This is a genomic window from Parabacteroides caeci, assembly GCF_023656795.1.
GTDB lineage: Bacteria > Bacteroidota > Bacteroidia > Bacteroidales > Tannerellaceae > Parabacteroides > Parabacteroides segnis.
Genome location: NZ_JAMOKT010000038.1, coordinates 1 through 57,671, shown reverse-complemented (window position 1 = coordinate 57,671; position 57,671 = coordinate 1). Strand labels below are relative to the sequence as shown.

The following is a 57,671-nucleotide window of genomic DNA, read 5'->3' as shown; positions in this document are numbered from 1 at the left end:
AGATCCGGGATAGCTGCATCCAGGTCGTTCAGGATATAGGTATAACTTTCAGTCGTATTCTTCGTGGTAGGCATCATCAAGCCGTTGCTAGCCGTATCGGCCGGAGCCAACACACGGTCTACCCATACAAAACGTCCTATGGTACGAGCCTGTTGATAATAAGTCAGAGCACGTAACAATTTACCTTTTGCAACCAACTCTTTTGATTCAGCCTCCGAAAGTCCCTGACCTGTATATTCTGCCGCTTTTTCAATGATCAAGTTACAACGACGGATCGTACCGAAATTGCCGAATCCGCCCGAATTATCATACCGGTCCATCGTTTCACGAACAAATCCTATTCCACCATTAGAATGGACTGCATTGGAAGTATATTGTTCCCAAGTAGTCTGGTTCCCGTCCACATAACCATACATCACACTACTCATCGTTCCTGTAACAAAAGCATCAGCCGTTGATTTAGATCCCCAAACAGTTGCTTCATCATAACTTTCAAACGGCTCGGTATCTAATACATTACAAGACATCATCCCGAATAAAAATATCAGGAAAGCCAATGATACTATATTTGTTAATTTCATAAGTATTATTTTTTATTAAAATCCTAGATTCAAACTAATAGAATACACACGTTGCATCGGATAATCATAATTATTCGTACTACCATTTTCCGGGTCAAAACCATATTTCGTAGCAGGAGAAATAGTAAACAAGTTCTGTCCGCTTAACATGACTTGGCATTTATAAAGCCACTTCACGTTTTTCAGCAATACAGTACGAAAATCATAACCTATTTGAAGTGATTTCAAACGAATATAACGGCCATTCACTAACCAAAAGTCAGACTGCACATAGTTGTTATTTCCATTCACATTCGAATTCATGGCGATTCTTGGATATTTGGCATCTCGATTATCTGGCATCCAGTAATCCAACTGATAAGGATAAACGACCGTGTAACCACCGGTTGATTGTCCACGCACTACATCTTCAATATACATATCACGCGATGTAGCTCCTTGGAACAATATATTGGCAGAAAAACCTTTGTAAGACAGATTGGCATATATACCATAGTTACCACGAGGGAAGTTGTTTTTACCAATACGCCACTGGTCGGCACCATCAATAAATCCATCCCCATTCATATCCTTATAAATAATATCTCCGGCAACCAAATTACTGGAACCATCACGACGAGGTAAGTTCAACGCCTGATCCGAATTTTGATAGAACCCTAAATTGGTATATCCGACACCCCAATATCCCGTCTGCTGTGTTCTTCTTTTGTACGGGTTCTTTTGGTCAGCCAAATCTTCATCCCATGCGGTAGCCACCAATTGGTCGAAATAGGTAAAATTAGCACCTACTTCATAATTAAAATCTCCGAAATGGTCTTTCCAAGAGAGGTTGAACTCATAACCGGCACGACGATGTTCGCCATTCGATTTCACTTTCGGAAGCGACAAGCCCAACGGATCGGTATATCCCACATTAGAAGGAGAAGTCAAATAACCGGTTGTCTTCATGTAGAAATAGTCAAAACTACCAGCCAAACGTTCTCCCAATGTATTAAAATCAAAACCTAAATCCAATGAGTTTGATGTATACCATGTTATATCGTCACTAATTAATGCCCCTTCACTAAATGTCGGGACTATTTTACCATCCAATACGTATCCTCGTTCATTCAACCCATAAGAAGTCAAATAACTGAACCGACTAATATTGTCCATACCTACCTGGCCATAACTTGCACGAAGTTTAAAGAAATTCAATATATTACGTTCTTTCAAAGGTTGGAAGAAACTTTCTTCTGACACAGCCCATGCAGCTGAACCTGCAAAGAAATTACCCCAACGGCGGTCTTTCGGGAATAAGTCACTACCATCATGGCGCAGTGAACCTTCTATATAATATTTCTTTTTATAATTATAAGAAGCCCTGGCAACCAAACCGGCACGTCCGGCTTCTTCCTCCCTACCTCCATTTTCCATCGTATCAGAAGGACCGGCTCCCATTTGGTCGATCATGAAAATATAATTTTTACGTGTAGCATCAAAAGCTCTATAAAAACTATAGCTCTGTTCGTATCCCAGTGTAGCAGAAACATTATGTGTCTCATCCAAAAAAGAACGGTTGTAATCAGCGAAATACTGCGTAGTCCACATGCGTGCATAATCCGTCGAATAATTCAAACTAACCGGAAAGTCCGGTCCCTTATTCCCTTCCAAATCATATTGGGGCGCAGTCTTATTCCATGTTTTACTATCATACATGCCATAACGGTAATTACCGCCAACTTTCAATTTCAATCCTTCAACGCCATAGACATCCCATTCTGCATTGAAAAGCCCGGTAATCATCTTACTGTCAAATTTCGTATAACCTGATTCAGGCGAAACTTCTGCCAACGGGTTGTCATAACCCACATAAATCTGTCCATCTTGATTACGATCCAATGACATCGGTCCTTGATTCTGTATATGCCCCCAAGTCTGCCAATATCCCGAAGAATATTGAGAACGCGGTGAACGCATGGTGGAAATATAACCATCCAACCCAAAAGTCAGTTTCAATCCTAAATCTTTAAACTCAGACACATCGTTCATACGGACATTGTATCTCTTAAACCATTCCGTATCGGCCTTATACATAGATTTCTGGTTATATGCCTGGAAAGAGATATAATACTTATTAAAATCAGAACCTCCGCGTACAGCTAAAGAATGCTTTGTTTCAGGAGTAAAATTACGAAGCATAATCTTTTGCCAGTCTACATTCGGATAATTATACGGATCAGAGCCTGTACGATATTTCTCTACTTCCTCTTCCGTCCAACGAGGTTCCAAACCATACAAATCACGCACGGTGTTATCAAACACGGCACGTTCATAAGAGTTCAGCTTCTTTTCCAAGTAAGTAGGTTCACTCCAGTTCTGGTTGAAACTATAATCGACGTGAAGCCCTTTCAACCCGTTTTTCGTTTTCACGACCAATACACCATTTCCGGCACGTGCACCATATACGGCAGCAGCTGCAGCATCTTTCAAAACAGACATCGACTCAATATCGTCAGAATTCAGGTTCACGAAGTCGTTATAGTCTGAAACAAACCCGTCAATAACCACAATGGGTTGTCCGCCACCACGGATAGAGACTGTTGACTTCTTATTCAGACCACCCCCGGCAGAGGTAACGATCAAACCGGCAGCACGACCCGCCAACGCATCCGTCACATTCGCAACCGGGACGTTCTTTATTTTATCGGTATTGACCGTAGAAACCGCGGATGTAAGGTTGCGTTTGGAATTTTTACCATAACCGACAACGATAACTTCCTCCAGTGCCTTGGAATCTTCCTTCAAGGTAATATTAAGAGTCCGTTTTTTCCCTACTACCACCTCTTGTGAAGTATAGCCGATAAATGAAATAACCAATACCGGATCCTTATATCCTTCCAAGTCCAAAGTGAACTTACCATCCATGTCGGTCGTTGTACCTACACCCTCTTCATTTTTAACCAAGACATTGGCACCAATGACCGGCTCCCCGAATTCATCGAGAATCTGTCCGGTAACCACCGTTTTCGATTCCTGTTGGATTTCGGCTTTTTTAAACAAGGCAATATGCCTGTCCGTTATTTTATAACCCAATGACTTATTTCGTAATAAGACATCCAGAATTTCTGATATCGTTTTATTTTCTAAATCGATTGAAACTTTTTCGTCCAGATTTATTTCATTCTGTTTATAAACGAAAGTAAACTCAGATTGGCTTTCGATAGCCTTAATTACCTCCAGGACAGTCCCGTTCATATCGAGGTTCAGTTTTGTAACCTGCGAATACGAAGAAGCTGCCGTCGCTCCCCAGATACTCAGGAAAAAGAACAATATGGAAAATCTCATAATAACAAAGATTCGATTCTGTGTTTTTTGAGGAATATTAATCCCCAGCAAAGCCTTTTTATAGCTCTGTAACACTCTGATTAAATGTTTATTCATACATTTGCAAACTCTAAATGATTATTTACTAAGGCAGTTGGTAGCTGCCGTGTTAATTAAATGATCTATGCGTAAGCATCAAATTGGGAATGTTGGTAGCATTCCCAATTTCTTTCTAATTTTTTTAAGTACTATTCATGGCTTATACTTTTAAGGTTATACAATATCTACTCAATAAAAACATCTTTATCTTTAATGGTATATCTATATTTCATTGAAATCTGAAGGACCGATAAAATCTCTTCCAACGACTCGCCATGCGTAAAGCGGGCCGTCAGACAAACATCTTCCAACGACCTATCCTTCAGATGAACTTTCACATTGAAAGAGTGTTCCAGCACCTGGATTATTTGTCCGAATGTACTATTTTCAAATACATAGTCACCCGTAACCCATGAAGCATAAAAAGATGTTTGGACCGACTGAACTTCTATTTCTCCACTTTGCCTACTATATACAGCCTGTTCACCCGGGACCAATACCCGGTCGGGGACTAAACTTTTATTGCTATTTTTATATAAAGCGACCGAACCTTCCAATAGGGTCGTTTCAATGACATCAGACTGTTTTTGTGCCAACACATTAAATGCAGTGCCTAACACCTGTACCGACATTCCATCCATATTTACATGAAACGGACGGTGTTGATCTTTGGTAACTTTAAAAAAGGCTTCACCAATCAACTCTACAGACCTGTTTTTATCATCAAATGATTCCGGATAACGTATCCACGAATCTCCATTCAACCATACTTCTGTACTATCCGGCAGTAATATATGGGCTTTCGACCCCGCCAATGCAGTCATTTCTAAATAAGAAAGAGGTTTCGAGCGAAAATTATCCCAAATATAAAAAGAAGAAACACACAATAAGGCTATACAAGCTACAGCTGAAATATATTTCCAAATTGGAGAAACGCCTGTTCTCCGTCCGGGCATTCCGATACGGTTCCACAACTCATCATAAACCCTATCCACATCAACCTCCAACTGCTTAAAGCGAATACGATTTACACAATCTTTATGCTTTCCTTTATATCCTTCTTTCAAACTCATTGTTATCCATTTTGTTTTTATAGATGACAATGAGAGAGAAAAACCCTAATGCAGCACCAACGATATTAACATTGATTAACTTTAATATGCCGTAGTTCATGTAGAACTATGGCGTTTATAGCCAGTTATTCCCTTAAAATCCTTTTTCCAAAAAGAAAAGTTTTAAATAAGCAGGTAATGTTGATACTTCTTATACACTTTAATACGGTTTTATTATCATTTTTATTTAGATATTATGTAAATAAATACTATTTTTACAACGGAAAAGCATTAGTTCTACATGAACTATTAACTATTTATCAAAGAGAGGTCATAACAAGAAGATGGATACCCTATCAAATAAACAAGAAAACAAATTGGTTTTCAAGATCATGCAAGGAGACGAAAAGGCCTTTCGCCAGCTTTTTAATATGTATTACCCCCAATTATACCATATAGCCATCTACTATCTATCCTCCAAGGAATCAGCAGAAGAAGTTGTATCTGACGTTTTCTACACAATTTGGAATAGAAAAGAGACACTCCATAAAATAGAAAATATAGAAAGTTATCTCTACATCTCTACCAAAAACCAAGCTTTACATTATATAAGAAGATCTACTATTCCTGATTGTTCACCCTTAGACTTATATAATATAGAGTTGATTGCAGACAATACCAACCCGGAATCGACCCTGCTGGATCAAGAATTACAGGAATTGATACAAAAAGCCATCAACTCCCTGCCAAGAAAATGTAGGGAAGTATTCAGATTATACCTTTCCGACAAACTCAAGCAAAAAGATATAGCCCTCTTGTTAAACATATCACCAAAAACAGTGGAAGCCCATATTGCTACCGCTTACAAGAAAATACATGACTATCTGAAATTACATTAATTTTATGAAGTACTATATATTCATTCCTTTCTTTTTTCATTTACTATTCTTTTCTTGTTCCAGCCTTTCAGAAAAGAAGTTAGAAGAATGTATCGCTAATGCCGGAAACAATAAACCTGAAATCCTGACTGTTTTAAAACATTATAAAGACAGTACACTCAAACTAGAAGCTGCCAGATTTCTATTAGAAAATATGCCTGGTCACTATGCTATCGACTCTAACCTCATCAATCATCTGAAACCTTATTATATAAAACATAGAGCTATTTCCGAAAAGTACCACTGGGATGTATATAATCACCAATGGATCCACTCGATTGATAGCCTTCGAGACAGTTACTCGTCTGATTTTTTCCACGAATCTCAACATACGGTCCAAGCAGATATAGAGAACATTAAGGCAAACTGGTTAATAAAACAAATAGAACTTGCATTTGATGCTTGGCAAACAAATTCATACACCCAAAACATTTCTTTCAAGGAATTTTGCGAATACATTTTACCATACAGGACACAAGACGGATTAATATTGGACAATGCAAGAGAGGTGTTTTTCTATCGGCACCGTAACTTTTTTAATGATTCTTCAATTCACTTCCAAGAAAGAATAGATTCCTTATTGTCAAAATATCAAACAATCAATCATAGCAATTTTGCAGCCATTAACACTCCGATCTATTCTATTTCCACTCTGGAACTCATAAAACGAGGTCTTTGCGAACATAAATGCTGGTTCAACGCAACTCTACTAACAACAATGGGTATACCGACCGTTATCGATTTTGTCCCAGCATGGGGAAACAGAAATAGCGGACATTCATGGAACGCAATCGTATTAAACGGAGAAACATACCCCTTCGAACCTTTTTGGGATGAAGATCCTTGGAAATACAAAAATCTTTATAATAATAAAACATTCGATTTAAAATGGGGTAAATTCCGACTCCCCAAAATATACAGACATACTTATTCATATCACCTCGAAGGACCTGCTTTCGATAACGAAGTAAATCCGTCCGACATACCTTCTATTTTTAAAAATCCCAATATAATAGATGTTTCTTCATCTTACTTTGAAACAGTTGATATTAATATAAAACTACCATACAAAAGTTCCGAGAAGATACGATACTGTTATCTCTGTGTATATGGTAATGGGAACTGGCAACCTATACAATGGGGAAAGATTCAAAATAAAAAGGTTTCCTTCAAAAGTATGGGAAAAGATATTGTTTATCTGCCGGCTTATTTCATTAACGGTAAAATTATTGCTGCATCCAATCCCTTTTATCTTAACGGAAAAGGAGAAATGACAACCCTAAAAACAGAAAAAACAACAACAAATTTAACATTAGCAACTACGAATAGCCTAGTTGACATTGCAACTAGGAAAAAGAATATAAATTACTTATCAGGCACTTACTTATTAGGGAAAATAGAAAATCGACCCAATCAATATGATACACTTTTCCATTTTTCAGATACTATAGATAATTGGCAGAACAATATACATCTGAATATTCTCCAAAAATATCGTTACATCCACCTATTATCCAACCAAGATACACTTGCATTAAACGAAATCATATTCTATGAAAAAAATAAAGATTCTATTCAACCGATAAACAATATTCATGTTTCAGGCAGTTTCCACCCCATTGACTCAACAAATCCTATCAACTATCTAATTGATAATTTATCAACAACAGGCTCCTGTGGAAAATTAACAAAAAACAAAACCATATGTTTTGATCTAGGAAAACCCTGTCTACTTTCAAGTATCCAATATTACCCTTACGTTCCAAGTACTCTAAAAAAAGATGCCAAATACGAACTATTCTATTGGAATAATAGATGGAAATCTGGAGGAGTACAAAAGTGTAACGGTCAATATATCACATTCAAAAATATTCCTCAAGGAACTTTATATAGGTTAAAAGAAGAATCTAGTAAAAACGAAAGAATATTTACATGGGAAAATGGGTTAATTTACTGGAGGTAATATAAAAACATAATTAATCAGACAATTCATCTTTCAATATTTGATGAAATATATCATATATATCTGCGTTTTGTAATGGACTACCAACCATAATAACTTCATTTCTTTCATTTAACAAAAAAGTATGCAACATTGTATTTGACGGCAAATGAGAATTATTCACTGAAAATACATTCGCTTTATCTATAAATACCGGATAATAGAAAGTATTTGTTTTAAGCATAAACTCAACCATATCCAATTCTTCTCGTTTAGGTGCGAAAATAAAATAATATTTCATTTTCGCACCATATATATTCGTCGTACTTATTATCCTATTCCATAAATACAACTCATTCAATGCACAAGGAGAACAAACTGTTGAATCGGTATAAATAATCAACTTCATTTTACTGTCATCAAAATTTTCCAAAACAGTATCCTTACCATTCATCAAACACTCCATATTACCCAAAGGCAATTGCACAGGACTTGATTGCATCAATTCTAAATCCTTATTCAATGCTTTTTTATTGCCACAAGACAAAATTGAAAACATAATCAAAGATGATAAAAATACCCATTTACCCATTGTTACATTTTTTATTCCCATCATTTAACATGGCTTATAACAAGAACCGGATTTGAATCCGACGTTATATCCGGAAACTGTTTTTGGAGCGCTGTAAAAGAGAGGATAAAACCCGGATAAAGGACACCAATAAAAGAATTATTCCCGCAAAACTGAGACTTCACATACATATCAATATCATCGACAATTTCGCTTTCTTCTGTTACCAGCCAATGTTTTCCTGTATTCTTATCATAAAATACCAACATATTTTTCTTCATGTCTGTTACCGTCAACGACATCAAGGATTCTGTCTCCACATAATCATTTTTCGTATAAACAAGCCCTTTATGTTTATCAAAATCCAACACAGGTTCAGACCGGAGATCTTCAGGTATGACCCGATCCGTCTTTATCTTATATTTCACCGACATGGAATTTGCCGTGATATGATAAATACGGTCAAAATCCTCCGTGCCCATCAAACCGACCGTGGCATCATCAATCCGGCGAAAATACTTCGGATAAAGCCCTCCATAAAGAAATTTATCGTCTATGGTTACCAACTGTTCCTTGAATCTTCCTTCCTTATCGGCCCGCCACACCCCCCGGCGATTACCCTTCATAAAATCGGGTGTATAAAACAGATATTCGCCATTATCCAATACCGCAAAATCTCGTATGATATCATCAACCTGGATACTCCTTAAATAAGTACCCTCCTTGGAATAGACCTGTATACGTTTCGATGAATTATCGTAAAGGCTTATTTCTTCATTTGATGGATTGACATCAAATCCTTGAAGCGTTATATATTCGGTTGGTCCGGGACCCTTTTGAGAGATACTATTAAGTATATGGCCGGTTTCATCCATTACATAAAGCATGTTTTGTTGGCTATCCAATATATAATAGCGATGATTATGATATCTGATATCCCCTATCATGCCGATTAACACATCATCCGAACGGATGGGGAAATAAGTAACTGAATCAAACACTTCCGACAGGACAAGAGGAGTGTTTTCACCTCCTCCCTCAAAACCTGCCTCTAAGATAATTGTGCCAGCATCTTCCTTTACATCTTTCGTGCCACTACAAGCAGTAAATAAAAATAGGACAAATAATAATATTGTTGATTTTCCCATTACAACCCATTTTATTCATCATGTGAATTTCTCACCACTCTCCTTGCACATTCAGAATTCTCTAACAGGAAATTACAGGCATCCATATCCGTTCCATTTACACAACAGATCATTGATTTCCAATTACCTGACACAAACACTGATGGCTTTTCAGAAACAGCCAATCCACCAGATACATCTGAATTATACCAGACTGTAGCCGACTTAAAGTTTTTGTAAAAACCCTTTCCAAGTTCACCACTTGCAAGAGCTTCCAAATTTTTCTTCATCAAAGAAGAAGAGTTAACTATTCCTGACTGTTGAGAAAACTGATAACCATTTAATATAGCTACACCAACTAATGTCACTAAGGACATAACAACTTTCAATTTCGCATTCATGATATATTGATTTTTTAATTCATTTATAAAGAGGACTTATTCATACAAAACCCTTACTTAGGTTATTTTAATTAACATTGTTTAAGACACACCTACATGAGATATGAAAACAATCTTGACATCTTTCTCCCGATTTCTTTTTTTCCTAAAAATCCCCTATATTTACCAAAACATCTTTTTAACCCTCCGGCATGGTTCCTTCCCCATCCGTCCGGCACAGGTATGCCACCGCGATGAAACAAGCAACCTAAGGTAACGGCACAAGCATGCCATTCCGCCGAGACAAGAATCACAAATAAACAGAACCAACCACTCTCCCGACAATATAAAATAGAATGAAGAAAAGAAAAATAATCAAACGAAGAAACATACAAGCATTCAAATCCTACTTAATATTTTTAGAAGCACACAACGACCGCAACGAATTGTTGCACGAAACAGCCGAGTTCTTGCTCGAGAATAAATCGTTGACGAAACGCGAAAAGGCATTCAAACACCACTTCTTCGCCCTCTATGCACTCGAACTGGCAGGGGCTTGCGGATGCAGCGAAGTGTTACCCGACCATTTGCGCATTGACAATCCGGCGAAGACACAGTTTCTGATCGAACTAATGAGCGCACTGCGGCGGTACGGGATATTAGGCAACATGACCATCAAACAATTGGCCAGGATACTGAGCTGCATCCTTTGTTCGGAATACAGCACGGATAGCATGGCAAATCGACTGAAGGAAGTCCATCCGGATTATGAGTTTGTGCACAATGCCATTAAACAACTGATAACCGACATGAAAAAAAAAGATTCTGCCAAATAAAAATACTCACCCCGGGAGAGTGGTTTGTCCGTTTTAAACTCCATTTTTGCACAACCCTATATCATCCATATCACATAACCTGCTGTAAAAAAGCTATTAAGACCAGCAAAAACAAGGAAGACGTTCTTCTACCAACGACTCGTATCTTTACTGAAAAATTAGAAAAACATCTTACTCTCTTATATATATTCTTATATAATAATGAAAAGGCGTCTCAAAAAGTGTCTTAAACCTGTCTCACCGGGACTTTTTTATTCTTATAAGAAGCTGAAAAGCAGATATATAGAAAGAGAAAAGGCCGTCCAGAAACTGTCTTAAAGCGTGTCTACTAATATTTGTTAACAGTAATTTTAAAATAACAGACTTATGCAAAACATTGACAATCCAAAACAAAACCTGTTTCGATGGGGATTTCTCAAAGTTCCTAACGCCATCCTGAGCAAAAAGTATGCCGACACGCCATACTCCCGAATGTACGGAGAATTATATACCTGCCTCTTGTACCATGCCAATCGACACGACGAAGAAAATACCGTCAACTCGTACACAATCTACGGCAAACGGGGCGAATGGATCACAACCTACCGCACTATCGAAGAGAAAACACAAATCTCACGCTCACGGCTTAAAACGTTGTTGGACAACATGGAGGCAGATGGTGTGATCTCTGTCCGACGGATGCGATATTTCACCATCATCACCATTACCGGCTACGATGACTGGATGAAGGTACCCACCGCCGGCAGCAATCCACCACCGGCAACACCTGCTCGGCAGCACCTGCCGGAACATCGCAAAGAGAATTTCAGACCGATTTACCAACGTTTCACTTAAATACAAACATCGATCATGACAAAAGAAACAATCAACAAACAACAACTACCCTCTCCCCTTGATGCTTACCCCGCAACAGTAGAAATGGAACGCGCCGTCGTCCTGGCCATCCTCGTGCAAGGCGATGCCATCGCCGACGTGGCCGAACGACTGCTACCCGACATGTTCACCCACCCCGATTACCGCCTAGTTTATCGCGCCATGACAGCCCTCTATGACCGCGAGGCAGACATCGACATGCTGAGCATCGAAAACGAAATGCGCCTGCTCGAACCCGAACAGACTGAAAAACTCGGCGGGCTGGGATTCATTGCCGACCATCTGCTGACGGTGCGCAATGCCTCGCACATCCGTACCTATGCCGCTGCCGTGGTGCGCTGCTGGGTACTACGTCGCCTGTGTGCCGACATGAAAGAACATGCGATCCAAGCACATGAACCGACAGTCGACGTAGTGTCGCTGCTCGGCAAAGTGCACAAGGGGGTACAGAAGCTGGAAGATTTCTTTGCCGTCAGCAGCACCACGCACGCTGCCGGCGAAGTGAGCCGCCGCATCCTTGACCTGATTTACGACGAGCAAGCCCAACGGGCCAAGGGCGAAATGCAGCAACTGACGACAGGCATCGATGAATTTGATCGCCATCTGGGTGGGCTCTTTCGAGGCGAACTGTTGGTGCTGGCAGGCCGTCCCTCGATGGGAAAAACGGCATTGGCACTGCATACGGCACTAGCGGTGGCACGCAAAGGGAAACGGGTATGCTTCTTCAGCCTCGAGATGACGGAACGCCAGTTGGTGAGCCGCCTGCTCTGCATGCTGAGTGGAGTGGAACCGGACAAGCTCCGTTTCAAACAACTGGAGGCTACCGACCGGGAAAAACTGGAACGGGCAGCCGAAGAACTGGAACAACTGCCGCTGTTCATGAACTATTGCAGCGGCTGCACCTTCGAAGAGATCCGGGCGAAGACGATGGCGTTGCACCGACGCACACCACTCGACCTGATCATCGTGGATTACCTCAACTTGATACAGGTAAACCCGGCCGGACGAGGCGAGGTACGCGACACAATGGATCTGGCACTGGGGGACGTATGCCGCAAACTGAAGAACCTGATCATGGAGGCAAACGTAGCGGGTATCGTGCTGGCGCAGCTGAACCGTAACTGTGAATCGCGCACCGACCATGTCCCGGTAATGAGCGACCTACGCAACTCAGGCGAGATCGAGCAGATAGCCGACAGCATCGCGTTCGTATACCGGCCGGAGCAATACCGAGAATATTACGATAAACAGACGAAAGAAGATATGCGAGGCGTGGGGCAACTCTTCGTCGCCAAAAATCGCAACGGAGCGACAGGCGAAGTACGCTTCCGCTACAACAACAGTTTGACACAGATTCTGCCTTACAAGAGGAACGCCTAAAAACAAAAAAGGTCTATTCTCTCGAACTGACCTCTTCATAAACCTTAACTATGAAAAAATTTACGTTTTTGATTTCGCTAAATTTTTCTTGGTATAAAGATATGGTATATTTATTGAAGTACCAAATAAAAAAATTTTTTTTAACAATCATATAAAAATATACTGACATGAACACCGAACAATTGAAAGCCGCCAACCCGATAGAGCAGGTGGCGGCACGTTATACGACCCTATACCGGGCAGGTAGCAATTACAAAATACTATGCCCCTTCCACGACGACCATCATCCCTCGCTCATGCTCCACGTAGGCAAGCAGTTCTTCAAATGCCATGCTTGTGGGGCAGGCGGTGATGTGATCAAGCTGGTGATGGGATTGGAAAAGTGCAGTTTTACCAAAGCAGTAAGCATTATGAGCAGTAAAACTGTAACACCCCCCCTACCCCCTCCCTTATCCCCTGACAAAAAGAGAAAGGATACTCCCGACACTAAATCGTCCCTTTCTCAAAATCACCAATTCAAAAACTTGCTTTTGCCCTACGCCTCCGGCCACTCGGAACTGTCACCCACCTGGCTCGGCTTCGAGGTCGGGCTGGCACCGGCTTTCGTGCCTGATGCCTTCAAAGCGATGCGAAACCGCCTCATCTTCCCAATTTACGACGAGAAAGGGTTACTGACAGGGTTCGGCGCACGCCGAATCGACAACGTCCCCCTTGACACGGCACACACCCAGTCTCCCAAATACATCAATTCGGCCAACAACGGACTGTTCGACAAAAGCCGGACCTTGTACGGAATCCACCGGGCGACGGAGGCAATCCGTCGGGAAGGTTTCGCATTTGTGGTGGAAGGTTATAAGGATGTGCTTGCCATGCACGCCGCCGGATTCTGCAACACGGTAGGGCTGTGCGGTACGGCGCTGGCCGACGGGCAGGCCGACATCCTTTCGCGCCATACCACCCGTCTTCTTCTCCTGCTCGACGGTGACCGCCCCGGACAGGATGCCGCTGAAAAGATCGCCACCGAACGGAAACGACTATTCTGCATACACTGTACCTCCATCCCCGGTGGCGAAGATCCCGACGAGTTGTTCCGACGCTTGGGGAAAGCAAGATTCCGCACCTATCTGCACCATCTAACGGCAACAAGCAGCTTAGCGGCACGCCGCTTGTTGGGCTATTGTATCCGACATCCGGCGATGGCATCTTTGCTCGAACAGATGCTCGAAGCGGACGACATGCGGTTTGCCGATAGCGATTACACTGATTTACTGCATTGCCTGGCCTTACAAGAGGAAGTTCCGGAAGAGTTGGAAGTGTTTGCCAGTTATCTGGAATCGTTACTGCCGGACTTATTTCCACCCCTACCCGACCTGCCGGGCGTGCCGAAAGAGATGACGGAAGAAGGTACACGGGTTGTACCCGAAGTCATGCTCCGGACACTCGTCACAGAGTATTACGAAGAAAAAATCATCAGTGAAGCCCGCCAATTGTGTCGGCAGGTACAATCGCATTCGACGGAACACCGCCCTACCCTCTTACACAACCTCCATAAACAACTCAACCGCCTCTCGCAAGTCACCTGCGAAGCAAAACGGACAGTGGCTGTGGATGAAAGATGGTTTTGACGGACAGAATCCAAACAACCACATACCTTCGCAAACCTCCGCCGACAATCGCAAACGGCCCATCTTTGCCGTGTCGTAGCTTTGTATCGTAATCATACAACAAACAACAAAGTTATTCACCATTAAAACTTATCTGATTATGGCAGTAAAGTATCGTTTGGTCCTGAAAAAGGACATGAGTAAAAATGCGGCAGAAGGTAGCAAACTATTTTATGCAGTAAGCAGCTCGACGGGCATGTGCGACACCAACCAGTTGTGTGAAATCATCGCCGACCGCTCGGCGGCTACTCCGGGCGATGTGAAACTGGTGCTTGACGGGGTAATCCATGTACTGAAACAAAAATTGCCGGAAGGGCAGACCGTACAGGTTGGCGACCTGGGCTATTTCCAAGCCTCGCTGGGTAGCCAAGGGGCAACAACGGAAAAAGAATTTTCTGCTAACCTGATCAAACGCCGCCGCATCCTGTTCCGCCCCGGCAAACTGCTAGTACAGCTTTCCGAAAACTTCAAGACGGAACGTTATGCCTCCGGCACAACGTCCGGCACAACGTCCGGCGAAAGCGGAAGCGGAAGCGACAGACCGGAGATCGAGTAGTCAAGGGACCCCCAGGTGATCGACTATGCAAGCCACTTGCTTGGGGGTCAACACCTTCCTTCCAGGTTTCCATCCGCAGTCTCTCAACCGGGAAGTCAATTCACTACTCAATTTGATCCAGCGGCGCAGCTGCACGGAAGCACATTCGGGCTTGCTGCCGGGGAAGTACAACAGGGCTAGCTCCTGATACCCCCACACACGTTCGAATTTCTCTTTTTCGTCAGTCATAACTCTTCGTCTTACTTGTTTAACAATGTATAAAGATATGCATTTACAAGTTAATAATCAAGGAATAATAAACTTAATTACATCCCCAAAAGATCATGACAAAACAAAATTTTATCAGCCTCTATCTTGCCGACGCCGATGTAGCCGGTAGCAAATACCGCATTAACCCGGTCATTATCCTGGCACAAGCCGCCATCGAATCGGGCTGGGGCGAGAGCGTGCTTGCCAAAGAACACAACAACCTGTTCGGCATCACCGGCTATGGCAAGAAAAACGAATATTGGCACGGTGGCAAGGTGGAACTGAAAGAGGGCGGACTTTGTTTCCGCAAATACCGCTCGACACGTGAAAGCATTTTCGACTTCGCCCGCCTGATCCGTACCGCCTATCCCACAGCTGCCAACGTGAGCCATAAACCGGCATCGTATGCTTCCGAGATCGCTTACAGCCGTTATATCAGCGAAGTAAACGGCGACAACCGGGCGGCCTACCGCAAAATGCTGTGTAGCATCTCCACCAGTCTCCAACGGTTGATCGACCTGTACAGGACTAAACAATTCGACCAGAAATTCAACAACCCGGCAACCGGAAAACCGACTGTCAGGAACTTATTCAACACCCCTCAAATCCCCTAAAACGTATGTCAACACTCAAAATCATTTTCGATTTCCTCCTTTCCGTCGTGAAGGTTATCTTTCCCGGAAAACGCAACGGGAGGCACTGCCACCCGAATCACACCGTTCCTCACCCTCATCGCCCTAACCGCCCTACTCCTGAAGGAGACGGAAGTGGCTCTGGCAGCGGTGGGAGCAATCCTGTCGATGGTAAAGCCAGAGAAGCAAAAGACAGTACCGACGTCATCGAAATCCCTCCGGACGGAGACATCGACGACAGGCTGGCAGGATATACCCTGATTGCCACGGCTATCATCGGTTACCTGTGCAAGGTTTACTTGTCAACAATCACATAAAAAGGCGATATACATTCAAAATTCGCACTATGGCACTCAGATCAGACAATTCAGTGTTCATCTGTCCGACCTGTGTGCCTTTGTTACATTATATACCAAGAAAATGATCATTGATCTTTTTATCCAGATGGCGGACAGCCTCGTTGACATGACCATTGGCCACTTCCGTGATAATGGCTCCCTCCTTTCCGGCGTATTGCCAGTGATGCGTCAAGACCTCTTTCAAGGGGACGAACTCACCGACACCGGCTGGAGTCACATTTTTGACTGTCACCGACCCGTTTTCATGGCATGAAGGTATTTTAATATCCGGATATTTCGATAAATTATCCTCTCCAATTCCGACGATATAGCTTTTGCCATTACGAACCAACCAGCCTTCCAGTTTCGCCGGATACTTATTCACCTTTTCATGCCAATGCTCGGGAAGCATCTGTCCCGGCAGGAGAAAAAGATCTTGCAACATATAACCGTCATCCAATTCATTCGCATAACCGATACATGCTAATCCTAGCTCTGTATAACGGCCTGTCCCGTAATCGCTTACCCAAATCGATCCACGCGTCTTATCGGTAACGGGGTAATTGTAATAATTCATCAGAGTGATAACAGCGTCTTTGGCTGCTTCTTCATTAAACCGGCCATCGGCAGTGTAGAAATCATCATTATTGAAACTCAACGAGATTGATTCTGTTACTTCTTTTGATACCGGGTTTGCATCCTGTACTTTCGTAGCCGGCTGGTTACATGCAGCCAAAGCCATAAAAGCCAGTGAACATAAAAATAACTTTTTCATACGTATATTTATTATATTGATACTTACTCTATCGGAGTCGTACGGAAATTATAGGTGGATACGACATTGTCAGACGTACGGATGGTCAGGATGAAATCGTATGCTTTTCCTTTTTCAAACGTCATTTGATTGGTCAGTGTCATATCCGTTTTGCCGTAAGGAACAAGCGGTGATAACTTGGCTTGTCCGACAACCTTCCTTTTCCCACCCTGAAGTTGTTCCAATAACAAGACAGCCTTTTGGGAAGCCACCTGACCGAAATTCTCAACCACGACATTGATATTCCGGCTATCCGACGCAAATACCGGCATCCGGGCAGAAAGGATAGGGTCATTATAGCTAACCCAGGGCAAACGGGCATATCCGAAAAGTAATTTGCCGGAAGTTGTTTTCCCTAACAACTTGGGCGCAAATTCTTCTGCGGTTATACCATTTCCTTTCGCATCGAAAGTAACGACCAGGTCTTTTCCTTCATTCTTCGTGCTGAGCACTTTACAACCTTTACCATAATTCACCTCCGTAGATGCACCGAAACGAAGAGAGTTCAGGTCGATATCCGTTTGCGGATTAAATCCTTCTTCGGCTGCAATCTTAACACGAATAGTCTTTGTCTTCTCCGTAATCGGCTTCGTACCGAGAACAGTCAGCAATACACCCGGATTCAGGGGGATGCTGATATTTTTGGAACTGTGGTTATCGTTTGGCAAATCTTCGTTCTTCAATGTGTCGATAACAGCGAAGTTTGCCTGGATGGCACGGCCATACTTATCCTGAAAGATTTTGATTCGTTCGTATTTGAACCAGTTCTCCACTTTTCCATCTTCATGGAAAGAGACTCCCGGCAGGTAAGCCTCTCCCGGATCGGTTATCCAATTGACACCATCTTTTGAACGTTGATAAAAGGCGATACGCCCCAACCAATCATTCACAATCAAGTGGTATTGAACGTGGTCACGCCAGACAACAGGGTCTTCAAACTCCCCTTTTACCGGAGGATAAGCCCGCTTATCGGAAATCTGGTTGTAAGGCGAAAGTCCGGTCTGGCTGATCCATACACCTCCTCCACGGCAAACCATCAGATAGGAACCGTCTTCCCGTTGAGCAAAGGTCAGGTTGGAAAGACCTTCTATGATACGGCGGTCGCGTTTATCAAAATCAAACTTCTTACGAGTCCACGGACCGTTCAGGCCATCGGAAATATAATATCCGTCGATTACATAAACAACAACACGTCCGTCTTTTAACCGGAACGCTTCCGGATTATGTCCCGGACCTATCGTATCTTTTATTATGAAAGGACCGACCGAATTTTTACATACGGCATGGTAAACTGTCGAATTGGGCCAGAACATATGTCCTTTCGGAGAGTTCTCCGGCCAGCCGCAGACGTATAAATGATATTGGTTATCTTCTCCCAGTAGGATATTTCCTCCCCAATAGGAACGAACATCGTCTTCGATACCGTTATCGACATAACGTGGAACGACATCTTTGGCTCCCCAGACATCACTGCTCAGTTTTCCCGCCGGCATCGGAAGAAAACGGTCTATAAACCGGGCGCCTTCAACCAGATGATCCCATTCGGCGGGACGAGGTCTTTCAATGATCTGGGCATTTATATCCTGCATACCGAACCAACAGCCAGCTGACGCACACAATAATAAAGAATAGAGTTTCATTGTATTAAGAATTAAGCTTTTAATGCTTCAAATGTATAACTTTTATATATTGAGTGCTGCGGCTTATACGAAAAAAAACTACGCAAAGGTTTGCGTAGTTTTCAACCGGATATTATTTAACGACAGGCTTTTCTTTTAATATTCCTCCTTCATTATAACGTTGGTTATTGGGTAATCCTTTTTTATTTACCCCCTTTTTCATCAGCACTTTGAGCTCTTCCAGATAAGACTGGTACACCTTGCGGGGTTCCACTCCGTATTTCTTACATAAAGAGACGGCCATACCGACAACCTCGCCCATCATCCCTGTCGTACGCATCACACGGACCGTACCCAGTGCAACATGTGTAACACTGATATTACGCCCGGCCATAAACAGGTTATCTATATTGCGGGAATAAAGACAACGATAAGGAACCGGATACGGATGGATCAGGATATGTTTCGTTACCGCCTTAAATTCATTTCCCGGAAAATGGGCGCTGTTTGCAGGATCCTGCCAATGCAGATCAATACTCCAGGTCGTAGCAAAAGAAGCATCTTCATGGGTGACATTTTTTGTAATGTCATCTTCTTTCAGAATATAGTCCCCCATCAAACGACGGGATTCCCGTTTGCCTGCCACATAGGCCACCCAGCCCAGTTTACGGTTGCGGTACTGAGTATTCTCTTTCATCTGATTCTTCAGGTAACTCCAATTGGAATAAACGACCAGCATGCCATAGTCACGAATGCGTTCAAAATCTTTAATCTGGTCCAGGTTCATTCCGGTCTCCCAGGTCCATTCACCCATCAGGACTTTCTCGCAATTCTTATCATTGAACTCCACGCCGTAACTGAAATCCGGAAAAGACGAGCTTCTTCCATTGTCTACGGAATACCATTGGACAGAAGAACCCATTGTCATCTTATCGGCCTTTTCGGGAGCGATACTTTCTCCGAATTCACTCTTGGCTTCACGTCCCATACGAAAATCGGCTCCGGCCAGATAGCCTATTGTTCCGTCTCCCGTACAATCTGAAAAGAGAGGGGCTTCAAACTTCTGTTCTTTACCACTTTCGATATGCCGGGCTGTAACGGATGTTATTTTATTACCATCTTTTGTCACGCCGATTGCACGATAGTTCAGGAAAAGAGTCACATTCTTTTCATTTGCCAGCCAATCCAGTTTTTTCTGATCTTCGTAGTTTTCCGCAGGTTGGGCATTTCCTCCCTTTTCCGGACCGAATTCTTTTTGCAAACCTCCCAATTCCTTATAGACGCCTTCTTCGATACGTCCTCCCAAATGGACACGGATCTCCGAACTATTATTACCTCCAATAACCGGACGGTCGTTAATCAAAGCGACCTTGCATCCTAAACGGGCAGCCGACACAGCGGCACTCATCCCGGCAATACCGGCTCCGACAACAACCAGGTCATATTGTCCCGCCAACGGCGCTTCATCCGGAAAACCCAGCGCTTTCCGGCGGAAGGCTTCCAGTTGTTTCATATCGGACGGAGGTATCCGCCCCTCTTCCGTAGTAAAATAAATAGCATCGCAACGACCGTCAAAACCTGTCAGGTCATGCAGCTTGACCACTGTCCTGAGATTTTTCACCGACACCTTACCGGCGACCTGCCACATCCAGGCTGTACCTTCGGTTCCTAACGGTGACGCCAGCTTTTTACCTCCTACCGACAAACTGAATTTACCGGGACCTTCTCCTTTTTTCCAAGGAGAAGTCCAGTTATATGTACGGACATATACATAATATTCCCCCTTTTCAGGAAAAGTAACTTCAGTATAAGCATCGTCTACTGGTTCACCCATACCATGGGCCAGCAAATACGGCGATCCCATCAGGTCCATAAACTGCTGGTCGACTACCCAGCCTCCTTTGTTACTGAAACTTTCAGCTTCAACGAAAAGGTCGGCGGCTCTTACCGATAACAGGTTCAGGAATAGAAATAATGTAATTAATGTCCGTGTTCTCATTGATATAGGCTTATAAAATTTATTCTACTGATTATAAATAAACCATATAGTTACTTGATGCGATAAAGTTACTGTTTTTTCACATAAATCATTACATTTACCTGGCAGTTTGATTCTCTTTCTCCTTATCAATCTGTTGGACAGCCTTTGTTCTATAATCCATATAATCTTTTGTATTCAATGCCGGGAAACCGTTCTTTTCAAGATAATCACCAACTTCACCCAATGTCTTCACATTTTCTTCCAAAATTGTGCCGTCAGGGAGTGGCCCTATATTCAAAAGCAGGTTGGCATTTATCTTTGCACAATAATTCAATAAGTCCATAACCTCATCCTTCGACTTTTGTCTCTGTCGCGGAGAGCTATGATAAGCCCATCCCAATGTTTGAATAGGAATATTCAATTCAGCCGGTTTTCCTTTATTGCTTTCCCACGAATGATCAGCAGCATCCTGCACTTGCTGAGGTAAGCCGGCGCTCTTAAACACCGAAGCCAAAGAGCCCATTTCTCTTTCACCTGTAATGAAATCCTCATTTCCATTTGCACCTGTTTTAAACACAACCAGTGCATGCGGCTGGATTGAATGAATCATATCATAAACTTCCTGTATATTAAAAAGATCGGAATGCTGATATACACCACCGACTGTATCAAACCAAAGCCCGGCAATCGGTCCGTATTGCGTGCACAATTCCATAATCTGCGTTTTCGCAAAGTTCAGATAATGTTTAAAATCTTCCACCTTTTTAAAAGCATACTCGTCGGGCATTTCCTTATAATGGGGACGAGCCGGATTATACATAGAACTCGGTAAAAAATAAGGATGGTGCCAATCCAAACCGATCGAATAATAAATGAACAAACCTAATCCGGCTTTCCGGCAAGCGACAGCCAATTCCTTTACAAAATCACGTTGTGCAGGATAATCCACACTATTATAATCGGTAGCTTTTGTATCCCATAAGGTATAACCATCGTGATGCTTTGCTACAAAAGTTATGTATTTCATTTTAGCTCTGACCGCCAAATCCACATAATCCTGGGCATTAAATTTCTCTCCTTTAAACTCTCTGGCTTTCTGCTCATATTCTTTATAAGGGATAGCGTCATTATACATCACCCATTCTCCTTTTCCATACAAAGAGGCTGGTCCCCAATGGATAAACAAGCCAAAACGAGCATCCTTAAACCATGCCAAAGCTGCCTCTTTAGGTGATTTTGCGTATTCGGCTTCGTATCCTTTCAGATAATACGGGATTTCTCTCCATGTCTGTTCCTGCCCTCTTAGATTCAGGCCAAAAAGCAAACAGATAATCAATACACTATACTTATTCATAACAACTCTTTTATTTTGATCAATTACCAAGTCTATTTATATTCCAGCCACGCCGTAGCTTTTGTATCTACATCTGTGGAGAAACGAATCCAACGAGCCTGGAACTCTGCCGGAAACTCATATGTCCATTTTTCTCCCGCTTTCACTTTCCGTACCATATATTCCATCCAATCCCCGTTTCCTGTCGGGTCTGCTTCAATGGTAAAAGTAATATCGTCAGTAGACTGATGCGATAAGGTTAACTTTTTCCTATCATAAAATCCAATAAGATAAGGGTCAGACGGGATATCGGCTTTTACTGACGTATCTTTCCACGGACCACCTTTTCCGAGCGGTTTACCCAACTGCCACAAATCATCAATAACACCTACCCATACTGCCGCTTTACCATCGTTGGAAACAATGACATGTTCATTATCCTTTCCTTCTTCCGGATTCACCCCCGTCAAGACAAGCATTCCACGATAGGAAGCATAATCATTTATCCGGTAATTATGAGTAGAAACGGGGCGAATCTTTGCATAACCATCTGCATTTTCGGCAGGAAGTTCATAAAATGTACCCATACAGGAAAATAAATCGCGCTCTGTTGCCACTTCGCGACAAATACGAAGTTGCCCCTCATTCGTCAAAGATGTATACGCCTTGTCCCCTAATGGCAAGCGCCATCTGCGTCCCAGGTCGTCGATAATTAATACCGAGCTATTTTCTATTGAAACAACTTGTTGCGGAATAGCAAATTTTGAGCGGATCAAACCAGCCGTTTCAGCATCATCCTTGCGAACTAACTCCAATTTATCGCCCATTTCATAATAGCCGGTTTCAACCGTATTACCATTTACAACGGTATTAGCCAACAAACCCAAAGCACGACGGTTATCTCCAAGTCCGTACAATAAACCACCGGTTAAATTTTTATCCGTAGCAGAAGCCATACCTTTATAAATCATTGCTGGTTGTACAGAACGGGTATCAGGTGTCGTATAAGAAAAACTAGCTGTTGCCAATGTATTCTTGTCTGCTTTCACACGAATCCATTCTCCTTTATCCTCTGCCGGAAATATAACACTGGCGGCCTTTCCCGGACTTACAGTTACGGATTTTATTGTTTTCCAATCGTTCGTACCAGTTTCGTCCACTTCATAGGCAAAAGTTACCGGTTGTGTTCCCTCATTCTTAATCCAACCGGTACGATTCGCCCAGCCGGCAAACAGGAAAGGCTCGGAGGCTTCATTTGCCTTTATGCTCTCTTTTGCCCAAACAGCCCCTTCGGCTGTTGCCGGACCTAATTCATCCGGTTTCGAAAAAGAGGTAAACCACAGATTGGAATTGGATTGGCCGGGACCTTCTATATTTCCTTTTGCCTTACGTTTATTCAGGAATTCTTTCTGAGCCGAGTCGTCACATCCGAAAACAAGCTGATCGTTCCAACGGGTGAAATCACCGATAACCTTCAGATAAGCAGAACGCGGACGGATACCGGCACTGTTATCTGCCGTAAACTGACCGGGGAAACGCCAGAACATGCCGTGCATCGTCATCAGATAATCAGGATTGGATTCTGTTCCGACATTCCGGATACGAGGCCATTCCGTATTCCATCCGTGCGCTCCGTCATAGCTATGACTGGCTTTCGGAAGGCGATAGAAAGACCAACCTTTCTTCGCATCACGTACTCCCAGTAAAACAGACTTATGATCCCAACCCGTAGCCCACAACGGATCTGTCTCCGGATTCGTATTTCCATAAATGCCCCCCGGACCTGTTACTTCCGTAAATTGATTCCTCCGAACCGTTTTCCAGTCTTTGCCATTCCATTCAGCTAAAACACCAGCTTTTACATCAAACTTTTTCAATGCTTCAGCCGTACCTTCTCCATTGTTGGAAAAAACAGCAACGCCTTGTCCCGAATAGAAACCTTTTCCATGTACACCTGGCAATACATCATTCGTATCATCCTTTATACCTTTCTTTCTATTTCCATCCTGATATAATTCTTTTACTTCCAACGTATTGACATCCACCTCATAAAAACCCTCTTCCATCGTACCGTAATAGATTTTATGGGCAGGATCCGTCAAATGGCGGGCATTGCCGGTATGACGTCCCGGCATTACCGAATAAGGTATCACCCGAACTTTACCTGTTTTATCAATGGCATACGGACCAATAAAAAGCTGGTTGCTTTCTTTATGGACCATGCGGTTCGCCGGAGTTCCTCCTATACTCTCATCATGTATAATCTGGCGATAATCGGATGTTACCTCATACAATTTATCTGAAGAGCCATTAGGTAGATGCGGTCCATAGGTAATAACCCATAACCGGTCTGCCCAGGGAACCACGGCTCCCGTCCCACATTCTCCTTCATTATTGTAATAAGCCAAACGAGGATAAATACCGGATACCGAATCCGGAACTCTCTTAGACTCTTTTTGTGCCGAACAACTCATTATCGATAGTACTGTCAATATGCCTATCGTACTGTTTAATTTCATCTTCATTTTATTTCTGTTATAAAATTAGCAATAAAGGCTCCTCTCAACGCTTATACGCATTAAGACAAGAAAGGAGCCAATATAAAAATTATTTATACGAATTTAATATCCGGGATTCTGTTTTAAATTCTCATTGATAAGAACTTCCTTCGTAGGAATCGGCCATAAATATTGACGATCGTTCCACATACGCTGAGACATTGGAGCTATCAGTCCGGCTTTTTCCATCGCAGAGAAATCAGGAATACCGTCTTCGTCAATCTGCGGAACATCCGGCCAAAACCATAGGCCTTTATCTATGATCTTTTCACGCAATAAGCTTACCGGATATAGCATTCCATAATTAGGACGCGTCAATGCTTTTCCTGCAATTTTCCATCTGACCAAATCCATATAACGCAAACCTTCCTTTGCAAATTCCACACGTCGTTCGTTACGGATAATCGTACGTAACTTCTGTTGAGAAGTTGTAGTAATTGCCGGATAGGCACTTATATTTGTATAATCTACTCCATATGCTCTGGCACGAACCTTGTTAATTGCATCTAATACGGATTGATCTATCTGATTCAACTCGATCTTTGCTTCAGCATACATGAGTAAAACATCTGCATAACGGATAATTATTTTATCGGGATCAACATCCTTCCCATTCTCCAGCCATGTTTCATCAATTCCTTTTTTCCATAATAATCCATTATAAGATGCAAACTGAGCATTCACACGTGCATCGTTGTTTTTCTGCATCTTACCCGTATTGTAATTCATTACCTCCACTGCATCCGGATGCGGATTATAATCAAATCCCAAATGCCGGGTTCCAAATTCAACAATCGTCGCCGTACAACGCGGATCACGATATTTAAATGGGTTTTGAGGATCAAACAAAGGTGATTCATCTATCGGAAGACCATCTGTACATTCATAAGCAGCAAGTAAATCCCATGACGGAGCAAAAGCGCCCCAACCACCCGGATTTCTTGATACCTCATTCATAACCGTCCAGTTTCCTAACGTCACTTTATATTCGATAGAACGGGGTAACAAGAAAATCGACTCTTCTGAATTTTTAGTAGTCGTCAAAAAAAGTTCGGCATAGTCCGCATGCAATTTATAAAGTCCTAAATCCATACACTTTTTAGCAGCATCAGCCGCGATTTCCCAATCCCCCATATAAAGAGCAAAACGAGCCTTCAATGCCAGGGCTGCTCCTTTTGTTGCACGCAAAGAAGATACACCGGTATATTTCTCTGGCAAACCTTCTGCCGCTTTATCGTAATCTTCATAAATCTTCGGTACTATTTCCGATTTAGGAGTACGACCAAGTGTAAATGCCTCTTCAATATCTACCACACTTGTCACATAAACAACATCTCCGAAATAAGTGACCAGTCTGGCATAACAAGATGCTCTTTGAAACAAAGCCTCAGCCTCATACCGTTTTATCTTTTCTTCGGAAATACCCATATCTGCCGCCTTATCCATATTGGACAAAATAGTATTCGTTCGTGCGATAGATTTGTATTGATTGGCCCATAACGTTGTTACATCTCCGCTTTGACCATTGAAGGTCCCTTTTATAATTTCAGAGGGAGTTTCCCTATAAATAAAATTATCGGTCTTATCTTCATTGTCCAATGGCCAGAATGCATCTCTATAAAAGTCTTTGATCGACATTTCTATTTCAGTCTCATTGGAGTACCAATTTTCGCTGGATGCCTGCGACAGAGGATTTAAATCTAACTCATAACAAGAGTTTAAGCCCAAACAACATCCTAATAATATGATAAATGTACGTTTCATCTTTTTATTCTTTTAAAATTTTACAGACAAACCAAATAACACAGACGTAGTAATCGGATAAGCAGAACTTCCCATCTCCGGGTCCCAACCTTTCGGATATTTACTGATACAGAACAAATCATTGGCTGCCACATAAATACGAGTTTGCTTGATCATCACTTTCTCTGTCCACTCCGCTGGTAATGTGTAACCTAATGTCAGATTTTTCAAACGGAAATAACGGCCATTAAATAACCAGTAATCTGACATGGCATAGTTTATACTATTATTAGAATATGTCAGACGAGGATAAATAGCCTCGGCATTCTGTGCTTCCGTATTTTTTTCACTCCAATATTTACCGTCGATAATCGCCGGAGTATTCCCCCAGTTTGCTTGTAGCGGTTGTACCATTGCAGAGGATAGACGGGTATTTCGCCTTCCTACTCCTTGAATTGCAACAGAGAAATCAAAACCTTTATACCCCAGATTCAGCGTTCCTCCATATTGAAAACGCGGCAAAGATCCGCCTAATAAAACACGGTCATACTCAGGAGAAATCTTTCCATCAGGTACACCGTCAGGTCCGGAAATATCTTTATATTTAACATCTCCCAATTGTACGTTATCATTCAATTTAGGTCCTTTTAAATCCTCTTCCGTCAGCATCAGACCATCACTCAAATAACCATACCATTCGTTAAATTCACTGTCTTTCAATTTCACCTGATCTCCCAGGAATTCCGTTCCACCCAAATCTCCCATCTTAGAAACAAAGTCGGAGAAATTCGCAGAAATTCCGTAAGTCAAATCCCCTATACGGTCATTCCAAGCTAATTCGATGTCATATCCATTGGTATACATCTTACCTGTATTTCTCTGAGGATTATCAAACCCGACATAATCAGGGATTTCCAAAGCCAATAGCATATCCTTCGTCTGCTTGTTATAATAATCAGCCGTAAAGCGCAAACGATTATTAAAGAAATTAGCATCCAAACCGATATCTACCGAACTTGTTGTTTCCCAGGAGATATTTTCAACGGCATAAGCCCACTGCGCCGCTGATAACTCAGGAACAACCGTTCCATTCTGATAGAACAGGACATCACTGAAGTTGATAAAAGCCTGATACGGATAGTAAAGGGCATTTCCATCTTTGTCCGTAATCCGTTCATTACCCAACGTACCATAAGAAGCCCTCAATTTCAGAAAAGACAACCAATTAATATCCGCATTCTCCATAAATGCTTCTTCACTTAACACCCAACCGGCAGAGAAAGACGGAAATACTCCCCAACGATAATCAGAATGAAAACGGGAAGATCCGTCATAACGAATATTCGCCTGAAACAAATATCTGTTATCAAAACTATAAGCTACACGGCCAAACCAGGATCTATAAGACAGCTCCGTAGCACTTCCGCTATTATCACGCAAATCCAACGGACCTACATTCAAATAAGGGAAATTACTCAATTCATATTGATCACGGGAAGCACCCAGATTCTCACCGGATGAATAATAAGTTTCATAACCAGCCATCAAGTTCAAATCATGCTTACCAAAAGTCTTCATATAATTGGCAATTCCTTGAATTGTTATATTATAACTGTCATTCCTCTCTTCTGATAATTTTGTTGTATTATAGCCTTCCATGTAACCGCCAATCATATTCGGATCATTTTCCAAAGAATAAGGTACCGCCTTACGAAAATGTTTCTTTTTCTCGAATGTATAATTAGGTGCGATCACTCCTGAAATTTTCAAACCTTCAAGTGGAGTTATATTAATTGCAGCACGTCCTCCCATCTGATTATACCACTCATCTTTAAAACCTCCGGAATTTACTACAGCATAGGGATTATTACCATTCTTTCCGCTCGCATATTCTCCGTTAGCCCATACAGCCGGATAAATCATAGGAGCTAAGCGCATATCAGAGAAGGGGGAATAATAAGGCTGATGATTTTTTGTCCGTTTAAAATTAAAATCCAATGTCGCACCCAAATACTTATTCACTGTAAAATCATTATTGGCACGAATCATGAAACGCTCATAATCACGATCTGCGTATAAACCGTCCACTTTATCATAGACGAATGAAGCATTCGATTTTACAGTCTTAGAACCTCCGGCTACACTAATCGTATGAGTCTGACGCGGAGCCGAACCTTTCAAAATCATCCCAACCCAATCTGTCATAGGATATTTATCAGGGTTTGTCTGGTGATATTTTTCCCAATTATTTATATCATCATCCGAATAAGCCTGGTTCCAGCCTCCGGATTTATTGTCATTATAACGTAACTCATTGGTCGTTTCCAAAAAACGTTTAACCCCTACGTATTTCGGTTGCTTGGTTGGTATCTCCAATCCATATTCAAAATTATAATCGATCGACAGACTTTTCTCCTGGGCTCGCTTAGTCGTAATCAAAATGACGCCTGCCGCTGCACGTGAACCATATATGGAAGATGACGCTGCATCTTTCAAAACAGACATACTTTCCACATCATTCGGATTCACATCATTAATACTACCGGGTACACCATCGATAATTACTAACGGACTGGTATCGCCAATCGTCGTAATACCACGAACCCGGATACTACCGGCAGCTGCCCCCGGAGCATTGTTATCACGGGTTACCGTCACACCGGCTATAGCACCCTGTAATGCAGTAGATAATTGTGTTGTCTTACGGGCTGCCAAATCATCCCCTTTTATAGCGACTACAGAACCTGTCAGGTCTTTCTTTTTCATGGTACCATAACCAACAACGATAACTTCATCCAAAACTTCAGTATCCTCTCTCAAGGTGATTGTTACGGAGTTCTTACCAATGACAGGTATCTCACTCGTTACATATCCAATATAAGTGATAACTAACGTAGCGTCTGACGCTACGTTAAGGGAGAACCTCCCTTCGGCATCCGTTATTGTACCGTTTGTTGTCCCTTTTTCTACCACGTTTGCACCAATAACAGGCAAACCTGTTTCATCATTGATAACTCCCGATACAATTTTCGTCTTCTGTTGTGCTGCATTCGTAGCCTGATTGGGTTCTGTAGAAGCCTTAATTAATACCTGACGATCGATAATCTGATAATTATATCCCGTATTATTAAATATCTGCGTAAGAACTTCATCCAATGTTACATTCTTAGCATTTACACTTACTTTCTTATTCACATTTACATGGTTGTCATTAAAAAAGAAAGTAAACTCGCTGTTCTTCTCAATCTCTTTCAGAATTTCAATAATACTGGCATTATTCTTTTTGATTGAAACTTTGTAATCCTGCGCATAGGTAGAGGCAGAAATACAACAGGCAACAGCCAATGAAAATAAGGTTGTGATCTTCATAATGCGAATTGTTTTTCTTAATAACGGGACACAACAATCCCTGTCATTGTTTTTTTTCATAACTTTGTATTGTTTTTAATGAATAATAAATGCAAGTCGTTGGCTTGGACTCCTTATGACGTGCATTTTCTTGAAAACTCACGGATTGGAAGGTACTTGCAGGTATCTTCCAATTTTTTTAGGTTAACTGCTCGATATGTCCATAGGCTATAGATTTAGATTATTAATTATTTGAGAACTAACACATAATTTCCATTACTTGTCTTTTGATATTTTAAAGGAGATGATTCTCCCAACATAAACAATATCCGTTCCAATGATTCATCCCTTACCTTAAATGTAAAGCGGTATTTATCCGCCAGATCTTGCTGGCACATAATCTTACGTCCGTACCATTGCTCCAGACGTGGAATAATCATTGATAGTTTTTCATTTTCGAAACTGACCATCTTCTGTTTTCGCCATGAAGTATATTTATCTGCATCGACAGTTAAAACATAGGCCGAATCTGCTTGCTGATCATATACCATCTTTTCATTCGGCGACAAAATAAACTCAGCTCTATCACCTTTTGAATTATTTATTCCTATCTTGACTTTCCCATTTAACAGGACAGTCTCCGATTTACTTTCTATATCATAATCAAACACCTCGAAAGCCGTTCCCAAAGCCTGCACTTCCATTTCCGAAGTATGTACGATAAAAGGCTTGTGAGGATTTTTGTGGATATCAAAAAAAGCCTGACCGTCTAAATGTATTTCACGTGTTTTCCCTGTAAATGCAGCAGGATAGGTCAATTTACTACCGGGTCCCAACTGTACGACCGTCCCGTCCGGCAATGATACCGATTGCATATTCTGAATACCTGACGTAACAACATAAACAGGAATATTATCTTTCTCTCCTAGATAATAAGCCATCCCTCCGACAGCCAATAACAATAAAACAGATGCTGCCACACTATAAACTTTATAGAATAAATATCTTTTTACAGAAGCATTGTCCCAAATACTTTGCCGTATACGATGCCATATCCGCATACTGTCAGCCCGGTCAATATACGCAGCATCCGGGGCATTGTTCCACTGACTGAACATTTGTGTTTTTACTGCATCCCGCTCATTCAGTGCAGTACGTTCCTCCTCTCCCAATGCATCCTGCATCAGCTTTTTTAATATATATCTTTTATTATCCTGATCCATTTCTTTTTATCTGCTTTATAATAAATACCCCCGAGCATATAGGTTACCCCTATCCGCCCATCGTTTTTTTTTAATTTTCTAAGAATAAAAGAAAAAAGGGAATCGGTTTTTACAGGAAAAGAGAAAGTAGAGTGATATTCTTCCGCAGATATTTAAGCGCTTCACTAATTTGATTTTCAACAGTCTTCTCCGATATATTCAATAATTCGGCTATTTCTTTATAGCTCTTGTTTCCTTTCCGGCTCAGGTTAAATATTTCCCGGCGGCGTGGCGGCAACTCGTTTATAAGCATGTCAATATATTCGCTCAGGTTCTTAGCCTCTATCTCCTCTTCAATATCGTATGAATCTTCCATAGCGGCGAGGACGGTCATTTTATAAAAATCTTCGTTCAAATTTTTCCGGTGTTGATTAAATATCAGGTTGCGGGTGATGATAAACATCAATCCTTTGAAATTATCGTCTTCACGCATAAAGTCACGCCCTTCCCACACTTTTATAAAAACGTCCTGCACGACTTCCTCTGCTGTATCCTGATTGGTCAGGTAAAGACGGCTGAAGTTGTATACCTGCCTCCAGTACTTTTTATATAAAGCAGTAAAAGCCTCTTTACTGTTTTGCTTCAATAATAATATCAATTCGTTATCCTCCATCTTCCACATTCAGAATGTATGCAAATATAAGAGATTTTATTTTACCCGGTAGAAAGTAAAAAATAAAATATACCCTCTTTATGGTATTTCCCATAATCAATACTCCTCTTATCTTTGTTGCATAAATAAGAACAACTAAAATATAGAATGATATGGCAAACGTAGCAAAAAAACTGACAGACCTGATTGGTAACACTCCGTTATTAGAGTTCTCCAACTTCAATGCAAGCAAAGGATTAAAAGCAAAACTGATCGGTAAACTGGAATACTTCAACCCGGCAGGCAGCGTGAAAGACCGCATCGCCCTGGCAATGATCGAAGACGCAGAACAGAAAGGACTTCTGAAACCGGGAGCGACCATTATCGAACCGACAAGCGGGAATACCGGGGTTGGACTCGCCTTCGTTTCTGCCGCCAAAGGATATAAACTGGTTCTGACAATGCCGGAAACGATGAGCATAGAACGCCGCAATTTATTAAAAGCTCTTGGAGCCCACCTAGTATTAACTCCCGGAGCCGATGGCATGAAGGGAGCTATCGCCAAAGCCGAATCATTACGTGATGAAACACCTGGTTCCGTCATCCTGCAACAATTCGAAAATCCGGCCAATCCGGCTAAACACGTACAGACTACTGCACAGGAAATCTGGCGCGATACGGATGGTAAAGTCGATATTTTCGTAGCCGGTGTAGGTACGGGCGGAACAGTCAGCGGTGTCGGTGAAGGATTGAAAGCACATAATCCGAATGTGAAAATCGTAGCGGTAGAACCGAGCGACTCCCCCGTCCTCTCCGGTGGTAAACCGGGACCGCATAAGATACAGGGTATCGGGGCCGGATTCATTCCTAAAACATATAACGGCAAATACGTCGATGAAATCATTCAGGTAGAAAATGACGATGCCATCCGTACCAGCCGTGAACTGGCACAAAAAGAAGGATTGCTGGTAGGTATCTCTTCCGGTGCTGCCGTATACGCTGCTCTAAAACTGGCGGAACTGCCGGAGAATGCAGGCAAAACAATCGTTGCCCTATTACCCGATACCGGAGAGCGGTATCTTTCTACCGTATTATATGCATTCGAAGAATATCCGTTATAAACGAGACCTTATCTATATTCTATAAACTGAAGCATATTTAGAAAATAATGAGCCAATGTGGCAATATGCCAATTTAGGAATAATTGAGCTATCAGTTTATAGTGATGGGAGTAACCAATTCCCCTCTTGAGAGGGGAGACAGGTACAACCGGTCAATAATCGGATAGTTCAAATCTGATAAATATCGAACTTCTTTCCCTTAGTTTTTCACACATAATTAGTCAAACATTTGACTAATATCCGATAAATATCTATCTTTGCGCCGATAAAAACAGCAAGTATGACAGATAGTGAATTAGCTCACGAACTTAATCTACTAGTATTAAGGACACGCATGACATTCCGCCAGACCATTCAGCGAATACTGAAAAGCAACAACGTCGATATGACCTTTGAAATGCTTCAGGTAATGCATTGTTTGTGGAAAGAACAGGGAGTCAGCCAACAATCGCTGGCCGAAAAAACAGCGAAAGACAAAGCATGCCTCACCAACCTGATCAATAATCTCGAGAAGAAAGGATGGGTTATACGGCAGGAAGATTGCAACGACCGCCGTAATAAACTGATATACCTCACCCCCGAAGGAGAAAAGGTGGCCGACAAGATTAAATCCCTCCTGAAAGACATGTACACCCAGGTCGGGCAACAAATGAACACCAAACATATGGAAGCCTGTATGAAACATCTAAGCAAACTGAATGAGATATTTGATCAAATATAGTTTTTTATTGTTACTGTTTATAGGAAAGCCTGTTGCGACTTGTTCCCAACAGGCTTATTCTCTTACCCTCGACGAACTCTTCCGCCTGGGTACGGAAAACAGTCTGCGTCTGCAAGCCTCCCACATGCAGGAAGTCGTCGCAGCCGACAAGAAAAAAACAGCGCAAACGGCCCGTCTGCCCGGTATCAGTATCGGTGCGACGACCGGATATATCGGACAGTCTACCGTCTTCCGGCAGGGACTGACGCAACCGGTTCATCCCGACCTGCCCGACTGGTCACATAATTATAATGTAGAAGTAACCCAACCCGTCTATCGCGGAGGTAAAATACATTATAATATCAAACGTGCCTCGTTGGAGAAACAGATTGCAGCACTCAATTCGGCCAGTAGCAAAGCCGAAGTCAAACTGCTCCTGCTCCGTCAGTATATGGACCTTTTCAGTCTCTACAAACAAAAAGACGTATTTGCCCGTAACGTGGAAGAGTCCACCCGCAGACTTGAAGATATCCGCCGCCTGAAGAAAGAAGGTATCGTCACCCGCAACGACGAGTTGCGTAGCGAACTGCAACTCACCAACGACCAGCTGGCTTGCCGCGAAGCAGACGATAATATCGCAATCGTCTCCCAGCAACTTGACGTCTTGCTCGGACTGGATGAAACATTCCTCCTGCAACCCGACACGGCATTGCTTTACACGGCCGTTTCACTGGAAAGCTATGATGCCTACGTCCAACAGGCTTACCTCAACTATCCCGAATTACAGATCGCCCGCTACAACACGAAGCTGGCTGAAAACGATATATTCCTGTCAAAAGCCGACTATCTGCCCTCACTCTCGGTACGTGCCGCCAATACCCTGGCACGCCCGCTAAGCACTACGATGGAAGACGTCTTCTCCAACAACTGGAATATCGTTTTAAGCCTCTCCTACAACCTGTCATCCCTCTATCAGAATAAACATAAGATACATGAGGTAAAACAAATTGTCAATATCCAGAAAAATAAGGAAGAACAAATCCGCCAGGATATCCGTATTAATGTCAAAAGCGCCTGGATCAGGCATCATGAAGCGCTCGACCGCGTACAGGCACTGATCCTGTCGGTCAGGCAAGCGGAGGAGAACTACCGTATCGTAAGCAACCGTTACCTCAACCAGCTATCCATCCTGACCGACCTGCTCGATGCCAGCAGCGTCAGGCTTGAAGCCGAACTGCAACTGACCAATGCACGCACCGAGGCCATCTACAGTTATTATCAACTGATGCATGCGTGCGGCAATTTATAACTTAATTAAAAACAGACAAATATGTCCGGATTACATAGAAAAAGAAAACAACTGAGGCGACTGAAAAAAAGGAATATCACCCTCAACACCGTATGTATCCTGCTCGCTTTCGGCGGCATATCATGGACGGTCAACTACTTCTGGAAATATGTCAACTACGAAATCACCAATGACGCCGTAGTGGATCAATATATCACCCCCGTCAATATCCGCGTACCGGGTTACATCAGGGAAGTCCGTTTCACCGAGCACCAGCAGGTAAAGGAAGGCGACACCCTTCTGATCCTCGACGACCGGGAATACCGTATCAAGCTGAAAGATGCCGAAGCCGCCCTCCTCGACGCCCAGGCCTCCAAAGATATACTAAGTTCCGGCATCGAAACCTCCCAGGTGAATATCAGCGTACAGGAGGCCAATATCGCCGAGACGGAAGCCCGCCTCCGGCAACTCGAACAGGACCATCGACGTTATGCCAACCTCCTGGCCGAAGAGTCCGTCTCGCAACAGCAATACGAACAGGTCAAGGCTGAATACGAAGCCATGAAAGCCCGTTACGAATCCCTGCTCCGCCAAAAGAGTGCCGCCCAATCGCAATATTCGGAGACGAGCAAGAAAAGCGGCAGTGTGAAGGCGGCCATCCTGCGCAAAGAAGCCGACCTGGAGATGGCGCAGCTCAACCTATCGTATACAGTCGTCACCGCTCCCTTCGACGGATACATGGGACGCCGCACGCTGGAAACCGGACAACTGGTTCAAGCCGGACAAACCCTCAGCTACCTCGTCCGCAACAACGACAAATGGATAACCGCCAATTACAAGGAAACACAAATCAGCCATATCTACATCGGCCAGAAAGTACGCATCAAAGTAGATGCTGTAGACGACCGCATTTTCCACGGCACCGTGACGGCGATCTCCGAAGCGACCGGCTCCAAATACTCCCTCGTCCCGACCGATAACTCTGCCGGCAACTTCGTCAAGATACAACAGCGCATCCCTGTGCGCATCGACCTGATTGACGTTTCGCCCGAAGACATGAATCTGCTCCGTGCCGGCATGATGGTGGAAACGGAAGCATTGAAAAGACATTGAATAATACAGCATAATGGCTACACAAACACCCCTGAATGTCCCTATCCGCCCCTGGGTCCCCCGCTGGCTGGGGATCGTTACGGCTTTTACCGTCATGCTGCCGATCATCCTGATCAACGGAGCCTATACCGGGACTATCACCGAAGTTTCAGGAACGCTGGGTGTGTTGAGCGAAGACATCAGCATGGCTTACTATGCGACATCGGCGGGAATGGCGGTTGCTTATCCGCTGATCCCGAAAGTGCGTCCGGTAGTGACCACTAAAACGATCCTGCTGATCGACCTCTTGTTGCAGGTGATCCTCAGCTTTATCTGTGCGCAGGTGAACCAGATGGATATCATTATCGTATGCAGCTTCTTTATCGGTTTTCTGAAAGGTTTCGCCATGCTGGAGATCATCCTGATGATACGTCCGCTTTTCAGTCCGCAGAATGTGCGCAGCGAATTTTATGCTTACTTCTACCCGATCGTGTTCTCGGCAGGCCAGGTCTCGATGGCGGTCACGGCACAGTTGGCCTATTACTACCAATGGCAGTATATGTATTACTTCGTTATCCTGCTCTTGCTGGTTGCCATCTCTTTTATCCTGATGTTCTTCCGGTATGCCAGGCGTCCTGTCTATTTTCCTTTTAAAGAGATAGATTGGAAAAGTATCCTGCTCATGGCCTCCATCCTGCTTTTCACCATCTGGTCGGCCACCTACGGGAAGACACTCGACTGGTTTTCGTCCGCTAAAATCACGGTGTATGTGCTGTCGCTGCCGGTATTGGTCTGGTTATTCCAGTTCCGGCAGAAGACGCGGAAAAATCCGTATCTGAAACTGGAAGTGCTGAACAGCAGCAAGGCGTTGATCGGCTATTTCTTCATGATGTTGGTGATGTTCTTTTCTTCCACCAGTTCGCTGGTGACCAGTTATATGAATAATATCATACGGGTAGACAGCGTACATGCCAACTTTCTGAATCTCTGGATGCTGCCGGGGTTTATCTGCGGGGCGGTGATCTGTTTCTGGTGGTTCCGCTGGCAACGGTGGCGTTTCAGGATACTGATATCCGGAGGGATGCTGTGTTATGTGATCTATCTGGCTATCCTCTATTTCGGGATCACACCGGACGGGAGGTACGAAATGTTGTATCTTCCGATGTTTCTCCGGGGAATGGGAATGATGATCTTGTTTATCGCTTTCGGTGTGTATGCGGTGGAAGATATGAATCCGAAGCTGATGATATATAATGCCTTTTTCCTGATCACCTGCCGTTCGGTGATAGCTCCTGCCCTGTCGTCGGCCTTCTTCAATAATATGCTTTACCGTCTGCAATTGCGGGATATGGCGATCCTCTCGGAGAATATGCGCCTCGATAACCCGCTGGCGGCACAGCAATACAACCAGTCACTCAATAATGCACTGGCACAGGGACATAGCATGACGGATGCCGTGCAACTGGCTACAAACAGCCTTTACACCACACTGCAATCGCAAAGCTTGTTGCTTGCCTTGAAAACGATTATCGGCTACGTGCTCATCTTTGCGATTGTGGTGATGGTTATCTCCCGCTTTACGCCTTTCCACAAGACTTTGAAAGTCGAGATTGTGAAGACTGGGGAAGATATGGTCTGATTAAATATAGTATTCCGCTGCATCGACTATCCCTGCGCGCAGAGCATATTTGGTTGCCTCGTGCACATTATTTACTTCCAGTTTGCGGAAAATATTTTTGCGATGGGTGGTGATGGTGTGGATGCTGGAGAAACGCTCGGAGGCAATTTCTTTGGTCGTCTTGCCTAAAGCGATGGATTTCAGTATTTCTTTTTCTGTCGAGGTCAGTACGGGGTGCTCTTTGGGTTCACGGACTATTTTCTTTTCTGAAAGCAGGTTATGAATCCGTTGACAGATAAAACGTTCGGAATGTAAAGCCGATTGCAGGGCCGCACGTATTTCTGCTGACGGGGCATCCTTCAAGACGATGCTGAAAGCCTCGCTGCTGAAGAGGATGCGACGGATAAAATTTTCGCTCAGTTCATCGCTGAAAAGTATCCAGGAGACCTGTTTGAAACGCTCCTGCAAGATCAGAAGTTCGTCGGCACTCGTCAAATCGAAAAGCGTGTAGTCGAGGATCACGACAGCCTGCGGATGCTGTTGAAGGAGTTGAAGCAGCTCGTGTTTGTCGGCAGCCTCGGTCACAAGGCTAAGATCCGGCATCCTGTCGCTCAGGTAAAGGATGCCGGCTTTGGTGATATCCTGGTTATCGGCTATGATAAGCGTCCGCATCAGCGTATGGCTAAAGCCTGTTTAATGTCGTTATACAAATCGTCGACCGGTTCGAGTCCGACCGACAGGCGGATTGTTTGCTGGCTGATATCCATTTCCTGCCGTTGCATTTCGGTGAAACTGCCATAGATGGTGCTTGCCGGATGGATAGCCAATGTCTTGTTGTCGAACAGGTTCGTGGCACGGCGGATCAGTTGCAGGCGGTTCATAAAGGCAAAGCAGGCCTCACGGGAAGGCAGGTCGAATGTCAGCATGGCTCCCAGATATTTTCCGAACTGGACAGTGCTCAGTTTATAATAAGGATTATCTTTCAGGCCGGTGTAATTGACCGACACAATACCTTCCAGCGTTTGCAGCCGGCCGGCTAGTTCCAGGCAAGTTGCTCCCTGCCGTTCGAAACGGAGAGGCATGGTTTCCAGTCCCAGCGTCTGCATGTAGGCAACCTGCGGCGTCATATAAGCGCCCAGGTTCCGGTGTATCTCCTTCCGGAGGCGGGCGGTGAAAGCGCGTTCGCCAAACTGTTCATACCAATGTTTCAGTGTGATAAAATGGCTCCAGTCGAAGGTCCCGTTATCAAGTATCAGACCTCCTATGCTTGTTGCCCCGCCGGAGATATATTTGGTGCTGGATACGATCTCGATATCTATACCAAAATCTTTTCCGTGGAAGACAGAGAAAGGAACGATCGTCGTGTCGGCGATCAAAGGTACTCCCGCCTCCTTTGCGATAGAAGATAACATCTTCAGGTCGGCCACTTCCAACTGCGGATTGGTAATCACTTCGAGAAAGATCGCACAGGTGTTGCAGTCGATATGGGCGCGGACCTCGTCGGGATCGGTCAGGTTGCAGAAACGTGCCTCGATATCAAAGGCGGCCAGCGTCGTCTTCATCAATGACCAGGTATTGCCGAACAGATGCGGGGAAGTGACGATATTGGCTTTTGCACGCCCGATCGTCATCAACGTGTTGCAAATGGCGGCCATACCGGAATTAAGGGCGGTGACACTCATGGCTCCGGTAACGGACAGCACACGATCTTCAAAATATTGTACGGTCGGATTCGTAATCCTCGAATAAGCATGGTCGGACGTACGGCCACAGAAAGCGGCTTCCATCGCTTCCGCCGATTCGAACTCGTAAGCAGCAGTGTTATAGACCGGCATTGCCAATGAGCCATAGGCGTCCGGCTTCTCGTAAGGCGTATGAAGCAAACGGGCTTCAAAACTATTTTCTTCCATTCTGTATTTTCCTAATGTAATTTTCTTTTTGCCGCTACAAATGTAGGATTCATTTAGATGCAAAATAGAATTCTCCGGTAAAATTAGCACATCCAACTGTTAAATTGTATCTTTGGATTCCTATTAAACGATCTAAAAGAGCTGTTATATGAAGATAATAACATACAATGTAAACGGCCTCCGCGCCGCTGTGGGAAAAGGCTTTCCGGAATGGTTAAAACAAGAGCAGCCCGATGTACTCTGCCTGCAGGAAACTAAACTTCAGCCGGATCAGTTCCCGGCAGATGCCTTTGCGGATTCAGGTTATAAACCCTACCTGTTTAGTGCCCAAAAGAAAGGTTATAGCGGGGTAGCTATCCTCACCCGCCAAGAACCTGATTATGTGGAAACGGGAATGGGCATAGAGAAATATGATAACGAAGGTCGTTTTATCCGTGCGGATTATGGTGACCTGTCAATTGTCAGTGTCTACCATCCTTCCGGAACCAGTGGTGATGAACGCCAGGCATTTAAAATGGAATGGTTGGAAGATTTCCAGCGTTATGTAGTGGAATTACAGAAAACACGTAAGAATCTGATTCTTTGCGGCGACTATAATATCTGTCATGAACCGATAGACATTCATGATCCGGTACGCAATGCGACCAACAGCGGTTTCCTTCCCGAAGAACGCGAATGGATGACACGGTTTCTGGATGCAGGATTTATCGACACATTCCGCCATCTCAATCCGGAAAAACAGCAATATACATGGTGGAGCTATCGTTTCAACGCCCGTAAAAACAATAAAGGCTGGCGTATCGATTACTGCATGGTCAGCGAACCGGTAAAACCGTTGCTGAAATCGGCTTATATTCTGAATGATGCCGTACATTCAGATCATTGCCCGGCGGTATTGGAGATTGGATAAAAGACAGAAAGTATATATGAAAAGGGCCGTATCAAAAGTCTTTTGATACAGTCCTTCTTCTCTTTATTCACGCCAATACTCCGGCTTGTCCATTGCGTCAGCGCATCTTACCTTTCCTCTAGGAACATCCCCTGCTTCCGAAGTAAGGGATTGATACATCCAGCAATCAGCATAGATATCTTCAATCGGATAAGGAGGCGGATAACCGGCTGCTTCTGCATTTCCTTTAAAACCATGACGGGGATAATACTCTTTATGCCCCAGCACAAAAACCATCTCCACTCCCATCTCCTTCAATATCCGATGGCCTTCCCGGATCAGCAAACCTCCGAGACCTTGTTTCTGATACTCCGGCTTTACGGCCAAAGGTGCCAGGATATAAACAGAAGGTGAAGGATTGCTCCCCTCCAATGAGGCCTTTGTAAAAAGGATATGGCCTATGGCCTCCCCCTGATAACAGGCAAGCAACGAGACGTAAGGTTCTGCTGTCTGATCTGCCAAAAGGTCTTTCACCAGTACGGCCTCGTCATCTTCACCGAAAGCGAGTCGTTCAACGTTCATTACATCGTTAAAATCGTCAGAAGTAGCCCTTCTGACTTGCACGTCGTTTAAATTCATGACTATAATATATTAAATGGTTACTATGCTCCCTTATGGGAACAGTTTTTATATGAAAAAGGATATAATAATAAGGCCCGGATGAAGATGTATATCCGGAAAATTGAAGTGGCCAGCCTATAAAGAGTTATAGGCTGTTATTAAGCACTTATAGATGTAGAAAGTAGTGTTTTCAAAAAACTGTTTTTATAATTCGGGAGCAAATATAGCAAAATAATCCGGTTAGTAACCACTCAGTGCCGGAAGAAGTATCTTTTCCATGATCTTATATCCGTCCAAAGTAGGGTGCACGCCGTCTTTGGAATATTTCTCCGGCAAACCTCCCCGCCCATCCGTCAATTGAGAATGATAATCAATATAAGTAAGACCATTACGGTCTGCATAAGCCTTAATCATTTTATTCAGTTCGATAATTTTATCGGCAGGTTCCAGTCCTTTATGCCAACCGAAATCATAGGCGGGCAAAACAGAACAAAGAATCACATCGATATGGTTTGCTTTTGCCAACTCGGTCATAGATATGATATTTCCCAGTATATTTTCCTGAGAGATATATCCGTTGTTTTGGGCAATGTCATTGGTCCCGACCAGGATTACAACAGCCTGCGGTTTGAGATTGATTACATCTGCACGAAACCGCACCAGCATTTGAGCCGTCGTTTGTCCGCTGATACCTCTGCCGATAAAGCCATTGTTCTTAAAGAAAAGCGAATCGTTGTTCCACCAGCCCTCCGTAATCGAATTTCCCATGAATACCACTTTAGATGGGAGTTCTACCGTTTTATTAAGTTCGGCATACCGGCCAAAATTGGCCCAATCTTTCTCCTGGCCTAAAAGAGAGGAGGCAGCCAATGCACACACAACCAGCATCAGCCATTTCTTAAAGTTCTTCATAACATGATTTTATTAAGTTACATGAGATACAAAAATAATTCTTTTATCCTTATCTTTGCCCTAAATCTAAATTAAAAACACATCATATTCCTATGAAAAACTATTTCAAAAGAAATTGTTTCTTTATTCTATTCGTCTTTTTGATGTTTCAGAGTCATTCTACTCTGTGGGCAATAGATGGTGCCGGAATAGCATTCAAGGTTAGTCTGTCAGGAAAGATTTATCATCAATTTTCTTTTTTGCTGGAAGAGGATATCCGTCCGAAATCAAACTTCAAACAGGCAGAGTGGTTTCTGACAACAGGAGAAATCAACTATACATTCAACCGGTATCTGAAAGCCGGAGTAGCCTATATGTTACTTAACCAGTACAAGGCTTCCGAAGAGTTACGGAACAGATATTATGTGTATGCTTCGGGAAAATATCCTGTCGGCAACTTTGTCCTGTCTCTTCGCGAACGATTCCAGAGTACTTATAAAACAGGCGCCGAACATCCCAAGAATTATCTCCGGACAATGCTCACCTTCTCCTATAAGATCAGTAAAACGGATTTCTCCCCTTTTGCTTATGCCGAAATATTTAATGACACCGGCTATCAGGGTAATATGCACACAGACAGGATTCGCCTCTCAGCCGGAAGCGATTATAAGATAAACAAACAAAACGCATTGCAGTTATATTACCGTTACCATATATTCAACGTATATGATCCGGTCAATTATAAACATGCAATAGGGCTGACCTACTCACACAGGTTCTAAAAAAATAACTATCTTTGCAGCCGGAATTTAATTTATAGACATGATACGGAAAGTTTTTGCTTTCCCGAGTGCTTGATAAACCTCGTAAAAAACAAGAATTATGCAGAAGACAACTGTAACAATCCCATTCATGCTGCTCGGCATCCTGTTCAATATATGTCTGGTAGCGTCCAATCTTTTAGAGACGAAAGTCGTACAGGTATTTGGCATTACTGCTACAGCCGGACTGATCGTATTCCCTATTTCCTATATTATCAATGATTGTATTGCCGAAGTATGGGGATTTAAGAAAGCGCGTTTGATTATCTGGAGCGGATTTGCTTCGAACTTCCTCGTTATCGGGTTTGCACAACTGGCAGTCATGTTGCCTGCCGCCTCGTTTTGGGAAGGGGAAGAAGGTTTTAACTTCGTCTTTGGAATGGCTCCGCGCATTGCGATTGCAAGCCTGATCGCTTTTCTGGTCGGCTCGTTCCTGAATGCATATGTGATGAGCAAGATGAAGATTGCTTCTAAAGGGAAAAACTTTTCTTTACGTGCGATCGCTTCGACATTAGTGGGTGAGAGTGCCGATTCGATGATTTTCTTTCCGATCGCTTTTGCCGGATTGATTCCCTGCAAAGAATTATTAATCATGATCGGGACACAGGCGGTTCTGAAATCCCTCTATGAGGTGATCATTCTTCCAGTAACGATTCGCGTGGTAAAATACATAAAAAAGGTGGACGGTAGCGATGTCTATGATATCGGAACTTCTTATAATGTTTTGAAGGTAAAAGATATATGAGAGTGTCAAAAGTCATACTATGGCACGCAGATGACGCAGATTAAACAGATGAGCAGAGATAAATAAATTGAATATCAATAAATAATCTGTGTTTATCTGCCCGATCTGTGTCATCTGTGTGCCATTTAGTGTATTTTGACACAGCTCCAACTTACTACATTTAGCCTGCCGGAAAGTCTATCGTTTCTGTGCTTTCTGTCCAGTTCTCTACTTCGAAGCCGTCAGATGAGGTTTCTTCGGAGTATAATTCTCCTAATGTGATATTGAGAGTCAGACGGTTTCCGGCTATTAATGCATTGTCCAACAGTTTCCGGAAATGTTTTACCAATCCATTCTTCAACGTCAGCATAATAGTCAGGGGAGGATTGTCGGAAGAAGGGAAAACCATAACTGTTGAATTGGCGGACATGGACATACTATCGGTCGACATGGTCAACGGAAATGCGACAGTCTTTGTGAAGTCGCTTGCTTCAGCAGTATAATAGTCCAGCCGGGAAGCAATATTTCCAACCAGGATACGGGCAGAAGCGATACTCGCATCCATCTTATCACCATCTTTATTCGTCAGTGTTATTTTTAAACCGGCTGTGGCATGCTTCATCGTTGCCTGCATTTTATCCGTACCAACTTTGATGGGATTGACTGCATGCAGATAGTCATAGACAGGCATATAAGTTGTATCTTTATAATTATCCTGATACATAGTCATATACAAATCTGACAAATCTGCCCCTACACGTAAACCGGGCTCTCTGATAGCTGCGGCATCATAGATCGAATCGGTCTGGCTGTTTTTGGATAATCCCCAGTACAGGAAATTATAATCTCCCAAAGGCAACCTGACAGGAGCAGTAGCTTTATAAATGGAACCGTCTTTTATAGTGTAGGTTGCATTAATAGGCGACAATGTACCGTTAATGCCATAATTCCCATAATAAAGGCTGGAATCTCCGGTACAAGGATAAACCATCAGGACACCGGTAAATGATGTTGTTGAAGTGCCTGTTGAAACACTCATTTCGGCCAGCTCGGGACTTATCAGATCATCTGTGTTTACGCAATGGCAATCGTCATCCTTCGAACAGCTGCCGAAAAATACGCCCATCAATAGCGTAGAGAAAACTAACTTATTCATAGTCACCAAATATTTGTTTAGATTTATGCTTATAGAAACAGCACACAAACAGTTTGGTTCTCGGAATCGGTCTTATTAACTTTTAAAATAACGGCTACAATTTATTTGAACAAATGCGACCAGTCTTCCCGTGGCAGGGGAGTATAGGTATGGATACCAAGGGTTTCCGCCGTACGGCAGTTAGGTATGGCATCATCCAGGAATAAGGTTTCTTCCGGATTGATACCGGCATCTTTCAAGACATATTCAAATATATCGGCATTGGGCTTGACCATATTCAACTCATAGGAAAGGTATATCTTTCCGAAAAGTCTTCAGCATGATGTCCTTTATAGGCAAAGCTATTCTTCTCGGCCCATTGCCAGTGGATCTCATTCGTATTACTGAGAAGCATCGTATTGTATCTGGAACGAAGCTCCATCAATAAATCGAGTTTGTAGGTCGGTATATCATCGAGCATGGCAATCCAGGCAGCATCAATCTGTTCGTCGGTCAGGCGCTGCTGGGTAAGGTGGCGGATACCGTCTCTGAACTCGGCAGAGGTGATAGTTCCCATCTCTATCTGCATAAACAGGTCTTTACTGTTCAGGATGCAGTCGCGGACATCGGGCACACCAAAACTTTCAAAGGCCTCCACACAGCGATTGCGGGTCAGATTAATGATCACTCCGCCAAAGTCTATAATCAGATTCTTTATTCCTTCCATACTCATCAATAATAATTACCAGCGTCTGCGACGTCTGTGGTGACGCTGTTTTTGTTTATAATCACGTATTCTGCGGTAGACTACCCAGACAAATAACAAGCCGAATACAGCAAAAATCAACAGGACAATACCGGTATTCAGGTTATCGCCTTTCACACGGCTCCACATTTCCAGCACAAGCTCCGTCTCATCGCCAAAGTCACGGATCATGGCACAACGTTCCACCACTTTATGATCAGGATATTGTACCGGATTGATCCGGATACTGTCGTTTCCGGGACCGAAGAAATAGCTGAGATCAGAAAACTCCTCGATTGTCGTATCTATTTTGGCTTCCAGTATCTCCGGTGTGGCAACGGCACTTACATAACCATTGGCATCCATATTGCGCAAGGCAATGTCCGGACGGCAAAGATAATCTAAAAAATAACTGGCAGCCTTCACATTACGGGCATATTTCGGAATTGCCCAGCCATCATACCAGATATTACTACCTTCGAGCGGCACTTCATAACCCAACTCCACTCCTACGGCATCGGCTTCTTCCATTGCCCAGACGGCATCTCCGCTCCAGGTAAGGTTCAGCCAGGCTTTGTTTTTGGTCATCATTTCCTTACCGAAGTCGGCTTCCCATCCGGCAATATTGGGTTTCATACGTTTCAGATAATCCTCGGCAATAGCGATTACTTCAGGGGAGTTGTCGTTCATCAGTTGCTCTACCGTAACAGTTCCGTCGGCAAGTTCCTTGGCATGAGCATAAATGATGGCAGTACCATAGGCATCGCGATAACTGTCTTTCATCAGGATCTTGTTCTTATACTTGGGATTCCACAGGCAATCCCAGGTCATCACTTCATCCTTTGAAACAAATTTCTTATTATACAGCAAGCCTGCCGTGCCCCACATATAAGGAACGACGTAGTCGGTTGTTTTCATTCCAGGCTGGCTCAGTTTATTGAGTTGTTCCTGGATATACGGGGAAATGTTATCCAGGTAATCGGGCGTTTTTCCGAAGTTACGGTCAATGGGAAGCAATAGCTTTTTCTTCAGCATACGTTCGATGATATATTCCGAAGGACATATCAGGTCGAAATCTTCGTGACCGCGCTCCACCTTGGTCAACATGATCTCGTTAATGTCGAATACCTGGTAAATGATACGGATATCCTCTCCTGTCTGCTCCTTATACCAGACCGGAAATTCATCCAGAATATCTTCATCAATATAATCCGCCCAGTTATAGATTTTCAATATCTTACTGCGCTCTTTTTCCGTACGTGCACAGGACGCAAAGACGCCCAGGCAAGCGACAAATACGCATATTATTTTAATTAGTCTGTTCATTACCCTACTCCTGTTTGACATTATTTAGCGGCTTTATCAGCCCTCTTATTTATCACAATCAGCAACACCAGTACAGTGACAAAGATGATTGTGGACAACGGACGCAGTTCAGGAGTAAGTCCTCCCTTCCGGGCATCCGCATAGATAAAGGTTGAAAGTGTCTCCAGTCCTTCGTTACCGATAGTAAAGATCGTAACGGCAAAGTCGTCGATCGAAAGCGTGAAAGCCAATATAAAACCACTGATCATTCCTGGCCATATCTCCGGCATAATCACTTTGCGCAATGCCTGAAACGGAGTTGCACCCAGATCAAGCGCGGCTTCATATACATTCTGATTCATCTTTTTCAGACGGGGCATCACACTCAATACAACATAAGGAGTACAAAATGAAATATGCGCCAGTACAACTGTAGTAAATCCCTGCGAAATACCGAAACTGACAAACAACAGGAACAGGGAAACCCCGGTTATGATATCTGCATTCATCATCGGTATGGCATTTCCGAAGTTCATGATTCTACGCGAACGGCTTCTCAGGTTGAATATACCGATGGCAGCAATACTCCCCAGGATTGTCGAGATAGATGCAGCCAGCATGGCAATGGCAAATGTATTCCACAAAGCACCTACCAGCGAACGCTGCACGCCTCCGGTAAACAAGGAAGTATACAATTTTGTTGAAAATCCCGTCCAGTTACCCAGCACCTTCGCTTCGGTAAATGAAAAGATCATAATGATCAGGATCGGAGAATAAAGCAGGATAAGAAGCAGCCACAGATAGGCCTTCGCCATTATTTTCGTCATCATATCACACCTCCTCCTTCATTTGAGGCATTGTCTTCCTCGTTGGTAAACAGGATCGTGACACCGATCAGCAGCAACATGATAAGAGACAGGGCAGCGCCATAGTTCCACATCCCGTTATTGATATTTTCCTGTACGGTCGTACCGAACAGTTTGATATTGTTCATTGTCAGCAACTCGGCAATAGCAAACGTCGAAACGGTCGGCATAAAGACCATCACGATACCGCTCATCACACCGGGCATCGACAAAGGAAAAATTGTCTTCATAAATACCTGGAAAGGATTGGCTCCCAAATCCTGTGCGGCTTCGATCAGGTTACGGTCCATCTTCTGCAATGTGTTATAGATCGGATAGATCATAAAGGGCAGGAAGTTGTATACCATACCGAAGATCAAGGCTCCTTCCCCCAAAGGCAAATCAAGGAAATCGAACAGGGCGACTGTTGCCAACGTACGGATCAGAATGTTCACCCACATCGGCAGGATAAACAACACGACCATCGTACGGGAAGTATTAAAACGGGCCTGACTCAATATATAGGCTGCCGGATATCCTAAGAGCAGGCAGACCAAAGTGGTAATGATCGCAATACCGATAGAATAGACAAAGGTATTCAATGCCTCGGGATGCATCATAAATTTACGGAAATTGGCGAAAGTAAATGCTCCCTCGGCATCCGTAAAGGCATATAAAACGATCAGGAGCAATGGCATCACTACGAATACCGCCAGAAATAATGCGTAAGGAATCGTCCAGTTCCTGCGCCGCATGAAAAATGCTGAGACTTTATTTATCACTTCCTTTCCTTTTAGTTATGAATAATACGTATATTCTCAGGGGCAATCCGTATACCGACCCGGTCACCATCGTCCCAGACATCTGTCGTATCGACGAAAATATCTTCGTCCCAGTCAGTAAACACTGTCAGATGATAATGGTTCCCTTTGTACAGGATAAATTTCACTTCACCTGTCAGCTTGCCGTCTTCTTCATTATCCTCCAGAATAACATGACGAAAATCGACTTCCACTTTTACAGGAGCGTCCGGTTCCATATCGGGAACTTCGTTACACTCAAAAGTGGTTCCAAGAAATTCCACATGGGTAGAATCAATCATTTTACCTTCAAACGTGTTGCAAACACGTTCTTTCTTCATGACGTGAATATCGAATGGTTTTACCAGCAATCCGACTTCCTGTCCGGCTTCGAAACAATGATAATCCTGTACCATGAACTCGTATCCTTCGGGAGTCTGCACCATCATTTCGTAATGGACTCCTTTAAAGATGGAAGAAGTAACCGTTCCGGTCAGCATGGCAGCTTCCGACGGGTCGAATATATAAATATCTTCCGGACGGATTACGACATCGACCGGTGCCTGTTCTCCAAACCCTTCATCGACACATTCAAAATCGTGTCCGGCAAAAGAGACTTGCTTATCTTTTATCATCAATCCGTTCAGGATATTACTTTCGCCGATGAAATCGGCTACAAACGAGTTGATCGGTTCGTTATAGATATCGATCGGGGTTCCTATCTGCTGGATACGGCCTTCGCTCATCACGACAATCGTATCGCTCAATGTCAATGCTTCTTCCTGGTCATGCGTTACATAAACGAAAGTAATACCGAGTGACTTATGCATTTCCTTCAATTCCATCTGCATATCTTTACGCATCTTTAGGTCAAGTGCAGCCAACGGTTCGTCGAGTAATAACACTTCCGGTTCATTCACAATGGCCCGGGCAATAGCGACACGCTGCTGTTGTCCGCCGGAAAGGGAATCAACATCACGGTATTCGTAATCGGTCATACCGACCATCTTCAAGGCCTGCTTTACCTTCTTTTCGATCACGGCGGAAGGCAGTTTCTTTAATTTCAGACCGAAAGCGATATTATTGAAAACATTCAGGTGCGGGAACAATGCATATTTCTGAAACACCGTATTGACCGGCCTTTTGTGTGGCGGTGTTTGTGTAATCTCCTTCCCTGCAATGGAGATCTCCCCTTCCGAAGCGGTCTGAAATCCGGCTATCAGACGTAACAATGTGGTCTTACCACAACCGGAAGGTCCCAAAATAGTAACAAACTCGCCCTTACGGACAAACAAATTTACATCATTCAGCACAGCCTTGTCCCCAAAGAACTTGGATACATGTTCTACACTGATAATGCAGTCGGACTTTTGCATAAATTTATCCCTTTTCCTTACAAGTTAAACATAAAATCGCTCGCTTTTATAAAAAGCGGCACAAAGGTATACATTTTAAGGGACTTTCAAAACGTCTGAACCGTTAAGAGATGGATATATAAAAGAACGTTGCTGAACTTTATTTATTTCCCTTGGGTAACAACAGATTCAGTAAAACTCCCAATAATGCGGACAACCCGATACCGGCCATTGTAAAGCCGCCAAATTCAATTGCTGCGCCACCTATGCCGAAGGTAAGGATCAGCGAAACAATAATCAGGTTGCGTGTATCGCCCAGATTCGTCCGGTTTTGTATCAGGCTGTTTATACCGACAGCCGCAATCGTACCGAACAATAACAACATTATTCCGCCCAACACTGCCGGCGGAATCGATTTCAGAAAAGCACTGATCTTCCCAAAGACAGAAAAGACAATACCTGTCACCGCAGCAATACGGATAACGGTAGGGTCCGTGATCTTTGTCAGCGAGATAGCGCCAGTCACTTCGGAATAGGTCGTTACAGGAGGTCCTCCGATCAGGCCGGCAGCAACACATGCCAGGCCATCCCCCAACATAGTACGGTGCAAACCCGGATCTTTCACGAAATCTTTACCGGTCACTTCATTGATAGCATACACATCGCCGATATGTTCAATGATCGGGGCTATGGTAACCGGAATCATAAAAATCACAGCTTCCCAGGATAATTCCGGTTTAACGAACTGGGGAAACGCAAACCAGGGAGCGGCAACAATCGGTTCAAAATCAATCATCCCAAAGACTGCTCCGGCAATATACCCCACAATTATCCCACAAAAGATAGGGATCAGCTTGATCATCCCCTTCCCGAGCAAGGATGCCAGAATAGCCGTCAGCAAAGCGATCAGGGCCAGCGGCCAGTTCTCTTTCGCCATATTCACACCGGAACCGGCAAGCGACAAACCAATCAGTATAATTACTGGCCCGATCACGACCGGAGGGAAAAGCGTTTTAATAAAACCGATGCCACGCCATTTTATCAATGCGCTCATCAGTCCGTAGACGGCACCTACAGCAACCAGACCGGACATCGTACCCGGCAAACCATATAATTCCGTCGCTTTAATGATGGGAGCAACGAAAGCAAAACTACTTCCCAGGAAAATAGGAACTTTTCCTTTTGTAACCAGATGAAAGATCAATGTACCCAGCCCGGCAGTAAAAAGGGCTGTCGAAGGATCAAGACCGACCAATAAAGGCACTAATACTGTTGCACCAAAGGCTACAAAGAGAAATTGAACGCCCACTATTGTTTTTTGAGCAGGGCTCAGTGATTTTTTGCTGTCCATTGCGAAATAAAAGATTATATTTGCACAAATATAAATAGAATAATTCAAACGCTGAATAAGAATATGACACAGAATAACTTTCATAAAGAAACAGCCTATTTTGCATCCGGCTGTTTTTGGGGAACCCAATATCACCTGGAAAAAGTAAAAGGCGTAGAATATACGCATGTCGGCTACATGGGCGGAACAGCAAATAATCCGTCCTATCAAGAAGTTAAAACAGGGACAACCGGCCATGTAGAAACCGTTGAAGTCATCTTTGATCCTTCACAAACCAGTTTCGAACAATTGCTGCGTCTTTACTTCGAGACCCACGATTTCACACAAGTGGGCGGACAAGGTCCGGACATAGGCAGCCAATATCGTTCCGTTATCTTCTATTGTAATGAAGAACAGAAGGAGATCGCGGAAAGATATATCGGTAAATTATTCGGAATGGGATTTAAAGTAGCTACGGCATTGGAACCTGCCGAGAAATTCTGGATAGGAGAAGACTATCACCAACATTATTACGACAAGAAAGGAGAAACTCCTTATTGTCATATTTATCGGAAGATATTCAATGATTGATTTTGTTTCATCCCAGGGAAACAAATATTTCTTCCGGGAGAAACAAATGTTTCATCCGGAAGAAACTAAAAATATATTATCAGAAGTTTTTCTTATCGTCAATAATATATTCGGGACGCGCTTTGATTTCATCGAACAAAATCCCGACATATTGTCCTAGAACCCCCACTGTCAGCAACTGGACACCGCCGAAGAAAATAACAGATGTCATAATGGAAGTCCAACCGCTTTCCGCATTACTGAACCCGTAGATTTTTCCCAGTGTAAACCAGGCGGCCAAAACAATACCGACCACCACAGCTATAAATCCCAAACTTGTTGCCAACCGAAGCGGCTTTTTAGAGAAATACAACATGGCCGTCGAAGCAAATTTCCACATTTTGCTGAAAGGATATTTCGTTTCACCGGCAATCCGAGCTTCCCGCTCATAATAAAACGGCACCTGCTTATAACCGAGCCAGCTTATCAATCCCCTGATATATTTACCCCGTTCTTGAAAACGGTCGAATTGATCCATAATTTTCCGGTCGATCATACGGAAGTCACCGGTATCCAACGGAAAGCTGACGTCACTCATATAATTAAGCAAACGGTAAAATGCTTTTGAGGTAATTTTTTTGAAAAAGCTTTCCCCTTCCCTTGATTTTCGTACGCAATAAACTACGTTTGCATGCTCTTTTTCCTGCAATTCCAATATACCGGGAATCAGTTCGGGAGGATCCTGCATATCGGCATCGAGTATGACGGCCAGATCAGCGTCACAGTTATTGATACCTGCCGTTACGGCCGGCTGATGTCCGAAGTTTCTTGAAAAATGGATTACCTTTACCTGTGGGTCAGAGGCAGCTATACCATCCAGTAATTCCCGGGTTTTATCCCGGCTTCCATCGTTAATATAAATAATCTCAGTAGCAATAGGCACCGACTGCAATGCTTCCTTTGTACGACGGTATGATTCGGATATAACCAACTCCTCGTTGTAACACGGCACTATAACTGCAAGCTTCTTCATCTGCTTTTTATGACTTGAATGTATAAAACTTATTCATTACGAAATTAATAACCGTATAAAAAGCCATAGCCAGCAACTGGTTATAATAAGGATCGATCGACAGGTTGGCATTCAGATACATCAGCAAACCCAGTTGCATCAGGTAACAGATACCGAACACAACACCGAAACGGACGGCACTGCTCATCCAGCCCGCATCGCTATGGAACGTCCACTGCTTGTTCCAGATAAAACTGTTCAGTACCCCTGCCGCATAACCGACTATATTCGATACAATATCCGAACAACCGAGCAGCTTCATCATTATCCAAATAACGACAGCTGTTATAACGGTGTTCCCCACTCCCACTATACCATACTTAATGGCTTGTTTTACTGTTTCCATTCTTATTTATAATATCAGTGACTTCCTGTTGTGTCAGTTCCTTTACATTTGTTATTGTAAAGATGTCTGAAAGGAAATCGCCGTATTGGTTACATTCATTGATAACCTTGTCAAGGGTTAACTTGATGTCTGCACGTACCGGTATCAAAAACACCAGTTCCACATATTGCTCACCGATCGTCAGGCGCTCTATCTCGCAGTCGGCCTTCGGCAGGAAATAAGCGAACTCACGTTCTATGACTTTACGCTGATACTCCTGGAAAGGTTTACGATCCCTGGATAACATCAATACGTAAAAGCGCAATTTCTCACCTTTGCCTCCCAGCCCTGTCGAAATATATATTTGTTTCTCATCCGACAACTCCGACTCCAAAGAGATGCGGCTTTCCATCAAAGCCATATAAGCCCAGTTGCTCACATCTTCGTCCGGGTGCTGCACATAATCTTCCAGCATCCGGTAAGCTTTCACCTCGCGGGAAGTTGCCAGCATGGATAAAATATATTTCTTATAATCGGTTGTCGACTCCGGATTAGACAGACTTTCGCGGAAGGCTATATAATCCATATCGTTTAAATCCGGTTTTGCCCTTTCTTTACGAACCTGTTCGGAATACTTGAAATATTCCATCTGAAGTTCAACCGGAACGCGCTGTTCTAATATATGGAAATGTCCGTCCATCTTGCTAAAAGAGTCACGGAACTTCTTGAATACATCACCTTCTTCTTTCATAGACCTGTTTTTTTAGTTATATACTATACCCAATAAACAAGAAACTAAGACAAAAGTAAGGCTTTTTCCCGATATTTTTGGCATTACAGCATAAAAACGGGGATAAATGGCATTTTTATTTACCTTTTATCCCCAAAATCAGTTCAAATTATGCGAATCAAACGCCTGCATAGATCAGGAACCCCAAACCGACAACAAAAAACAGGAACATTCCCAAATTCAGATAACCGGAAGATCTGGGCGCTCCTTTAAATTCATGCCAGATCAGGATTCCCCATAGAGCCGAAACCAATGTTGCTCCTTGCCCCAAGCCGTAAGAAATGGCAGCTCCGGCTTTTTCAGAAGCAATCATACTGAATGACTGCCCTATACACCAGATCACTCCGCCTAATATCCCGACAAAGTGGGTACGGATATTCCCTTTAAAATAACCGGTAATAGAGACAGGGGCACCTTCTAACGGTTTTTTCATCGCAATCGTGTTAAAAAGAAAATTACTAGCAAATACGCCGAGGGCAAAAATAAAAACAGCCGTATAGGGTGTCAACTTGCCTGTTGCGGGAAAGGCAAAGTTTTCCAGATCCATGGAAGCAGCAACAAAACGATAAAAGAAAGCCATAATCACGCCGGCTGCAATAGAAATAAATATTCCTTTTCCGGAAACTTTCTTCGAGCCGACTAATGCTTTTTTATAAGCCAGTCCGTTCAGAAGGATCGCAACAGCAATCAATGCCACACCTGCAAAAATAAACAATGGCTCTCCTTTAGCGGCACCAAAATAATTGATCAGGACGCCCAAAACCAAAGCCAAACCAACTCCTACCGGAAAAGCGACAGACATACCGCATATGGCTATTGCTGCCGAAAGTAATATGTTCGAGGCATTAAAAATGATTCCTCCCAAAAACGCACTGCCGATACTGACCGGATCGGCCTGCATCAGATCGGGAATAAAACTACGGCCTTCGGAACCGATACTGCCCAGGGTAAAAGCAGAGATAACGGAGAACAAAAGAACTCCGATCACATAATCCCAATAAAAGAACTCGTACCTCCATGTCCTGGAGGCCAGTTTCTGTGTATTCCCCCATGAGCCCCAACACAACATGGTCACAACACAAAAAACAATTGCCAATGTATAACTTTGTACAATAAACATATCTTTACTATTTAGAACCAGGTTGATGCATCATATAATTTTCCAGCAGGGCAGCCATTGCACCGACATCATCATAATCTGGTCCCAAATCAGTATCCAGGATCAGACTGACAGGCTGCATGGTTATTTCCTGTACGGTTTTCTTCGGCGTGCTGTTACAGGATACCAACAGAGATAATACACAGATTAACAAAAATAGATATTTCATGATATTATTGATGGTTTGTTTTCAATGGAGTATCCGAATAAACAATCGCTTCACCGAAATTGACTGAAGCATCCGGATGGGGATTCAGCCATTTAAAAGTGACGGTGTGCAGCTTTTCAGGCAACTGATATTTCCAGAACAATTCATGGCGGCGGGTAATATATGAAGCGGGCAAATTGGCTGTTTCCACTAATTCCCCATCTATATACATTTCCACACGGGCAACATACTCGTTATCCCTGGCCTGCACATTCCCTTTAAAGACAATGCCTGTTCCTTCAAATGTAACTTCACCCACTTTTGCCACTTGTTTATTAACACCTATACGGTCTACCGGATATAATCCTTCGAAAGCCTTCTCCAATCTTACCGGAACAGGTTGCTGGCAGGAAATAAAGACGTCATCTCCTTCTATCTTCCCTCCGTTCCGTTCTACTACCTGCAAAGCCTGGTTAAAACTCATCCGGTAAGTCTTATTCAGAGAGATCGTAGTATAGGCAAAGTCCATATCCTCCACTTCTTTCAAGTTTTTCAACCAATATTCCGGAATCTTGTTGTACCCCAAAACAGTCCCTAAAAATCCTGCCGCAGAAGCCGGATTACAATCGGAATCCTGCCCGCAACGGGTGGCAATATCCATCGTTTTATAAAAATCACCTTCACCATACAACAAACCGATCAGGATATAAGCACTATTAATTACAGCATCAATATTGAACGGGACAAAAACACCATCCGGGCAACCGATATCTTCGCTCCATTTCTTTTCGCATTCAAACCAGGTACGTTTCCAATCATCCGGAAACTCTTTATGCCAGCGGATCACATCGTTCATACATTGATAATAACGGCTTTCTTCCGGAATCGTTTTAAGGGCCTCGGAAACTATAAACTCTATATCATCCGAAACAAATGCGAGCGAATACATGGCTCCCACATAAACGCCACCATACCAACCGTCGCCATAATTCATGATATGCCCGATCTTATCCGAGATCTCCGAAGCAGTATTCGGCATCCCCGGCGACATCAAGCCGGCATAATCGGCTTCGATCTGATAATCCAGGTCATCTCCATGCGGATTGTTCAGCCAATGGCCGGAAGCTGGAGGCATGATACCTTGCAGGATATTATAGCGTGCAGCCTGATTGGCATGCCATAGCGTATATCCGGCATTCGCAAATGCCACCGCAAAAGAATCGACAGGTGCATCCAAGCCCAAACGGTCGAAGACATCAACAAAAGTAAGGTCCATATAAACATCGTCATATAATCCCGGAACATTCTCATACCACCATTTTATATACCCGTCCGGCCAGACAATAGGAACATAATCCTGAATCATCGTCCCGTTATAGCGGAACTCCGTCGGCCCTCCGTATGTACAACCTATCGTTTGTCCGGCCCAGCCTCCTTTGATCTTATCCATCAGTTTGTCTTTGCTGATTGTAAAATCGTCAGGAACAACACTCTTGCCAGAAGATTGCCGAGTACACGATATACTTCCTATTAATACAATGATTATCACTATCGTTTCTAATATTTTTCTTTTCATGGCATAAGATTGTTTTTATGAGTAATCAAAAATATCGACCTCATTTCTATAAGGAGCAGAAGATTGAGCCCCCACACGAGTAACAGAAATAGCTGAGGCTTTACAAGCAAATTGCACAGCATCCTTTAGTGTACGCCCTTCAAATAAAGCAATAGTCAACGCTCCATTAAAAACATCTCCTGCAGCTGTAGTATCAATTGCTTCCACTTTTACAGCAGGAATCATTTCCACAATTGAATTACAATAAACTAAAGCACCTCTTGATCCTAACGTAATGATTACGTTCTGCACACCCATTTCCAGAATAGATTGAGCAGCCTTATAGGCGGAATCCTCATCTATTATTTTCACACCAGAAATCATTTCTGCTTCTGTTTCGTTTGGGGTAATCAAATAAAGATGTTGAAGTAATGTCGCAGACAAGAATTGCGCTGGGGCAGGATTCAATATAACTCGTTTCCTTTTTTTCCAGGCTGTTTCCACTACAAATTCCACCGTCTCCATAGGTATCTCTAGTTGCATCAGAATCAATTCTGCCTGATCAATAGCATCTTCTGCATTTGCCAGATCTGAAGATAATAAATTCGCATTTGCTCCAGATGCAACCACAATACAGTTTTCCGCATGAGCATCTACGGTAATTAATGCTACACCTGAGGGATTTCTTGAATCTGAGAAAATAAAAGATGTATCTATTCCTTCTTCTTCAAATAGTTGCTGAGACTGATGTCCAAATATATCACTTCCAGTTTTACAGATAAATGAAACATGTCCACCCAACCGGGCAATGGCCACCGCTTGATTCGCGCCTTTTCCTCCTGGATTCATAAAAAATGTTCCACCTAAAACCGTCTCCCCCGGACGAGGGAGATGGTTCGTTTTTATAACCATATCAGTATTGCTACTGCCAACTACCAATATGTTGTGTTTCTGATAACTCTTCATTCATATTCTTATGTTTTTAGCAAAAATTTTCCGATAAAATAGGAGAATAAAATTCATCCCTTTTGATAACGGCGAACATTCTCGCCACAAGTTTTGCCCGTAAAGCATTGATAATGGTCATT

The 57,671-nt window shown here is 43.2% G+C and carries 50 protein-coding genes and 2 pseudogenes (1 of these 52 running past the window's edge); 18 read left to right on the top strand and 34 right to left on the bottom strand.

Annotated features, from left to right (window positions below):
- From NBH15_RS18140 to NBH15_RS18130, 3 genes are all read right to left on the bottom strand, one after another.
- Positions 1 to 581, bottom strand: partial view of a RagB/SusD family nutrient uptake outer membrane protein gene (locus NBH15_RS18140; protein ID WP_250823236.1) — the start only. The gene continues 1,279 nt to the left of window position 1, outside the view; 581 of the gene's 1,860 nt are visible here — the first part of the coding sequence; its start codon is at positions 579 to 581; its stop codon lies beyond the left edge, outside the window.
- A 15-nt stretch (positions 582 to 596) separates the two neighbouring features.
- Entirely contained in the window at positions 597 to 3,908 is a 3,312-nt protein-coding gene (locus NBH15_RS18135) for a TonB-dependent receptor (RefSeq protein WP_250823235.1), read from the bottom strand.
- A 263-nt stretch (positions 3,909 to 4,171) separates the two neighbouring features.
- Positions 4,172 to 5,059, bottom strand: a complete 888-nt coding sequence (locus NBH15_RS18130) for a FecR family protein (protein WP_250823234.1) — start codon at positions 5,057 to 5,059, stop codon at positions 4,172 to 4,174.
- Positions 5,060 to 5,382: 323 nt separating this feature from the next.
- Here NBH15_RS18130 and NBH15_RS18125 point away from each other — a divergent pair, with 323 nt between their 5' ends.
- Both NBH15_RS18125 and NBH15_RS18120 read left to right on the top strand, forming a co-directional pair.
- Positions 5,383 to 5,937 (top strand): RNA polymerase sigma-70 factor, encoded by a 555-nt coding sequence (locus NBH15_RS18125; RefSeq protein WP_250823233.1) that lies wholly within the window; start codon positions 5,383 to 5,385, stop codon positions 5,935 to 5,937.
- Between the two features lie 4 nt (positions 5,938 to 5,941).
- Positions 5,942 to 7,939, top strand: a complete 1,998-nt coding sequence (locus NBH15_RS18120) for a hypothetical protein (protein WP_250823232.1) — start codon at positions 5,942 to 5,944, stop codon at positions 7,937 to 7,939.
- Positions 7,940 to 7,952: 13 nt separating this feature from the next.
- Here NBH15_RS18120 and NBH15_RS18115 read toward each other — a convergent pair whose 3' ends face one another.
- The 3 genes from NBH15_RS18115 to NBH15_RS18105 are packed head-to-tail and all read right to left on the bottom strand — an operon-like array spanning position 7,953 to position 10,017.
- The gene (locus NBH15_RS18115) at positions 7,953 to 8,534 is read right to left on the bottom strand and encodes a hypothetical protein (RefSeq protein ID WP_244050961.1); all 582 of its coding nucleotides are present in this window, start codon (positions 8,532 to 8,534) and stop codon (positions 7,953 to 7,955) included.
- Complete coding sequence (locus NBH15_RS18110) at positions 8,531 to 9,637, bottom strand: DUF4934 domain-containing protein (protein ID WP_244050960.1); 1,107 nt, start codon at positions 9,635 to 9,637, stop codon at positions 8,531 to 8,533. The genes NBH15_RS18115 and NBH15_RS18110 overlap by 4 nt, the downstream gene beginning before the upstream one ends.
- A gap of 11 nt (positions 9,638 to 9,648) precedes the next feature.
- A complete protein-coding gene (locus tag NBH15_RS18105) occupies positions 9,649 to 10,017 on the bottom strand; it encodes an NVEALA domain-containing protein (RefSeq protein ID WP_250823231.1) in 369 nt (122 codons plus the stop codon).
- Between the two features lie 335 nt (positions 10,018 to 10,352).
- Between NBH15_RS18105 and NBH15_RS18100 the strand changes: the two genes are divergently transcribed.
- The 5 genes from NBH15_RS18100 to NBH15_RS18080 all read left to right on the top strand — a co-directional run bounded on the left by NBH15_RS18100 (position 10,353) and on the right by NBH15_RS18080 (position 15,305).
- Positions 10,353 to 10,832 carry a hypothetical protein gene (locus NBH15_RS18100; RefSeq protein ID WP_250823230.1) on the top strand — a complete coding sequence of 160 codons (480 nt, stop codon included), beginning with the start codon at positions 10,353 to 10,355 and terminating at the stop codon, positions 10,830 to 10,832.
- A gap of 366 nt (positions 10,833 to 11,198) precedes the next feature.
- Positions 11,199 to 11,666 carry a hypothetical protein gene (locus tag NBH15_RS18095; RefSeq protein WP_128134294.1) on the top strand — a complete coding sequence of 156 codons (468 nt, stop codon included), beginning with the start codon at positions 11,199 to 11,201 and terminating at the stop codon, positions 11,664 to 11,666.
- 15 nt (positions 11,667 to 11,681) lie between these two features.
- Positions 11,682 to 13,085, top strand: coding sequence for a replicative DNA helicase (locus NBH15_RS18090; RefSeq protein WP_250823229.1), 1,404 nt, complete (start codon positions 11,682 to 11,684; stop codon positions 13,083 to 13,085).
- A gap of 167 nt (positions 13,086 to 13,252) precedes the next feature.
- Positions 13,253 to 14,710 carry a CHC2 zinc finger domain-containing protein gene (locus NBH15_RS18085; protein WP_250823228.1) on the top strand — a complete coding sequence of 486 codons (1,458 nt, stop codon included), beginning with the start codon at positions 13,253 to 13,255 and terminating at the stop codon, positions 14,708 to 14,710.
- Positions 14,711 to 14,849: 139 nt separating this feature from the next.
- The gene (locus NBH15_RS18080) at positions 14,850 to 15,305 is read left to right on the top strand and encodes an HU family DNA-binding protein (RefSeq protein ID WP_250823227.1); all 456 of its coding nucleotides are present in this window, start codon (positions 14,850 to 14,852) and stop codon (positions 15,303 to 15,305) included.
- On the opposite strand, the gene NBH15_RS18075 is transcribed toward NBH15_RS18080, so the two are convergent.
- Positions 15,306 to 15,533, bottom strand: a complete 228-nt coding sequence (locus NBH15_RS18075) for a DUF4248 domain-containing protein (RefSeq protein WP_010802715.1) — start codon at positions 15,531 to 15,533, stop codon at positions 15,306 to 15,308.
- Positions 15,534 to 15,628: 95 nt separating this feature from the next.
- On the opposite strand from NBH15_RS18075, the pseudogene NBH15_RS18070 reads away from it, so the two are divergent.
- Together NBH15_RS18070 and NBH15_RS18065 are read left to right on the top strand one after the other, a co-directional pair.
- Positions 15,629 to 16,066: pseudogene (locus NBH15_RS18070) on the top strand (glucosaminidase domain-containing protein); the annotation flags it as partial.
- Positions 16,067 to 16,173: 107 nt separating this feature from the next.
- Complete coding sequence (locus NBH15_RS18065; protein ID WP_250823226.1) at positions 16,174 to 16,503, top strand: hypothetical protein; 330 nt, start codon at positions 16,174 to 16,176, stop codon at positions 16,501 to 16,503.
- Between the two features lie 88 nt (positions 16,504 to 16,591).
- Here NBH15_RS18065 and NBH15_RS18060 read toward each other — a convergent pair whose 3' ends face one another.
- The 9 genes from NBH15_RS18060 to NBH15_RS18020 form a co-directional block, all read right to left on the bottom strand.
- Positions 16,592 to 17,299, bottom strand: a complete 708-nt coding sequence (locus tag NBH15_RS18060) for a cupin domain-containing protein (protein ID WP_250823225.1) — start codon at positions 17,297 to 17,299, stop codon at positions 16,592 to 16,594.
- 23 nt (positions 17,300 to 17,322) lie between these two features.
- Entirely contained in the window at positions 17,323 to 18,978 is a 1,656-nt protein-coding gene (locus NBH15_RS18055) for a glycoside hydrolase family protein (RefSeq protein WP_250823224.1), read from the bottom strand.
- Between the two features lie 112 nt (positions 18,979 to 19,090).
- The gene (locus tag NBH15_RS18050; RefSeq protein WP_250823223.1) at positions 19,091 to 20,956 is read right to left on the bottom strand and encodes an FAD-dependent oxidoreductase; all 1,866 of its coding nucleotides are present in this window, start codon (positions 20,954 to 20,956) and stop codon (positions 19,091 to 19,093) included.
- Positions 20,957 to 21,053: 97 nt separating this feature from the next.
- Complete coding sequence (locus tag NBH15_RS18045) at positions 21,054 to 22,292, bottom strand: alpha-L-fucosidase (RefSeq protein WP_128134287.1); 1,239 nt, start codon at positions 22,290 to 22,292, stop codon at positions 21,054 to 21,056.
- Between the two features lie 32 nt (positions 22,293 to 22,324).
- On the bottom strand, positions 22,325 to 24,790 hold the full coding sequence (locus tag NBH15_RS18040; RefSeq protein ID WP_128134302.1) for a hypothetical protein: 2,466 nt from the start codon (positions 24,788 to 24,790) through the stop codon (positions 22,325 to 22,327).
- Positions 24,791 to 24,892: 102 nt separating this feature from the next.
- Positions 24,893 to 26,593: a RagB/SusD family nutrient uptake outer membrane protein gene (locus NBH15_RS18035; RefSeq protein ID WP_250823222.1), complete on the bottom strand. Its 1,701-nt coding sequence runs from the start codon at positions 26,591 to 26,593 to the stop codon at positions 24,893 to 24,895.
- A 12-nt stretch (positions 26,594 to 26,605) separates the two neighbouring features.
- Positions 26,606 to 30,001 (bottom strand): TonB-dependent receptor, encoded by a 3,396-nt coding sequence (locus NBH15_RS18030; protein ID WP_250823221.1) that lies wholly within the window; start codon positions 29,999 to 30,001, stop codon positions 26,606 to 26,608.
- 167 nt (positions 30,002 to 30,168) lie between these two features.
- On the bottom strand, positions 30,169 to 31,143 hold the full coding sequence (locus NBH15_RS18025; RefSeq protein ID WP_250823220.1) for a FecR family protein: 975 nt from the start codon (positions 31,141 to 31,143) through the stop codon (positions 30,169 to 30,171).
- 109 nt (positions 31,144 to 31,252) lie between these two features.
- A complete protein-coding gene (locus tag NBH15_RS18020; RefSeq protein ID WP_128134301.1) occupies positions 31,253 to 31,795 on the bottom strand; it encodes an RNA polymerase sigma-70 factor in 543 nt (180 codons plus the stop codon).
- Positions 31,796 to 31,947: 152 nt separating this feature from the next.
- Here NBH15_RS18020 and cysK point away from each other — a divergent pair, with 152 nt between their 5' ends.
- The 5 genes from cysK to NBH15_RS17995 all read left to right on the top strand — a co-directional run bounded on the left by cysK (position 31,948) and on the right by NBH15_RS17995 (position 37,614).
- Positions 31,948 to 32,895, top strand: a complete 948-nt coding sequence (gene cysK / locus NBH15_RS18015) for a cysteine synthase A (RefSeq protein WP_250823219.1) — start codon at positions 31,948 to 31,950, stop codon at positions 32,893 to 32,895.
- A gap of 280 nt (positions 32,896 to 33,175) precedes the next feature.
- Positions 33,176 to 33,616, top strand: a complete 441-nt coding sequence (locus tag NBH15_RS18010) for a MarR family winged helix-turn-helix transcriptional regulator (RefSeq protein ID WP_007658207.1) — start codon at positions 33,176 to 33,178, stop codon at positions 33,614 to 33,616.
- Positions 33,594 to 34,904, top strand: coding sequence for a TolC family protein (locus NBH15_RS18005; RefSeq protein WP_250823218.1), 1,311 nt, complete (start codon positions 33,594 to 33,596; stop codon positions 34,902 to 34,904). Before NBH15_RS18010 ends, NBH15_RS18005 begins: the two co-directional genes overlap by 23 nt.
- Before the next feature lie 21 nt (positions 34,905 to 34,925).
- Positions 34,926 to 35,996 (top strand): HlyD family secretion protein, encoded by a 1,071-nt coding sequence (locus tag NBH15_RS18000; protein ID WP_250823217.1) that lies wholly within the window; start codon positions 34,926 to 34,928, stop codon positions 35,994 to 35,996.
- 13 nt (positions 35,997 to 36,009) lie between these two features.
- Positions 36,010 to 37,614: an MFS transporter gene (locus NBH15_RS17995; RefSeq protein ID WP_010802694.1), complete on the top strand. Its 1,605-nt coding sequence runs from the start codon at positions 36,010 to 36,012 to the stop codon at positions 37,612 to 37,614.
- On the opposite strand, the gene NBH15_RS17990 is transcribed toward NBH15_RS17995, so the two are convergent.
- Entirely contained in the window at positions 37,615 to 38,265 is a 651-nt protein-coding gene (locus tag NBH15_RS17990) for a LuxR C-terminal-related transcriptional regulator (RefSeq protein ID WP_007658218.1), read from the bottom strand.
- Positions 38,265 to 39,503, bottom strand: a complete 1,239-nt coding sequence (locus NBH15_RS17985) for a PLP-dependent transferase (RefSeq protein WP_250823216.1) — start codon at positions 39,501 to 39,503, stop codon at positions 38,265 to 38,267. Before NBH15_RS17985 ends, NBH15_RS17990 begins: the two co-directional genes overlap by 1 nt.
- A gap of 148 nt (positions 39,504 to 39,651) precedes the next feature.
- Between NBH15_RS17985 and NBH15_RS17980 the strand changes: the two genes are divergently transcribed.
- Positions 39,652 to 40,413 carry an exodeoxyribonuclease III gene (locus NBH15_RS17980; protein WP_250823215.1) on the top strand — a complete coding sequence of 254 codons (762 nt, stop codon included), beginning with the start codon at positions 39,652 to 39,654 and terminating at the stop codon, positions 40,411 to 40,413.
- A gap of 63 nt (positions 40,414 to 40,476) precedes the next feature.
- Here the strand turns inward: NBH15_RS17980 and NBH15_RS17975 are convergent, their stop codons facing one another.
- The gene (locus tag NBH15_RS17975) at positions 40,477 to 41,031 is read right to left on the bottom strand and encodes a GNAT family N-acetyltransferase (protein ID WP_128134277.1); all 555 of its coding nucleotides are present in this window, start codon (positions 41,029 to 41,031) and stop codon (positions 40,477 to 40,479) included.
- A 222-nt stretch (positions 41,032 to 41,253) separates the two neighbouring features.
- Positions 41,254 to 41,925: an SGNH/GDSL hydrolase family protein gene (locus NBH15_RS17970; protein WP_250823214.1), complete on the bottom strand. Its 672-nt coding sequence runs from the start codon at positions 41,923 to 41,925 to the stop codon at positions 41,254 to 41,256.
- 92 nt (positions 41,926 to 42,017) lie between these two features.
- Here NBH15_RS17970 and NBH15_RS17965 point away from each other — a divergent pair, with 92 nt between their 5' ends.
- Together NBH15_RS17965 and NBH15_RS17960 are read left to right on the top strand one after the other, a co-directional pair.
- Complete coding sequence (locus tag NBH15_RS17965; protein WP_128134275.1) at positions 42,018 to 42,686, top strand: DUF2490 domain-containing protein; 669 nt, start codon at positions 42,018 to 42,020, stop codon at positions 42,684 to 42,686.
- 100 nt (positions 42,687 to 42,786) lie between these two features.
- Positions 42,787 to 43,470: a queuosine precursor transporter gene (locus NBH15_RS17960; RefSeq protein WP_128134274.1), complete on the top strand. Its 684-nt coding sequence runs from the start codon at positions 42,787 to 42,789 to the stop codon at positions 43,468 to 43,470.
- A 160-nt stretch (positions 43,471 to 43,630) separates the two neighbouring features.
- Here NBH15_RS17960 and NBH15_RS17955 read toward each other — a convergent pair whose 3' ends face one another.
- From NBH15_RS17955 to NBH15_RS17925, 7 genes and pseudogenes are all read right to left on the bottom strand, one after another.
- Positions 43,631 to 44,605 carry a FimB/Mfa2 family fimbrial subunit gene (locus NBH15_RS17955; RefSeq protein ID WP_250823213.1) on the bottom strand — a complete coding sequence of 325 codons (975 nt, stop codon included), beginning with the start codon at positions 44,603 to 44,605 and terminating at the stop codon, positions 43,631 to 43,633.
- Between the two features lie 101 nt (positions 44,606 to 44,706).
- Positions 44,707 to 45,311 (bottom strand): annotated as a pseudogene (locus tag NBH15_RS17950) (HAD family hydrolase).
- Positions 45,312 to 45,326: 15 nt separating this feature from the next.
- Complete coding sequence (locus NBH15_RS17945; RefSeq protein WP_250823212.1) at positions 45,327 to 46,655, bottom strand: ABC transporter substrate-binding protein; 1,329 nt, start codon at positions 46,653 to 46,655, stop codon at positions 45,327 to 45,329.
- Positions 46,656 to 46,675: 20 nt separating this feature from the next.
- A complete protein-coding gene (locus NBH15_RS17940) occupies positions 46,676 to 47,464 on the bottom strand; it encodes an ABC transporter permease (RefSeq protein WP_007658229.1) in 789 nt (262 codons plus the stop codon).
- Positions 47,461 to 48,234, bottom strand: a complete 774-nt coding sequence (locus tag NBH15_RS17935; RefSeq protein ID WP_128134300.1) for an ABC transporter permease — start codon at positions 48,232 to 48,234, stop codon at positions 47,461 to 47,463. The genes NBH15_RS17940 and NBH15_RS17935 overlap by 4 nt, the downstream gene beginning before the upstream one ends.
- Positions 48,235 to 48,272: 38 nt before the next feature.
- Complete coding sequence (locus NBH15_RS17930; protein WP_128134270.1) at positions 48,273 to 49,655, bottom strand: polyamine ABC transporter ATP-binding protein; 1,383 nt, start codon at positions 49,653 to 49,655, stop codon at positions 48,273 to 48,275.
- Between the two features lie 139 nt (positions 49,656 to 49,794).
- Positions 49,795 to 50,985 (bottom strand): uracil-xanthine permease family protein, encoded by a 1,191-nt coding sequence (locus tag NBH15_RS17925; protein WP_250823211.1) that lies wholly within the window; start codon positions 50,983 to 50,985, stop codon positions 49,795 to 49,797.
- A gap of 63 nt (positions 50,986 to 51,048) precedes the next feature.
- On the opposite strand from NBH15_RS17925, the gene msrA reads away from it, so the two are divergent.
- Positions 51,049 to 51,555 carry a peptide-methionine (S)-S-oxide reductase MsrA gene (gene msrA, locus NBH15_RS17920; protein ID WP_250823210.1) on the top strand — a complete coding sequence of 169 codons (507 nt, stop codon included), beginning with the start codon at positions 51,049 to 51,051 and terminating at the stop codon, positions 51,553 to 51,555.
- A gap of 79 nt (positions 51,556 to 51,634) precedes the next feature.
- On the opposite strand, the gene NBH15_RS17915 is transcribed toward msrA, so the two are convergent.
- The 7 genes from NBH15_RS17915 to rbsK form a co-directional block, all read right to left on the bottom strand.
- Positions 51,635 to 52,567: a glycosyltransferase family 2 protein gene (locus NBH15_RS17915; RefSeq protein WP_007658236.1), complete on the bottom strand. Its 933-nt coding sequence runs from the start codon at positions 52,565 to 52,567 to the stop codon at positions 51,635 to 51,637.
- 7 nt (positions 52,568 to 52,574) lie between these two features.
- Positions 52,575 to 52,952, bottom strand: coding sequence for a GtrA family protein (locus tag NBH15_RS17910; RefSeq protein ID WP_007658237.1), 378 nt, complete (start codon positions 52,950 to 52,952; stop codon positions 52,575 to 52,577).
- Positions 52,927 to 53,682: a hypothetical protein gene (locus tag NBH15_RS17905; protein WP_128134268.1), complete on the bottom strand. Its 756-nt coding sequence runs from the start codon at positions 53,680 to 53,682 to the stop codon at positions 52,927 to 52,929. Before NBH15_RS17905 ends, NBH15_RS17910 begins: the two co-directional genes overlap by 26 nt.
- Positions 53,683 to 53,839: 157 nt before the next feature.
- Positions 53,840 to 54,841 (bottom strand): GRP family sugar transporter, encoded by a 1,002-nt coding sequence (locus NBH15_RS17900; RefSeq protein WP_244050955.1) that lies wholly within the window; start codon positions 54,839 to 54,841, stop codon positions 53,840 to 53,842.
- 7 nt (positions 54,842 to 54,848) lie between these two features.
- A complete protein-coding gene (locus NBH15_RS17895; protein ID WP_233567244.1) occupies positions 54,849 to 55,049 on the bottom strand; it encodes a hypothetical protein in 201 nt (66 codons plus the stop codon).
- 4 nt (positions 55,050 to 55,053) lie between these two features.
- Positions 55,054 to 56,604 (bottom strand): ADP-ribosylglycohydrolase family protein, encoded by a 1,551-nt coding sequence (locus NBH15_RS17890; RefSeq protein WP_250823209.1) that lies wholly within the window; start codon positions 56,602 to 56,604, stop codon positions 55,054 to 55,056.
- Between the two features lie 15 nt (positions 56,605 to 56,619).
- Positions 56,620 to 57,549: a ribokinase gene (gene rbsK, locus NBH15_RS17885; RefSeq protein WP_128134266.1), complete on the bottom strand. Its 930-nt coding sequence runs from the start codon at positions 57,547 to 57,549 to the stop codon at positions 56,620 to 56,622.
- Between the last annotated feature and the right edge of the window lie 122 nt (positions 57,550 to 57,671).

Excerpts from the sequence above, each read along its gene's own strand:
- NBH15_RS18130 (WP_250823234.1), bottom strand. The coding sequence starts at position 5,059 with ATGAGTTTGAAAGAAGGATATAAAGGAAAGCATAAAGATTGTGTAAAT.
- NBH15_RS17900 (WP_244050955.1), bottom strand. The coding sequence starts at position 54,841 with ATGTTTATTGTACAAAGTTATACATTGGCAATTGTTTTTTGTGTTGTG.
- NBH15_RS17995 (WP_010802694.1), top strand. The coding sequence starts at position 36,010 with ATGGCTACACAAACACCCCTGAATGTCCCTATCCGCCCCTGGGTCCCC.
- NBH15_RS18100 (WP_250823230.1), top strand. The coding sequence starts at position 10,353 with ATGAAGAAAAGAAAAATAATCAAACGAAGAAACATACAAGCATTCAAA.
- NBH15_RS17895 (WP_233567244.1), bottom strand. The coding sequence starts at position 55,049 with ATGAAATATCTATTTTTGTTAATCTGTGTATTATCTCTGTTGGTATCC.
- NBH15_RS17910 (WP_007658237.1), bottom strand. The coding sequence starts at position 52,952 with ATGGAAACAGTAAAACAAGCCATTAAGTATGGTATAGTGGGAGTGGGG.
- NBH15_RS18085 (WP_250823228.1), top strand. The coding sequence starts at position 13,253 with ATGAACACCGAACAATTGAAAGCCGCCAACCCGATAGAGCAGGTGGCG.
- NBH15_RS18095 (WP_128134294.1), top strand. The coding sequence starts at position 11,199 with ATGCAAAACATTGACAATCCAAAACAAAACCTGTTTCGATGGGGATTT.
- NBH15_RS17955 (WP_250823213.1), bottom strand. The coding sequence starts at position 44,605 with ATGAATAAGTTAGTTTTCTCTACGCTATTGATGGGCGTATTTTTCGGC.
- NBH15_RS18040 (WP_128134302.1), bottom strand. The coding sequence starts at position 24,790 with ATGAAATTAAACAGTACGATAGGCATATTGACAGTACTATCGATAATG.
- NBH15_RS18025 (WP_250823220.1), bottom strand. The coding sequence starts at position 31,143 with ATGGATCAGGATAATAAAAGATATATATTAAAAAAGCTGATGCAGGAT.
- NBH15_RS18035 (WP_250823222.1), bottom strand. The coding sequence starts at position 26,593 with ATGAAACGTACATTTATCATATTATTAGGATGTTGTTTGGGCTTAAAC.
- NBH15_RS17945 (WP_250823212.1), bottom strand. The coding sequence starts at position 46,655 with ATGAACAGACTAATTAAAATAATATGCGTATTTGTCGCTTGCCTGGGC.
- NBH15_RS17930 (WP_128134270.1), bottom strand. The coding sequence starts at position 49,655 with ATGCAAAAGTCCGACTGCATTATCAGTGTAGAACATGTATCCAAGTTC.
- NBH15_RS18045 (WP_128134287.1), bottom strand. The coding sequence starts at position 22,292 with ATGAATAAGTATAGTGTATTGATTATCTGTTTGCTTTTTGGCCTGAAT.
- NBH15_RS17975 (WP_128134277.1), bottom strand. The coding sequence starts at position 41,031 with ATGAATTTAAACGACGTGCAAGTCAGAAGGGCTACTTCTGACGATTTT.
- NBH15_RS18105 (WP_250823231.1), bottom strand. The coding sequence starts at position 10,017 with ATGAATGCGAAATTGAAAGTTGTTATGTCCTTAGTGACATTAGTTGGT.
- NBH15_RS17960 (WP_128134274.1), top strand. The coding sequence starts at position 42,787 with ATGCAGAAGACAACTGTAACAATCCCATTCATGCTGCTCGGCATCCTG.
- NBH15_RS18075 (WP_010802715.1), bottom strand. The coding sequence starts at position 15,533 with ATGACTGACGAAAAAGAGAAATTCGAACGTGTGTGGGGGTATCAGGAG.
- NBH15_RS18125 (WP_250823233.1), top strand. The coding sequence starts at position 5,383 with ATGGATACCCTATCAAATAAACAAGAAAACAAATTGGTTTTCAAGATC.
- NBH15_RS18000 (WP_250823217.1), top strand. The coding sequence starts at position 34,926 with ATGTCCGGATTACATAGAAAAAGAAAACAACTGAGGCGACTGAAAAAA.
- NBH15_RS17985 (WP_250823216.1), bottom strand. The coding sequence starts at position 39,503 with ATGGAAGAAAATAGTTTTGAAGCCCGTTTGCTTCATACGCCTTACGAG.
- NBH15_RS18135 (WP_250823235.1), bottom strand. The coding sequence starts at position 3,908 with ATGAGATTTTCCATATTGTTCTTTTTCCTGAGTATCTGGGGAGCGACG.
- NBH15_RS17915 (WP_007658236.1), bottom strand. The coding sequence starts at position 52,567 with ATGAAGAAGCTTGCAGTTATAGTGCCGTGTTACAACGAGGAGTTGGTT.
- NBH15_RS18055 (WP_250823224.1), bottom strand. The coding sequence starts at position 18,978 with ATGAAACTCTATTCTTTATTATTGTGTGCGTCAGCTGGCTGTTGGTTC.
- NBH15_RS18010 (WP_007658207.1), top strand. The coding sequence starts at position 33,176 with ATGACAGATAGTGAATTAGCTCACGAACTTAATCTACTAGTATTAAGG.
- NBH15_RS18020 (WP_128134301.1), bottom strand. The coding sequence starts at position 31,795 with ATGGAGGATAACGAATTGATATTATTATTGAAGCAAAACAGTAAAGAG.
- NBH15_RS18050 (WP_250823223.1), bottom strand. The coding sequence starts at position 20,956 with ATGAGAACACGGACATTAATTACATTATTTCTATTCCTGAACCTGTTA.
- NBH15_RS17940 (WP_007658229.1), bottom strand. The coding sequence starts at position 47,464 with ATGATGACGAAAATAATGGCGAAGGCCTATCTGTGGCTGCTTCTTATC.
- NBH15_RS17980 (WP_250823215.1), top strand. The coding sequence starts at position 39,652 with ATGAAGATAATAACATACAATGTAAACGGCCTCCGCGCCGCTGTGGGA.
- NBH15_RS18110 (WP_244050960.1), bottom strand. The coding sequence starts at position 9,637 with ATGGGAAAATCAACAATATTATTATTTGTCCTATTTTTATTTACTGCT.
- NBH15_RS17905 (WP_128134268.1), bottom strand. The coding sequence starts at position 53,682 with ATGAAAGAAGAAGGTGATGTATTCAAGAAGTTCCGTGACTCTTTTAGC.
- NBH15_RS18005 (WP_250823218.1), top strand. The coding sequence starts at position 33,594 with ATGAGATATTTGATCAAATATAGTTTTTTATTGTTACTGTTTATAGGA.
- rbsK (WP_128134266.1), bottom strand. The coding sequence starts at position 57,549 with ATGAAGAGTTATCAGAAACACAACATATTGGTAGTTGGCAGTAGCAAT.
- NBH15_RS18065 (WP_250823226.1), top strand. The coding sequence starts at position 16,174 with ATGTCAACACTCAAAATCATTTTCGATTTCCTCCTTTCCGTCGTGAAG.
- NBH15_RS18120 (WP_250823232.1), top strand. The coding sequence starts at position 5,942 with ATGAAGTACTATATATTCATTCCTTTCTTTTTTCATTTACTATTCTTT.
- NBH15_RS17990 (WP_007658218.1), bottom strand. The coding sequence starts at position 38,265 with ATGCGGACGCTTATCATAGCCGATAACCAGGATATCACCAAAGCCGGC.
- NBH15_RS17970 (WP_250823214.1), bottom strand. The coding sequence starts at position 41,925 with ATGAAGAACTTTAAGAAATGGCTGATGCTGGTTGTGTGTGCATTGGCT.
- msrA (WP_250823210.1), top strand. The coding sequence starts at position 51,049 with ATGACACAGAATAACTTTCATAAAGAAACAGCCTATTTTGCATCCGGC.
- NBH15_RS18080 (WP_250823227.1), top strand. The coding sequence starts at position 14,850 with ATGGCAGTAAAGTATCGTTTGGTCCTGAAAAAGGACATGAGTAAAAAT.
- NBH15_RS18060 (WP_250823225.1), bottom strand. The coding sequence starts at position 17,299 with ATGAAAAAGTTATTTTTATGTTCACTGGCTTTTATGGCTTTGGCTGCA.
- NBH15_RS17925 (WP_250823211.1), bottom strand. The coding sequence starts at position 50,985 with ATGGACAGCAAAAAATCACTGAGCCCTGCTCAAAAAACAATAGTGGGC.
- NBH15_RS17935 (WP_128134300.1), bottom strand. The coding sequence starts at position 48,234 with ATGCGGCGCAGGAACTGGACGATTCCTTACGCATTATTTCTGGCGGTA.
- NBH15_RS18090 (WP_250823229.1), top strand. The coding sequence starts at position 11,682 with ATGACAAAAGAAACAATCAACAAACAACAACTACCCTCTCCCCTTGAT.
- NBH15_RS18115 (WP_244050961.1), bottom strand. The coding sequence starts at position 8,534 with ATGATGGGAATAAAAAATGTAACAATGGGTAAATGGGTATTTTTATCA.
- NBH15_RS17965 (WP_128134275.1), top strand. The coding sequence starts at position 42,018 with ATGAAAAACTATTTCAAAAGAAATTGTTTCTTTATTCTATTCGTCTTT.
- NBH15_RS18030 (WP_250823221.1), bottom strand. The coding sequence starts at position 30,001 with ATGAAAAAAAACAATGACAGGGATTGTTGTGTCCCGTTATTAAGAAAA.
- cysK (WP_250823219.1), top strand. The coding sequence starts at position 31,948 with ATGGCAAACGTAGCAAAAAAACTGACAGACCTGATTGGTAACACTCCG.
- NBH15_RS17890 (WP_250823209.1), bottom strand. The coding sequence starts at position 56,604 with ATGAAAAGAAAAATATTAGAAACGATAGTGATAATCATTGTATTAATA.